The 57,671-nt window shown below is 46.2% G+C and carries 60 protein-coding genes and 4 pseudogenes (2 of these 64 cut by a window edge); 36 read left to right on the forward strand and 28 right to left on the reverse strand.

All coding sequences use genetic code 11. The features are described 5' to 3' along the window. The 13 genes from NFHSH190041_RS10460 to NFHSH190041_RS10520 all read left to right on the forward strand — a co-directional run. A protein-coding gene (locus tag NFHSH190041_RS10460; protein ID WP_261921805.1) for a helix-turn-helix domain-containing protein crosses the window boundary here: on the forward strand, positions 1-214 show its final stretch. Its footprint begins 476 nt before the window's first position; 214 of the gene's 690 nt are visible here — the last part of the coding sequence; its start codon lies off the left edge, out of view; its stop codon occupies positions 212-214. A 37-nt stretch (positions 215-251) separates the two neighbouring features. Further along, positions 252-659 carry a J517_1871 family lipoprotein gene (locus NFHSH190041_RS10465; protein WP_261921806.1) on the forward strand — a complete coding sequence of 136 codons (408 nt, stop codon included), beginning with the start codon at positions 252-254 and terminating at the stop codon, positions 657-659. 270 nt (positions 660-929) lie between these two features. After that, a complete protein-coding gene (locus tag NFHSH190041_RS10470; RefSeq protein WP_261921807.1) occupies positions 930-1,325 on the forward strand; it encodes a hypothetical protein in 396 nt (131 codons plus the stop codon). Continuing rightward, a complete protein-coding gene (locus NFHSH190041_RS10475) occupies positions 1,322-1,510 on the forward strand; it encodes a hypothetical protein (protein WP_261921808.1) in 189 nt (62 codons plus the stop codon). Before NFHSH190041_RS10470 ends, NFHSH190041_RS10475 begins: the two co-directional genes overlap by 4 nt. Next, positions 1,507-2,448 (forward strand): recombinase RecT, encoded by a 942-nt coding sequence (locus tag NFHSH190041_RS10480; protein ID WP_261921809.1) that lies wholly within the window; start codon positions 1,507-1,509, stop codon positions 2,446-2,448. The genes NFHSH190041_RS10475 and NFHSH190041_RS10480 overlap by 4 nt, the downstream gene beginning before the upstream one ends. Further along, positions 2,445-2,930, forward strand: coding sequence for a siphovirus Gp157 family protein (locus NFHSH190041_RS10485; protein ID WP_261921810.1), 486 nt, complete (start codon positions 2,445-2,447; stop codon positions 2,928-2,930). Before NFHSH190041_RS10480 ends, NFHSH190041_RS10485 begins: the two co-directional genes overlap by 4 nt. Before the next feature lie 8 nt (positions 2,931-2,938). Beyond that, positions 2,939-3,202, forward strand: coding sequence for a hypothetical protein (locus tag NFHSH190041_RS10490; protein WP_261921811.1), 264 nt, complete (start codon positions 2,939-2,941; stop codon positions 3,200-3,202). 12 nt (positions 3,203-3,214) lie between these two features. Continuing rightward, the gene (ssb, locus tag NFHSH190041_RS10495) at positions 3,215-3,658 is read left to right on the forward strand and encodes a single-stranded DNA-binding protein (protein WP_261921812.1); all 444 of its coding nucleotides are present in this window, start codon (positions 3,215-3,217) and stop codon (positions 3,656-3,658) included. Between the two features lie 9 nt (positions 3,659-3,667). Beyond that, positions 3,668-3,832 (forward strand): hypothetical protein, encoded by a 165-nt coding sequence (locus tag NFHSH190041_RS10500; RefSeq protein WP_261921813.1) that lies wholly within the window; start codon positions 3,668-3,670, stop codon positions 3,830-3,832. Then, positions 3,832-4,218 carry a Lar family restriction alleviation protein gene (locus tag NFHSH190041_RS10505; protein ID WP_261921814.1) on the forward strand — a complete coding sequence of 129 codons (387 nt, stop codon included), beginning with the start codon at positions 3,832-3,834 and terminating at the stop codon, positions 4,216-4,218. The genes NFHSH190041_RS10500 and NFHSH190041_RS10505 overlap by 1 nt, the downstream gene beginning before the upstream one ends. 154 nt (positions 4,219-4,372) lie before the next feature. Continuing rightward, a complete protein-coding gene (locus NFHSH190041_RS10510) occupies positions 4,373-4,624 on the forward strand; it encodes an adhesin biosynthesis transcription regulatory family protein (protein ID WP_261921815.1) in 252 nt (83 codons plus the stop codon). Between the two features lie 388 nt (positions 4,625-5,012). Then, positions 5,013-5,798 carry a hypothetical protein gene (locus NFHSH190041_RS10515; protein WP_261921816.1) on the forward strand — a complete coding sequence of 262 codons (786 nt, stop codon included), beginning with the start codon at positions 5,013-5,015 and terminating at the stop codon, positions 5,796-5,798. 97 nt (positions 5,799-5,895) lie between these two features. Then, on the forward strand, positions 5,896-6,906 hold the full coding sequence (locus tag NFHSH190041_RS10520) for a hypothetical protein (protein WP_261921817.1): 1,011 nt from the start codon (positions 5,896-5,898) through the stop codon (positions 6,904-6,906). A 114-nt stretch (positions 6,907-7,020) separates the two neighbouring features. On the opposite strand, the gene NFHSH190041_RS10525 is transcribed toward NFHSH190041_RS10520, so the two are convergent. Beyond that, entirely contained in the window at positions 7,021-8,250 is a 1,230-nt protein-coding gene (locus NFHSH190041_RS10525) for a tyrosine-type recombinase/integrase (protein WP_261921818.1), read from the reverse strand. 171 nt (positions 8,251-8,421) lie between these two features. Between NFHSH190041_RS10525 and sbcB the strand changes: the two genes are divergently transcribed. Continuing rightward, the gene (gene sbcB / locus NFHSH190041_RS10530; RefSeq protein WP_261921819.1) at positions 8,422-9,834 is read left to right on the forward strand and encodes an exodeoxyribonuclease I; all 1,413 of its coding nucleotides are present in this window, start codon (positions 8,422-8,424) and stop codon (positions 9,832-9,834) included. A gap of 53 nt (positions 9,835-9,887) precedes the next feature. Next, entirely contained in the window at positions 9,888-10,781 is an 894-nt protein-coding gene (cdd, locus tag NFHSH190041_RS10535) for a cytidine deaminase (protein WP_261921820.1), read from the forward strand. A gap of 259 nt (positions 10,782-11,040) precedes the next feature. Here the strand turns inward: cdd and NFHSH190041_RS10540 are convergent. Beyond that, positions 11,041-11,496: pseudogene (locus NFHSH190041_RS10540) on the reverse strand (NAD(P)-dependent oxidoreductase); the annotation flags it as partial. 78 nt (positions 11,497-11,574) lie between these two features. Here NFHSH190041_RS10540 and NFHSH190041_RS10545 point away from each other — a divergent pair. Next, positions 11,575-11,856, forward strand: coding sequence for a helix-turn-helix domain-containing protein (locus tag NFHSH190041_RS10545; protein ID WP_261921821.1), 282 nt, complete (start codon positions 11,575-11,577; stop codon positions 11,854-11,856). Positions 11,857-11,948: 92 nt separating this feature from the next. On the opposite strand, the pseudogene NFHSH190041_RS10550 reads toward NFHSH190041_RS10545, so the two are convergent. Next, a pseudogene (locus tag NFHSH190041_RS10550) lies at positions 11,949-12,986 on the reverse strand (IS481 family transposase). Positions 12,987-13,101: 115 nt separating this feature from the next. On the opposite strand from NFHSH190041_RS10550, the gene NFHSH190041_RS10555 reads away from it, so the two are divergent. Next, a complete protein-coding gene (locus tag NFHSH190041_RS10555; protein WP_261921822.1) occupies positions 13,102-13,308 on the forward strand; it encodes an IS3 family transposase in 207 nt (68 codons plus the stop codon). 65 nt (positions 13,309-13,373) lie between these two features. Further along, a protein-coding gene (locus tag NFHSH190041_RS10560; protein WP_261921823.1) for an IS3 family transposase occupies positions 13,374-14,449 on the forward strand; the annotation gives its coding sequence in 2 pieces (ribosomal slippage) (positions 13,374-13,626 and positions 13,626-14,449; 1,077 coding nt in all). A gap of 433 nt (positions 14,450-14,882) precedes the next feature. Here the strand turns inward: NFHSH190041_RS10560 and NFHSH190041_RS10565 are convergent. The 10 genes from NFHSH190041_RS10565 to yceD form a co-directional block, all read right to left on the reverse strand. Then, positions 14,883-15,359 carry an acyl-CoA thioesterase gene (locus NFHSH190041_RS10565; protein WP_261921824.1) on the reverse strand — a complete coding sequence of 159 codons (477 nt, stop codon included), beginning with the start codon at positions 15,357-15,359 and terminating at the stop codon, positions 14,883-14,885. Between the two features lie 136 nt (positions 15,360-15,495). After that, positions 15,496-15,864, reverse strand: a complete 369-nt coding sequence (locus tag NFHSH190041_RS10570) for a hypothetical protein (RefSeq protein ID WP_261921825.1) — start codon at positions 15,862-15,864, stop codon at positions 15,496-15,498. A gap of 214 nt (positions 15,865-16,078) precedes the next feature. Further along, entirely contained in the window at positions 16,079-17,317 is a 1,239-nt protein-coding gene (gene fabF / locus NFHSH190041_RS10575) for a beta-ketoacyl-ACP synthase II (protein WP_261921826.1), read from the reverse strand. A 160-nt stretch (positions 17,318-17,477) separates the two neighbouring features. After that, positions 17,478-17,711: an acyl carrier protein gene (gene acpP / locus NFHSH190041_RS10580; protein ID WP_006081231.1), complete on the reverse strand. Its 234-nt coding sequence runs from the start codon at positions 17,709-17,711 to the stop codon at positions 17,478-17,480. 165 nt (positions 17,712-17,876) lie between these two features. Then, positions 17,877-18,623 carry a 3-oxoacyl-ACP reductase FabG gene (gene fabG / locus NFHSH190041_RS10585; protein WP_261921827.1) on the reverse strand — a complete coding sequence of 249 codons (747 nt, stop codon included), beginning with the start codon at positions 18,621-18,623 and terminating at the stop codon, positions 17,877-17,879. Between the two features lie 13 nt (positions 18,624-18,636). Beyond that, positions 18,637-19,563 (reverse strand): ACP S-malonyltransferase, encoded by a 927-nt coding sequence (fabD, locus tag NFHSH190041_RS10590; protein ID WP_261921828.1) that lies wholly within the window; start codon positions 19,561-19,563, stop codon positions 18,637-18,639. 94 nt (positions 19,564-19,657) lie between these two features. Further along, a complete protein-coding gene (locus tag NFHSH190041_RS10595; protein ID WP_261921829.1) occupies positions 19,658-20,611 on the reverse strand; it encodes a beta-ketoacyl-ACP synthase III in 954 nt (317 codons plus the stop codon). 9 nt (positions 20,612-20,620) lie between these two features. Then, positions 20,621-21,649 (reverse strand): phosphate acyltransferase PlsX, encoded by a 1,029-nt coding sequence (plsX, locus tag NFHSH190041_RS10600; protein ID WP_261921830.1) that lies wholly within the window; start codon positions 21,647-21,649, stop codon positions 20,621-20,623. A gap of 14 nt (positions 21,650-21,663) precedes the next feature. After that, the gene (rpmF, locus tag NFHSH190041_RS10605; RefSeq protein ID WP_011496728.1) at positions 21,664-21,834 is read right to left on the reverse strand and encodes a 50S ribosomal protein L32; all 171 of its coding nucleotides are present in this window, start codon (positions 21,832-21,834) and stop codon (positions 21,664-21,666) included. A gap of 17 nt (positions 21,835-21,851) precedes the next feature. Continuing rightward, a complete protein-coding gene (gene yceD / locus NFHSH190041_RS10610; protein ID WP_261921831.1) occupies positions 21,852-22,376 on the reverse strand; it encodes a 23S rRNA accumulation protein YceD in 525 nt (174 codons plus the stop codon). 288 nt (positions 22,377-22,664) lie between these two features. Between yceD and NFHSH190041_RS10615 the strand changes: the two genes are divergently transcribed. Then, positions 22,665-23,249: a Maf family protein gene (locus NFHSH190041_RS10615; protein ID WP_261921832.1), complete on the forward strand. Its 585-nt coding sequence runs from the start codon at positions 22,665-22,667 to the stop codon at positions 23,247-23,249. A gap of 257 nt (positions 23,250-23,506) precedes the next feature. On the opposite strand, the gene rluC is transcribed toward NFHSH190041_RS10615, so the two are convergent. After that, the gene (rluC, locus tag NFHSH190041_RS10620) at positions 23,507-24,466 is read right to left on the reverse strand and encodes a 23S rRNA pseudouridine(955/2504/2580) synthase RluC (protein WP_261921833.1); all 960 of its coding nucleotides are present in this window, start codon (positions 24,464-24,466) and stop codon (positions 23,507-23,509) included. A 592-nt stretch (positions 24,467-25,058) separates the two neighbouring features. On the opposite strand from rluC, the gene rne reads away from it, so the two are divergent. Continuing rightward, complete coding sequence (rne, locus tag NFHSH190041_RS10625; protein WP_261921834.1) at positions 25,059-28,595, forward strand: ribonuclease E; 3,537 nt, start codon at positions 25,059-25,061, stop codon at positions 28,593-28,595. 405 nt (positions 28,596-29,000) lie between these two features. After that, positions 29,001-30,560: a SulP family inorganic anion transporter gene (locus tag NFHSH190041_RS10630; protein ID WP_261921835.1), complete on the forward strand. Its 1,560-nt coding sequence runs from the start codon at positions 29,001-29,003 to the stop codon at positions 30,558-30,560. Between the two features lie 42 nt (positions 30,561-30,602). Here the strand turns inward: NFHSH190041_RS10630 and NFHSH190041_RS10635 are convergent, their stop codons facing one another. Next, complete coding sequence (locus NFHSH190041_RS10635) at positions 30,603-31,505, reverse strand: bifunctional methionine sulfoxide reductase B/A protein (protein WP_261925092.1); 903 nt, start codon at positions 31,503-31,505, stop codon at positions 30,603-30,605. Positions 31,506-31,667: 162 nt separating this feature from the next. Here NFHSH190041_RS10635 and NFHSH190041_RS10640 point away from each other — a divergent pair, with 162 nt between their 5' ends. Together NFHSH190041_RS10640 and ylqF are read left to right on the forward strand one after the other, a co-directional pair. Next, on the forward strand, positions 31,668-32,507 hold the full coding sequence (locus NFHSH190041_RS10640) for a 2OG-Fe(II) oxygenase family protein (RefSeq protein WP_261921836.1): 840 nt from the start codon (positions 31,668-31,670) through the stop codon (positions 32,505-32,507). A gap of 137 nt (positions 32,508-32,644) precedes the next feature. After that, on the forward strand, positions 32,645-33,580 hold the full coding sequence (gene ylqF / locus NFHSH190041_RS10645; RefSeq protein WP_261921837.1) for a ribosome biogenesis GTPase YlqF: 936 nt from the start codon (positions 32,645-32,647) through the stop codon (positions 33,578-33,580). 173 nt (positions 33,581-33,753) lie between these two features. Here the strand turns inward: ylqF and NFHSH190041_RS10650 are convergent, their stop codons facing one another. Beyond that, a complete protein-coding gene (locus NFHSH190041_RS10650; protein WP_261921838.1) occupies positions 33,754-33,939 on the reverse strand; it encodes a hypothetical protein in 186 nt (61 codons plus the stop codon). An 80-nt stretch (positions 33,940-34,019) separates the two neighbouring features. Between NFHSH190041_RS10650 and NFHSH190041_RS10655 the strand changes: the two genes are divergently transcribed. Next, positions 34,020-35,095 (forward strand): IS3 family transposase gene (locus NFHSH190041_RS10655; RefSeq protein WP_261921823.1). Its coding sequence is split into 2 segments (ribosomal slippage): positions 34,020-34,272 and positions 34,272-35,095, totalling 1,077 coding nucleotides; the frame shifts between segments, so codons are not numbered across the junction. A 40-nt stretch (positions 35,096-35,135) separates the two neighbouring features. On the opposite strand, the pseudogene NFHSH190041_RS10660 reads toward NFHSH190041_RS10655, so the two are convergent. Both NFHSH190041_RS10660 and NFHSH190041_RS10665 read right to left on the reverse strand, forming a co-directional pair. After that, a pseudogene (locus tag NFHSH190041_RS10660) lies at positions 35,136-35,456 on the reverse strand (low molecular weight protein-tyrosine-phosphatase); the annotation flags it as partial. A gap of 172 nt (positions 35,457-35,628) precedes the next feature. Next, the gene (locus NFHSH190041_RS10665; RefSeq protein WP_261921839.1) at positions 35,629-36,540 is read right to left on the reverse strand and encodes a DNA ligase; all 912 of its coding nucleotides are present in this window, start codon (positions 36,538-36,540) and stop codon (positions 35,629-35,631) included. 341 nt (positions 36,541-36,881) lie between these two features. Between NFHSH190041_RS10665 and NFHSH190041_RS10670 the strand changes: the two genes are divergently transcribed. Beyond that, positions 36,882-37,253 (forward strand): diacylglycerol kinase, encoded by a 372-nt coding sequence (locus tag NFHSH190041_RS10670; protein WP_261921840.1) that lies wholly within the window; start codon positions 36,882-36,884, stop codon positions 37,251-37,253. A 27-nt stretch (positions 37,254-37,280) separates the two neighbouring features. Here the strand turns inward: NFHSH190041_RS10670 and NFHSH190041_RS10675 are convergent, their stop codons facing one another. Continuing rightward, positions 37,281-38,132 carry a LysR substrate-binding domain-containing protein gene (locus NFHSH190041_RS10675; RefSeq protein WP_261921841.1) on the reverse strand — a complete coding sequence of 284 codons (852 nt, stop codon included), beginning with the start codon at positions 38,130-38,132 and terminating at the stop codon, positions 37,281-37,283. Between the two features lie 116 nt (positions 38,133-38,248). Between NFHSH190041_RS10675 and NFHSH190041_RS10680 the strand changes: the two genes are divergently transcribed. The 6 genes and pseudogenes from NFHSH190041_RS10680 (at position 38,249) to NFHSH190041_RS10705 (ending at position 43,504) form a co-directional block, all read left to right on the forward strand. Continuing rightward, a complete protein-coding gene (locus NFHSH190041_RS10680; protein WP_410010826.1) occupies positions 38,249-38,644 on the forward strand; it encodes a DUF413 domain-containing protein in 396 nt (131 codons plus the stop codon). 40 nt (positions 38,645-38,684) lie between these two features. Next, entirely contained in the window at positions 38,685-39,671 is a 987-nt protein-coding gene (locus NFHSH190041_RS10685; RefSeq protein WP_261921842.1) for a RimK family alpha-L-glutamate ligase, read from the forward strand. 358 nt (positions 39,672-40,029) lie between these two features. Next, positions 40,030-40,356: pseudogene (locus tag NFHSH190041_RS10690) on the forward strand (GGDEF domain-containing protein); the annotation flags it as partial. 71 nt (positions 40,357-40,427) lie between these two features. Beyond that, positions 40,428-40,559: a diguanylate cyclase domain-containing protein gene (locus NFHSH190041_RS10695; protein WP_261925094.1), complete on the forward strand. Its 132-nt coding sequence runs from the start codon at positions 40,428-40,430 to the stop codon at positions 40,557-40,559. Positions 40,560-40,626: 67 nt separating this feature from the next. Then, positions 40,627-41,823 (forward strand): cystathionine beta-lyase, encoded by a 1,197-nt coding sequence (locus NFHSH190041_RS10700; protein WP_261921843.1) that lies wholly within the window; start codon positions 40,627-40,629, stop codon positions 41,821-41,823. Between the two features lie 382 nt (positions 41,824-42,205). Then, positions 42,206-43,504, forward strand: coding sequence for an anaerobic C4-dicarboxylate transporter (locus NFHSH190041_RS10705; protein WP_261925095.1), 1,299 nt, complete (start codon positions 42,206-42,208; stop codon positions 43,502-43,504). 83 nt (positions 43,505-43,587) lie between these two features. Here the strand turns inward: NFHSH190041_RS10705 and NFHSH190041_RS10710 are convergent, their stop codons facing one another. From NFHSH190041_RS10710 to yegD, 3 genes are read right to left on the reverse strand one after another with little or no spacing between them, the layout of a single operon-like run. Further along, positions 43,588-44,472, reverse strand: coding sequence for an IS1595 family transposase (locus tag NFHSH190041_RS10710; protein ID WP_261925010.1), 885 nt, complete (start codon positions 44,470-44,472; stop codon positions 43,588-43,590). 25 nt (positions 44,473-44,497) lie between these two features. After that, entirely contained in the window at positions 44,498-45,034 is a 537-nt protein-coding gene (locus NFHSH190041_RS10715) for a CreA family protein (protein ID WP_261921844.1), read from the reverse strand. Next, a complete protein-coding gene (yegD, locus tag NFHSH190041_RS10720; protein WP_261925096.1) occupies positions 45,027-46,403 on the reverse strand; it encodes a molecular chaperone in 1,377 nt (458 codons plus the stop codon). Before yegD ends, NFHSH190041_RS10715 begins: the two co-directional genes overlap by 8 nt. A 255-nt stretch (positions 46,404-46,658) precedes the next feature. Between yegD and NFHSH190041_RS10725 the strand changes: the two genes are divergently transcribed. The 3 genes from NFHSH190041_RS10725 to NFHSH190041_RS10740 all read left to right on the forward strand — a co-directional run bounded on the left by NFHSH190041_RS10725 (position 46,659) and on the right by NFHSH190041_RS10740 (position 49,125). Further along, a complete protein-coding gene (locus NFHSH190041_RS10725; protein ID WP_261921845.1) occupies positions 46,659-47,627 on the forward strand; it encodes a glutathione S-transferase N-terminal domain-containing protein in 969 nt (322 codons plus the stop codon). Continuing rightward, complete coding sequence (locus NFHSH190041_RS10730; RefSeq protein WP_261921846.1) at positions 47,624-48,424, forward strand: MFS transporter; 801 nt, start codon at positions 47,624-47,626, stop codon at positions 48,422-48,424. The genes NFHSH190041_RS10725 and NFHSH190041_RS10730 overlap by 4 nt, the downstream gene beginning before the upstream one ends. A gap of 215 nt (positions 48,425-48,639) precedes the next feature. Further along, positions 48,640-49,125: a hypothetical protein gene (locus NFHSH190041_RS10740; protein WP_261921847.1), complete on the forward strand. Its 486-nt coding sequence runs from the start codon at positions 48,640-48,642 to the stop codon at positions 49,123-49,125. A gap of 304 nt (positions 49,126-49,429) precedes the next feature. On the opposite strand, the gene NFHSH190041_RS10745 is transcribed toward NFHSH190041_RS10740, so the two are convergent. Continuing rightward, positions 49,430-49,666 (reverse strand): hypothetical protein, encoded by a 237-nt coding sequence (locus NFHSH190041_RS10745; RefSeq protein WP_410010874.1) that lies wholly within the window; start codon positions 49,664-49,666, stop codon positions 49,430-49,432. 53 nt (positions 49,667-49,719) lie between these two features. Then, positions 49,720-50,553 carry a formyltetrahydrofolate deformylase gene (purU, locus tag NFHSH190041_RS10750; protein WP_261921849.1) on the reverse strand — a complete coding sequence of 278 codons (834 nt, stop codon included), beginning with the start codon at positions 50,551-50,553 and terminating at the stop codon, positions 49,720-49,722. A 400-nt stretch (positions 50,554-50,953) separates the two neighbouring features. Here purU and NFHSH190041_RS10755 point away from each other — a divergent pair, with 400 nt between their 5' ends. Continuing rightward, entirely contained in the window at positions 50,954-52,672 is a 1,719-nt protein-coding gene (locus tag NFHSH190041_RS10755) for an acetolactate synthase 3 large subunit (protein ID WP_261921850.1), read from the forward strand. Continuing rightward, on the forward strand, positions 52,672-53,169 hold the full coding sequence (gene ilvN, locus NFHSH190041_RS10760) for an acetolactate synthase small subunit (RefSeq protein ID WP_261921851.1): 498 nt from the start codon (positions 52,672-52,674) through the stop codon (positions 53,167-53,169). Before NFHSH190041_RS10755 ends, ilvN begins: the two co-directional genes overlap by 1 nt. Before the next feature lie 102 nt (positions 53,170-53,271). Here the strand turns inward: ilvN and NFHSH190041_RS10765 are convergent, their stop codons facing one another. The 4 genes from NFHSH190041_RS10765 to NFHSH190041_RS10780 all read right to left on the reverse strand — a co-directional run. After that, the gene (locus tag NFHSH190041_RS10765) at positions 53,272-53,721 is read right to left on the reverse strand and encodes an Hsp20 family protein (protein ID WP_261921852.1); all 450 of its coding nucleotides are present in this window, start codon (positions 53,719-53,721) and stop codon (positions 53,272-53,274) included. Between the two features lie 217 nt (positions 53,722-53,938). Beyond that, on the reverse strand, positions 53,939-55,720 hold the full coding sequence (gene ushA / locus NFHSH190041_RS10770; RefSeq protein WP_261921853.1) for a bifunctional UDP-sugar hydrolase/5'-nucleotidase UshA: 1,782 nt from the start codon (positions 55,718-55,720) through the stop codon (positions 53,939-53,941). A 513-nt stretch (positions 55,721-56,233) separates the two neighbouring features. Further along, positions 56,234-56,464, reverse strand: a complete 231-nt coding sequence (locus tag NFHSH190041_RS10775) for a DUF3389 domain-containing protein (protein ID WP_261921854.1) — start codon at positions 56,462-56,464, stop codon at positions 56,234-56,236. An 89-nt stretch (positions 56,465-56,553) separates the two neighbouring features. Further along, a protein-coding gene (locus NFHSH190041_RS10780) for a lytic murein transglycosylase (RefSeq protein ID WP_261921855.1) crosses the window boundary here: on the reverse strand, positions 56,554-57,671 show its 3' portion. The gene runs 208 nt beyond the window's last position; the window shows 1,118 of its 1,326 coding nt (coding positions 209-1,326); the start codon falls outside the window, past its right edge; it ends in the stop codon at positions 56,554-56,556.

A 57,671-nucleotide genomic window follows, 5' to 3' on the forward strand; every position in this document is an offset into this window, starting at 1 on the left:
AGCTTTTGTGATCGTGGATCCCTGTGTAGAGGCACATTCAGGCAATATCGTGGTAGCAAAATTACCTAGCTCAAACGAAGCAACCCTAAAAAAACTAGTTGTTGATGGGCCTAATCGCTATTTAATGCCACTCAATCCAAACTACAAGCCAATCGAAATAAATGATGAATGTCAAATAGTTGGTGTCGTCAAACAAATGGAAATTATGTTTTAACCTGACGTGGCGTGTTTCGACGCGCATAGGAGTTGTAATGATTAAACCGGCTTATTTGGCCGCGTTACTATCAATGTTATTGGCTGGTTGCGCGTCACCATTCAGCGACATGCTTAATAACAAGTTTATGAATGTCGTTCAAACCCCACAACCTAACTTAGCCGGGTTGTGGACTGGCACGATGGGGCCATATCTAGTGACCATGCAGATCAATCCGAACGGCTCGGGAGTCTCATGCTATGAGTACAACGGCACTGGCGGCATACAAAGACTTAAAGTGTCGAGCGACACTGTATTCATGCAGGACGGCACTAAAGTTACAGTAGCTCAAAAAGGTGGGCAGCTTGAAGTCTCTGTGCCATACCTTGGCGGCGGCAGTTATAAATTCGTGCCGGATAACGAGCTGGCGCAGGCGTCACTATTCTGTGCTGACAAGCTAAAATAACCACTCACCACTCCACTCGTTAACCCGCTTCGGCGGGTTTTTTATTGCCTAGACCACGCCACGCAAAAAATATTTCAAAAATCGCCTTGTAAAATGCGTCGGACGCATGTTTAATAATATGCGTAACACGCAAACAGGACGTATAAATGATTCATTCTTTACTCAATCTGTTCCGTCAGCCCATCTGCCAGCGCGCTCGGCTTGCAGTAGCCGAAAACCCTGATCGCAACAACCGCCAGTTGCGCGAATTTCGCCGCCGTCTGGCTGTGTATGAGTCAGCTCAGGAGCGAGGAGGTAGCGTTGTTTTTCCTCTCCCAATTTTTAAGGCATAGACAGATGTTTTTAGATGTAACCGGCTATCAAACGGACTGCTACGTAGCTGATATGTCACGGATTGACCGGAAAGAGTGCTGGGTTGAAAACCGTAGCACTCAGATTTACGAAAGCCTGATGAATGATGAGGTCGTTTGGAGTGAGGGGCGGTCCTACTCCATGGATAGCGTTGTTGAGAGCGTTGTTTGCAGCGACAGATTTAGAGCTTTGGCAATTGAAAGTCTGACGCACCCTGAAGATGCAGGCTATGACCTACGAAACCTGATTAGTGCGGCCGGTGAGACGTTGGCAGATCAGTTGGCCGCAGCAGAACTAAAGGAGATGGGAATATGATTTATCAAGTGACATTTCACCCGCTAGCGAGCAGTCGCCAGCAAAAAGTAGTTATTACAGTTAACGCAGAACAGCCTGATGAGGCTCAATCTATCGCTACCCATCGGCTTGCTACAGATTTTATTCCACGCTGCCGCCGGTCACGTTTTAAGAAAAAGGTCAGCGTGGTGGAGTTAGCAGAATGAATTATCAAAATAATCGCCAGGTTGTGCTACCAGAGGCGCGCCAGCAACTAATCCTAGCAAGCGAACAGTTTTTTACTAACGCGATAGCTGATCATCAGGTGAAGTGGGAGCAAGAGAGTCAGTTCGCTATTCAGGCTTTGCAGAATAACGATTACTTAGCCTCTGTGGCTATGGCTAACCCTGATTCGATTCGCAATGCAGTGGCCAACATTGCAAGTATTGGCATTAGTTTAAACCCGGCACTAAAGCATGCGTATTTAGTACCTCGCAAGATCAACAATAAGCCCGCTGTATGTCTTGATATTAGTTACATGGGGTTGATGCACCTAGCACAAGAGTCAGGTTCTATCTTATGGGGTCAGGCTCGACTGGTTTACCAAAATGACACTTACGAAAATATAGGGCTGGATAAAGCGCCTGTTCACAAAACCAATCCATTTTCAGACCGTGGGTCAATCGTTGGCGTGTATTGCACCGTTAAAACGCTTGCTGGTGACTTTTTAACTGAGGAAATGAGTCTAGCTGAGTGCTATGCCATCCGTGACCGCTCAGAGGCTTATAAGAAGAAAATGGGGCCTTGGGTAACTGACGAAGGCGAGATGATTCGCAAAACTGTCGTTAAACGTGCTTACAAGTATTGGCCTAAGTGCGAACGATTGGCTGAAGCTGCCCAAATGCTCAATGAGTCAGGCGAAGGCATTCGTGAAGAAAAAGAAGTATTCGAGGCTGCGGATAGTGAGCGTCTTAGCTTGCTGGAAGATTTGACTATTCAGGTTGATCAGGTGTGTGAGCTGATGGGCGAGTGCCAGTCACTTGATGAATTACAAGCAACGTATAAAGGCATGTTCCGCAAAGTCCATGGTAACGCGCCTGAACTGGAGAAACGCCTTAATCGTTGCGCCAATCAGAATAAACATCGTTTCGAGGTGGCAGCATGACCGCACTTTATCAAATCTCTAACGACATCCTGAGCTTGCTGGATGAAAAGGGTATTCCAGCCGAGGCGATGGCTGACACGCTTGAAATGCTGGACATGGAGTTCAGCGACAAAGCCGAACAATTGATCCGCTATGTCAAAAACTTGAGAGCTGATGAAGCGGCTTTCAAGGCAGAGTCTGAGGCGTTAAGTGCGCGAGCTGCTAAAGCTAAAAAGACTGCCGAAAGCGTTTCTAAATATCTCGGTATGGAATTAACCAAGCTGGGTAAGAAGTCATTCAAGGCTGGCGTTCACGAAGTCTCAATGCGTAAAGGCACAACTGTCGTAAATATCACCGATGAAAGCCGACTTGATGATGATTTTATAACAATCAAAACCACGATAGCGCCGGATAAAAAGGCCATTTTAAAAGCGTTAAAAGCTGGTGATGTGGTGTTTGGCGCAGAGCTTAAGCAAAACCCTGATTCAGTGATTATTAAATAGGGGCTGTTATGAAGCGATATAGAACACCCAGAGCCAAGAGCGGGCAAATTAAATTGCAGTATGGCCGTGTTGATGGAGTTAATGACCTTGTTGTGGCTAACGGTGACGGCATTCCTAGTTGCGATAGAGCCTTGTTCTTTTCATTTCTATCATCGAAATCATATAGCCCCGTAAGAAATGAATGGGACGACTCTTTTTTAGAGGAATTAGAAAAGCGTGGCTATGACATAAAAACTCTGAAAATTTCAGTAGAAAAGAAACGAGAAAATTAATTAGGAATAAAAATGTTTATCAAATTATGCAATCTAGGCCGTGATGCAGAAGTGCGTTTCACTTCCTCCGGCACCGCTGTAACTAGCTTCCCTTGTGCCTATTCCATCGGCTATGGCGACAAAAAAAAGACCCAGTGGATTGATGCTGTTTTGTGGGGTGAGCGTGGTCAGAAGATGGCTCAACACCTGACCAAGGGTACCAAGATCCTGCTAACCGCTGATGATGTTGAACTTGAGCAGTTCCAGAAAAGAGATGGTAGCCAAGGTGCAAAAATTCGCTGTCGCGTGATTGATGTGGAGTTTGCGGGGAGTAAGCAAGACCAGAGCCAAGGTCAAGGTGGATATGGTCATCACAGTGCTGGATATGCGCCATCGCAGCGCCCAACTCCGCAACAACCAACTCAGCAGTATATGCCAGATCTGGGTGATAACTGGGATGACGATATTCCATTTTAGGAGTCGATAATGAAGCCACTGAGTAGTAAGCAGCTGATCTCAATGCTGCTAGTTGGTGAAAGGCGTGAGCATTATGTGTCAGCCAAGGATAAGAGAATGGCGGCGGCAAGGCGAAAAATTGAGATTGTTAGGTTGTGTCGGGAATTGGGTTGTACTGAGCAGGAGTTGATGTGATGGAAGGATTGAAGGCGTGTCCGTTTTGTGGTGAGCAGCCGCTCTTCGTAAAGGTTAGTCGCCAATCAAAACGCTGCATGGTGATTTGTAATAATCCCAATTGCGGGATTCGACCGGAGAGTAGTGCTGGCACAGGATACTCTGCAGTCAAAAAATGGAATACTCGCGCATCTGGCTGGATTAGTGTTGAGGATTGGCCGCCGGTGTGCGACCAACTTTGTGACGTCTGGCATGTGAATCAATTTGGTGAAAAAGTCCGCGCCTGTAATGTTATGTGGAGTGGTTTGTCTTGGTACGTAGAGTTGGACGATGAAGAACCCTTTGATGTTCTTAAAAATTCAAAGGTTACTCACTGGATGCTAGCTCCAGCCGCGCCAGAGGCATAAGAAGGCTGCTCAAGATGACGGATTATCAACAAAAGCTGATTGAGTACGTGATTGCGAATAGCGGTAAGTCTCGGGCTGACGCCATGGAATGGCTCAACAAGCACTGCCCAGGCTGGTTAAGGCCGCAGCAAGAATTTAATTTCAAGAGAGCCGCATGAAATACCTGTTACCCGGCGGTGAATCGCCGGAAAGAGTCAATCTGCTGCTGATGCTGACGAAGATCCGCAGTAGTGAAGTTAGGCAGGCCGTGACCGTGTATTTAGTTGATGGTCTGCCAGCAGTAAGAGCGGCAGCGAGGCATGGGGTTGCTCTTCAAAACTTTCACAGAGCTGTGGACCGACTTAACGAAATCGCTGCAATAGTAGAGCAGATAAAAGAATTAGATTTTAAATCATCAGTTAAGTGATGAATGGAGATAATAAAATGCAAGATGAACCACTGTTTTTGACTACCGAAGAAGTACTGCAGCGTTACCGTATCAAATCAAAAGTAACGCTGTGGAATTGGCGAAAGAAGTTGGGGTTCCCTGCCCCCGTTCATCATGGGCGATTCTTTGTAACTGCTCAGCTTAGGGAGTGGGACAAGACCCAAATGTCTGGCACTAATGTTACGGCCTAACCGCAACTCACCCGGACATAGATTATTACAAACGGAGTAATGTATCGGCCTACCATTTTGTTAGAGCAATAATATAATGTTTTGTAAGCAGTTGACAGTAAAGCAATTTACAGAAGTATAATCGTAGACAGAATATAATAAACCTCCTTACACACATTATAATGGGCGTGAAATTTATGAGAAAATGTACTTTTTGTTGTGGCGATTGTTCTGGAGCCAATAGGGCTAAAGAGCATATTTTCCCGCAACATCTTCTCCGGAGATATGGTATTGCCAAAGAAAAACTATATAACGCACATTCAAAAATTATATCTGGAGATTTTTCTGGGGGGCATATTTCTTTATTGTCTCCTGAAAGAGAAATGACATTTTCTAACTTCTTGGCAGGCTCTATATGTTCTCAATGTAATAATGGATGGATGTCTGATTTGGAACAGAAAGTAATTCCATTTATATACGACTTGATTGAAGGCAATAAAAATGTATCTGACTGTACCGCTGATGAGCGAGACTTATTAGCTCGATGGACATTTAAAACTAGTGCTGTACTTAGTGAATCCACCACGGCCCCTCAAAATAAACTTTTACCTACGCACGCTAAGCAATTTTATAAATCAGGTTACACAAAACCTCCTTCAGAGGTTGTTATCTTCGCTTATTCTTCGAAGACAGAAGACCTGCTTTGGAGTCTAGGTTGTTCATGGGAAGTAGACGCTCATCCAAGCACACCTCGTAGTCTCTTAGAGTTTATGAATAAACACTCCTATAAAATTTTTATTCAGTTCGGTAGATTGATGCTGGTTACTTGTTATTGGCCAAGTAAAAAATTAACTTACGTAAAGGAAGACTGGGCGGGCTTTGCACTGACCGGTAACGAAGTTTCAATGTCTAGTCATGATGTGAGAGGTTATTGTGATCATGAGGCTGATGCGTTTTTAATGTCAATTGGTGTACGAATTTGAGAATATACACAACGAACTGATATAAACATTATCGGCATTGGTTAAAGTGATATTTGAATAGATCGCATTATTTACACTTTAATAGAGCGTTATTTATATGAAAAATATGGTATTGATGGATATAAGATGTGATTTAGAAGGTGACTTGGATAGATTTGCTGAACACCAAATGAAAGTAAATGGTTATAAATCAAGCAAGAACGATAACCTATCAGTATTTCGTCAATACATGAACCTTTTAAATCGTGAAATTCCTCCTAAACCGAGGACAGTATTTTTATCTCGAGAGTTAAATTGTCCAAATGACTTGGTGCCAGGTTTTAATTCATTGGTTGATGCTTTAACTAATGGCAAAAATGTTAACCCCTACCTTAGTAGTAATTTAAAGCTCACAAGCTACAGTGATGGTTTTTTGAATGACTTTGGTCTACACCACTTTCACCTTGGAACTGAAATTTGCAGCAAAGGTAAAAGTAAAGGCTTTATCAATCGTACTGGACCAGTGTTAATCGCCTATATAACCGAACAATCAGCGTATTTAATTGGAATCTATGAGCACGGTAGGAAGGGCGCAAAATATCTTTGGGTAGATAAAACTGTAATTGAGATTATTCATAATCAGTGGCCAGAAGCTATTGCTCACTTCAAAATTAACGGTATATCACTATCACAATATCCTATTACACCAGAACAAAGAAAAGCGCTAAGAAACAAATCTTGTAATTCGTTTATAGAAATGAGCGATGGTACTATTTATGCCCCAATTGGCGGTGGGGTTACTGCGGCAGGGACAAACACAAAAATCACCATAGAATTTGACCGGCTTATTACAAAATTAACGATTCTATTAGAGAAACTGTGCTCTTATATAAATCTAACCCGTGACTATCGTTTACGCTATCCCATAACTTTGACACTTTCATCTATAATTAATGGGTACTTATTTATTGATAAACACAATCATATTCAATATCTTGTACATATAGTAAATGATGTTGAAATACTAATCATTAAGTATACCAATGGTGTTTTACCTGATTATTATCCGCATATGAAGTCATTTCAAGTAAACTCAATAACGGAGTCAATTATTGCATTTTATAGGTGACTGTAGTGACAAACCCTGTCGTACCCTTGTAAACAGAGTCTTTATTAATCTTTTCTGAAGAAAAATAAGACATTACGTTTCACTATACTTGTTTAATCGGTTAAAACGCTTAGCCTAAGCCCTCTTCTCAAACATCGCAATCTTCTTGTCTCCACGGGCTGCCAAAAATACTTTGTCAGCCCACATATCATAAGCCTTGCGCTGGTCGTCTAGCCAATCGTGCTTGTTATACACAGCCATCACCCCACCTAGAGTATGTCCAAGTATTTTTTCAGTGACGTGCGGTAAAACTCCAGATTCGGATAGTCGAGTCGTTATCGTCCGCCTAAAGTCGTGCAATCTCCATTTTGGCATATCAAGTCGAGCGTTAATCTCTCGAACGTATTTAGTAACCGATGTTAGCCATACCGGAGTCTTACCGTTTGTCGGGGATGGAAAGCATAGGTCACTACGATATAGGTTCCACTGCTCCTCGAGGATGCTCATTAGTCCCGCGGTGATCGGCCGGCGGATCGGTAGATTGGTTTTGCTGTTCTCTGGCGGCACGGTCCACACCCCGGACTCAAAGTCAAAGTCGGCGCGCTTGGCATTGAGCAGTTCAGATATTCGGGCTCCAGATAGCATTGCTGCTTTTACCGCATTAGTCATACACGGTGTCGCCCTGCTCTTATCAAGCTCTCGCCAGATCCGGCCGCACTCGACCAGTGTCAGTACGCGAGTACCCTGCTTGCTTGCGCACCCAACATCAGACACACGCAGGTGCATTACATCCATTGATGAGATCATCTGGCGACGAACGCACCAGTTACAGACCGTCTTTAACTGCTTCAGCACCATCGCTGCAACCGTTGGCCTTGTGCTTAGCTGATCAAAAAAGTCTATCCATTCAGCAAGTGAAATCCGTTCTATTTCTCGCCCCTCAAAAGCGGGGTAAAGATGAGTTCTAAAACATGACTCATACGTTGCTATCGTACTGGGTTTTAGTGTTTGGCTTCTTACTTCAATAAATTTCTCACAGCAGTAACGTACAGTAAGTAGCTCATCCTGATTTTTCAGGCTCTTTATGTATGCTCTAGGATCCGAGCCGTTATCGACAGCCTTTCTAATGCCAAGCAACACTTCCCTAGCTTCCGCTACTTTTAGCTCTGGGTACCGACCGATTTTCAGGCGAATAGCGCGGCCTTTAAAGCGGCAGCGGTACTGCCATGATATAGTGCCTGCAGGTGATACCCGAACACTTAAACCGTCGCGATCTGGCAACTCTGGCGCGCCAGTGTATGGCTTGCCGAGAATTGCGCGTAACTTACTGTCAGATAAGGCCAAAATAACACCTGTGTGTACCAAAATTTTCCCCAAGTTTACTACTGGGAAATTGGATTGTAAATTGGACACACTTTGGTACACAGATACTGTTAACGCAACCAAAAACAGTAAAAACTAAAATGAAGCTAATAGATCAGTTTTTAACTAGATAACAAATGGTTGCAGTTAAAAAATGAATTTGAGAAAACAGCAATGAAAAGTAATACACCCCATACTTTCTTCTTCCATGATTACGAGACATTCGGAGCAAACCCACCCCGTGACCGTCCCTCTCAATTTGCCGGGATCCGCACCGATAAAGATCTGAATATCATCGGTGATGAAGAAACCTTCTACTGTCAGCTGGCACCGGATTACTTACCCTCACCAGAGGCGATTCTGATCACAGGTATCACCCCACAACTGGCTAACCAAAAAGGCATCCCCGAAAGCGAGTTTATGGGGCAAATCAACCAATTATTCAGCCAACCTAATACCTGTGTCGTGGGGTATAACTCACTGCGTTTTGATGATGAAGTCAGCCGTTATGGCTTTTACCGTAACTTTATCGATCCCTATGCTCGGGAGTGGCAACATGGTAACTCTCGTTGGGATATTATCGATTTAGTTCGGGCCTGCTATGCACTGCGCCCAGAAGGTATCTCTTGGCCAACGAAAGAAGACGGTAGCCCGTCATTTAAATTGGAACATTTGACACAAGCTAATAATCTAAGCCATGAAAAAGCCCATGATGCTATGTCAGATGTGTATGCAACGATTGCCATCGCTAAATTGATCAAAGAAAAACAACCCAAACTGTTTGATTACTATTATGGTCTGCGACGCAAATCTGAAGTGGCCAAACAATTAGATGTGCTGAATATGTTCCCTGTTATGCATATCAGCAGCAAGATCAGTGCATCACAAGGATGTGCCACCCTGATGGCACCGGTGGCTTATCACCCTGACAATAAAAATGCCATCATCTGCGTCAATCTGGGGATGGATATGACACCGCTCATTGAAATGGATGTAGATGCCATCCGTAAGCGTATGTATACCTCACGGCGTGATTTAGCCGATGATGAGCTACCTATCCCAGTAAAACAAATCCATCTCAATAAATGCCCATTTATTGCACCGGCGAAATCCTTAACGGATGAAAATGCCCAGCGGTTAGGTTTTGATAAAGCATTTGCCCGGGAACAATACCGACGACTAAAGCAACATCCCGAAATCAGACAGAAATTAATCGCCCTGTTTGAAGATGGCTATAGCTCAACAGAAACCGATCCGGACGTCATGCTATATAGTGGTGGCTTTTTCAGCCAGGCCGATAAAGCCAAAATGGACATTATCCGTAATACTGCGCCACAAAATCTTGCCGCGCTGGATTTACAGTTCGATGATCCCCGCATAAAGGAAATGCTGTTTCGTTTCCGCGCCCGTAATTATCCATTCACACTCGATGAGCAAGAAGCTCAACGTTGGCGTAGCTTCTGTCAAGAACGATTATCCGATCCTGATTATGTGATCCAGCTCGAAAACCTGGTTGAAGAAACCGAACAAGACACCAAGAAACAGAAATTGCTCGGTGCATTAGTTCAATACCTGCAATCCCTGTAGTAATTTGCTCTTAGCATATATTGAAAACTGTTATTATTTGAGAGGTAAGGGAAATGCAAGCAAGATTTACCCACCGTATTACTCAGCTACCAGCTCCATTAGCTGCAGCGGTTGCACCTTTATTAACCGAGCATTTTTCCGGTTTTATTAGCCAAGCTCAGTTGCAACAGTTGGCACAACAAAGCCAAATGGCTCAAGATGAGATGCTGTTGGCACTCCTGCCATTAGCAGCGGCATTAGCCAATCCACCTATCAGTGAATTCTATGTTGGGGCTATTGCAATTGGTGCAACAGGCAATGCCTATATGGGTGCTAACTTAGAGCTGAATAACAATGCCTTATGTCAAACTGTCCATGCAGAGCAAAGTGCTATCAGCCACGCTTGGTTACGCGGAGAACAGCGTATTGTTGATTTAATTGTTAACGCCAGCCCTTGCGGTCATTGTCGTCAGTTTATTAACGAGTTAGTCGATGGTGAAGCCATCCGTATTCACTTACCACAGCAAGCCACCCAGCCACTTAGTTACTATCTACCATTTGCATTTGGCCCTAAAGATCTCAATATCACCATGCCATTGCTTAGCGAACAGCAACATACTTTGCATGTCGAGTCAGATGATGAACTGGTACAACTTGCCTTAACTCAAGCCAATTACAGTTATGCGCCTTACTCTGGCAATTACAGCGCCGTGGTGATGGAAACCCATAACGGCCAACGCTTTGCCGGGCGGTATGCAGAAAATGCCGCTTTCAACCCTTCAATGATGCCCCTGCAAATGGCACTGGCTGATTTATTACGTTACAACCTTGAAGCAAAGGATATCAGCCGAGTTGTGCTGCTGGAGTCAAACGCAGGTAAAATCTCATTGCGGGATGCTACGGCCAGTGCCCTGGCGAGTATTTGTGATGTGAAGCTGGAGTATATTCAAGCGAAGCCCGGCTGCTAACTAACCACAGCCCATAGAGCATCATCTCAATACCATGATTACGACACAGTTCTATCCACTTTACTATCTAAGTCGCCATCTAAGTCGCCATCTAAGTCGCCTAGGATCAGTCGTAATATTGGCCTAAATAGCAAAAGGACAGCAACGCTGTCCTTTTTATTTAATCCCATTGACCACAAACTCACTATATTGACAGCCGCCCTAACGATGGGGCGATGTATCAACCCAGGTTAATACTGCAGTGCCCAAAGGTATTGAATTAGTTTTTGGGTGGCTCACACCGCGCCATTAAACAAGAAGTGTCTGCACGGTTGTAGCCTCTATGCTGCATTTCAGCATAAAACTGATCAACTAATGCGGTTAATGGTAACTGAGCGCCATTACTGCGGGCTTCGGCCAATGCAATGCCTAAATCTTTTCGCATCCAATCAATTGCAAAACCAAAGTCATATTCACCGTTCCACATCGTCGTGGCCCGATTATCCAGTTGCCAGCTTTGTGCCGCCCCCTTGCCAATCACTTCCGCTACCTGCTTACCATCCAATCCGGCATAACGGGCAAAATTTAATCCTTCAGCCAGCCCCTGTACCACACCTGCAATGCAGATCTGATTCACCATTTTCGTTAACTGGCCACACCCTACCGGCCCCATTAACTGACAAGCCTGAGCAAAAGCCTTTATTACCGGAAATGCGCGGGCAAAAACCACCTTATCAGAAATGGCTCCAATTTTTAAGACAGTGATTAAGAGCAAATAATCTGCTTTAATTGTAAACAACAAAAGGAGCAGAGCATGAGCAAAAAAAGGAAAAATCACTCGCCGACATTCAAGGCTAAAGTTGCACTCGCTGCGGCCAAGGGAAACAAGACGCTGGCTCAACTTTCTTCTGAATTTGGTATCCATCAATCCCAGATTGGCAAATGGAAGCAGGAGCTTCTAGATAATGCCTCGACCCTGTTTGAAAGCAAGGCTGACAAGGCTAAAAAGAACGAAGTCGACTGTGAAAAACTCCATGCAAAAATCGGTCAACTGACCATGGAAAATGATTTTTTAGCCAAAGTGCTCGGTCGTTAACGAGAGCACAACGGAAAAATAAAGTCGACCGTAAGGTGTAGTGGTTCAGACCTGATCTGACAGTTACCCGTTTTTTAGTGGTGCCTGTCAGATTAAATTTGGGCTAATTTCTTCTCTGCCCAAATCGATTTCCCATCAATTAATGTATCCATTGGGGTTCGACCGCAGCACATTTTTCCTTGATGAGTTCGCTCATTGTTGTAATACATGAGCCATTCGTCCAGATCTTTCTGAAGCGCCTCAAGTGAGTCGTAGAGGTTCTTACGGAATGTGACCTGATAAAACTCATTCAGTATCGTCTTGTGGAAGCGCTCGCAGATACCATTTGTTTGCGGGTGGCGCGCTTTCGTTTTTGTATGATCGATGTCGTTGATTGCAAGGTAAAGTTGGTAATCGTGCTGCTCGACTTTACCGCAGTATTCAGTGCCTCTATCGGTCAGGATGCGGAGCATAGGTAACGATTGCTCTACGAAGAAAGGCAGTACCCTATCGTTCAGTAAATCGGCTGAAGTAATTGGCGTTTTGGTGGTATATAACTTGGCAAAAGCGACTTTACTGTAGGTATCAACAAACGTCTGCTGATAGATCCTGCCAACTCCTTTAAACAGCCAACATAGAAGGTGTCTTGAGACCCCAGATAGCCAGGATGATGGGTTTCTATCTCGCCACAAACCTCGTCATCAAGTTTCTTTTTCTCAAGCGCTGAGACCTGCTCATCTGAGAGAATGATACCTTCTGCTTCTACCTTGGCTTCCAGTGCCCGTAAACGCTTTTTGAAGTTCTCGAGTCCATGCCGTAACCAGATTGACCTAACACCACTGGCAGAGACAAATATGCCCTTTTTACGAAGTTCATTGCTGGTGCGCGTTTGGCCGTGGGCCGGATACTCAATCGCATAATCGGTGACAGCTTTTTCCACCTGTTCATCGACACGATTCTTGTGATTAGGGACTCGCCGAGAGCGATTGATTAAGGCATCAATCCCCTTCTTCAACGAGCTCCTGATAACGATAAAACGTATCTCGGGATACGCCCATGACCTTACAGGCTTTAGACACATTACCGAGTTCTTGAGCAAGATTGAGTAATCCAGTTTTGTGTTTAATGATTGGATTGTTAGTATCGAACATAGAGAGTTACCTTTGGTTTTGAACAAAGATTCGACACCTTTATCAAAACGGGTAACTCTCTACTTTTCAAGAAGCAGTGTCAGATCTAGTCGGAACTAATACACGTAAGGATAAATTGCCCGTTTTACACCAGTGTCGTTTGTTGGGTATTAGCCGCTCTAGCGCCTATTACGAGCCTGCTCCGTTTTCAGCAGAGCAGCTTGAAATCATGCGCCGGATAGATCAAATTCATCTGAAACACCCGTTTTATGGCAGCCGTAAAATCACGCTGGAACTTTGTGCCAGTGGCTTTCATGTCAACCGTAAACGGGTGCAGAGGTAGTCCCCCTAAAAATAACAGCAGCCAAAAGTAGAATTTTCTCGTAAGGTAAACGCAGGAGATTCGACATGAAAACATCGCGATACACGGACAGTCAGATAATCAACATCCTCAAGCAAGCTGAAGCAGGAGCACCCGTTCCAGAGCTTTGTCGTGAGCATGGCATGAGCAGTGCGACCTTTTACAAATGGCGGGCAAAATACAGTGGGATGGATGCGTCACTCATGGCGCGTATGAAAGAACTTGAAGACGAAAACCGACGGCTCAAGAAAATGTATGCTGAAGAACGTCTCAAAGCCGAAATTATTCAGGAAGCCATGGCAAAAAAGTGGTGAAGCCCAGTGAGCGACGCGTGCTTGCTCAGCAGTCTGTGGCGGCTTCAGACATCAGTATTCGAATGGCATGTCGCATTTTCAGCGTCAGTGAGACTTGCTACCGCTACCAATCAGTCCTGCGAGACGAAAATGCAGACATTGCCAATTGGCTTATTCAGCTGACGACAGATGAAAATGACTGGGGCTTTGGTCTGTGCTTTGATTACCTGCGCAATGTGAAGGACAAAACATGGAACCACAAACGTGTGTATCGTATTTATTGCGAGCTAGCGTTAAACCTGCGTATTCGTCCTAAACGACGGCTAAAACGCCATGCTCCAGAGCCGTTAAAAGAACCCGTGCGGCCGAATCAAGTATGGTCCGTCGATTTCATGCATGACCAGTTGGCTGATGGTCGCAGCTACCGTTTATTTAATGTGATTGATGATTATCATCGTGAAGGCTTGGCGATTGAAGCGGGACTGTCACTGCCAGCACTAAGGGTTATCCGAACTCTTAATCAACTCTTGGAACAACGCCCTAAACCTTCCATTATCCGTTGTGATAATGGGCCTGAATTCATTAGCGGTGAGTTTGTTAATTGGGCCAAGCAACATAACATTCGGATTGAATATATTCAGCCAGGTAAACCTCAGCAGAACGCCTATATCGAGCGACACAACAAAACGATTCGATACAGTTGGGTGAGCAAGCATCTATTCGATTCAATTGAGGAGGTACAAGACTATGCGACAAAGTGGCTATGGTTTTACAATCATGAACGACCACACAAAGCCAATAACGGCAGGCCACCACTGATGGCTGCTTAATCTCTACTTTTAATGGCGGTTAAAAAAGGGAGGACTACCCATCATTCTCTCTTACGTTTAAGTTTTTATTAATGTGCATTTGCGTTTAGCTCGTTGGGCTAGTGAAACGCCAACAATTAACTATCTGTATTCAATGTACTTATTAGTATTTTGCTAAATATAGGATCAGGAAAAACACACAACGTTTTTTCACAATTTTTCTGAAGACCCGGAAATATCAAATAATGTTGAATAGATAAACAGTGTGTTAAAGAGAGCATGAGTCTAAAAAACTATTTCTAATCTGCGTTCAAGAAAAGACGCGTATCCGAGGCTAGAGTATTAGCATAGAAAAAACTCTCTCTATGGCATAAAAACATTCACTGATTTTCATCGTAAATGGCGCTCAAAAACCATGGAGGCAATAATAAAAAAGCGCCCTCAGGCGCTTAAACTACATCAAGTGGTCTTCCATCTCGCGAACAATTTTCTTGCGCATTTCCATTAGTCTTAATGCTGAATCACGTTTAGCAATATCGTCTTCCGTCACCGGCACCCATTCTGGTACTTGGGTTGGCTTCCCCGTATCATCAACGGCAACCATAATCACAATGCAATGTGTGGTCAGTTGGCGCTGTTGATTCTTTGGATCGCCTGCGCGCACTTCAAGCCCAATATGCATGGATGTCGTGCCTGTGTATATCACTCTGGCACAAACTTCTACCAAATTCCCAACTAGAATAGGTTTTAAAAAACGGATCCCACCGGCATATGCTGTTATACAGTATTTACCGCTCCAACCGGCCGCACAGGCATATGCGGCCAGATCGATCCATTTCATTACCGCCCCACCGTGAACTTTACCGCCAAAATTGACGTCCGCCGGTTCAGCTAAAAATCGTAAGGTAATTTCACGTTGCCTATCTGTCATAGTGTCCTGTCCGTAAATTGAATTTTAGTAAATTCGGTTTAGCTGACATAATTTTATGACAGTTAGAAATTGTTATCTTTGTTTTTAGGCCAAATTGTACAATTGGCAAACAATCGCGGATACAAGCGGATAAATATTATCCGAATTTGAATGCCATAAATGAGGTTACGGCCACTAATGGCAATGCTAGGCGATAAATCCACAGTTGTACGTTTTCACTGACAAATCGACTGGCCTTTGCCATGGTATAAATAATCAGTCCCGCCAAAAACAGCAGCATATATTCAACACCAAAAGTAACGCCCTCATCAGAAGTCACTTCAATACCACTGACCAACAACGCAAACCAAACCAAAATATAGGCGGTTACAGCCAAATAAAAGGTCAGCGTGCCTATGGTCAGTTTTGGGTGCCATTGACCGGACTCCCCTCTTACCAATTCTGTTAGGTTAGCGGTCACCGCGCCGGTTGCTGTTATCAGCGGCAATAAGACCAAGTTGATCATCGTTCGGGAACTCCGGATTGTTTTAATAATTACTTCGTCATTATTAAGTCCGTCCCGCTTTTCACCAAGCATTGTTAATCAAGGTTAATATGGAATTAATTAATAACCCATAGAAATTAATCATGCACTTAGCATGCTTAAGTACCACCAAGCTAACCATCTCACAGATAACAAAAAAGCGCCATTATGGCGCTTTTTTTCATTTAACGGTCAATCACACTTTTTTGAACAGTAATGAGCCGTTAGTACCACCAAAACCAAATGAATTACACAACGCATAATCCAATTCAGCTTGACGAGCCGTATGAGGAACATAGTCCAAATCACAGCCTTCACTTGGGTTATCCAAGTTGATCGTTGGCGGAACAATCTGATCTTTCAATGCCAAAATGGTGAAAATAGCTTCAACCGCTCCAGCAGCACCTAATAAATGACCGGTCATTGACTTGGTTGAACTGACCATCAACTGATAAGCATGGTCACCAAATACTGCTTTTACCGCTGCAGTTTCAGCCTTATCACCTGCTGGGGTAGAAGTACCATGAGCATTGATATAGCCAATTGCAGTTTTATCAATAGCAGCATCTTTAATGGCATTTTCCATCGCTAATGCGGCACCACTGCCATCAGCTGGCGGCGATGTCATATGGAATGCATCACCACTCATACCAAAACCAACCAACTCGCCATAAATTTTGGCGCCGCGGGCTTTAGCATGTTCATATTCTTCCAGCACCATCACACCAGCGCCATCACCAATAACAAAACCATCACGGTCTTTATCCCATGGTCGACTGGCTTTTTGTGGCTCGTCGTTACGGGTTGATAACGCTTTAGCAGCAGAGAAACCACCTACGCCCATCGGGCTGGTTGCATCTTCTGCGCCACCGGCTACCATCACATCAGCATCGCCATAAGCAATTGTTCTGGCAGCAAAGCCGATATTATGCACCCCGGTAGTACAAGCTGTTGTCACGGCAAAGTTTGGCCCGCGCAACCCGTACAGAATAGATAAGTGTCCTGCAACCATATTGATAATGGTGCTAGGAATGAAAAATGGCGAAATCTTACGGGCTCCGCCCTTAATATAGGCGTTATGGTTCTGTTCGATTAACCACATGCCCCCCATACCAGCACCAATGGCAGTACCGGCACGCCCCAGATCCATATTTTCCAAATCCAAACCGGAATCTGCAATGGCCTGTACCCCGGCCGCAATGCCGTATTGGATAAACAGGTCCATTTTACGAGCGTCTTTTTTCGACAGGTACTGTTCAACGTCAAAGTCTTTCACTGAGCCGCTGATCCGGGTACCAAACTCACTGGCATCAAACTTGGTTATTGGCGCAACACCGCTTTGCCCCGCCAACAGGGCCTGCCAGGTGGATTCCACCGTATTACCCAGCGGAGTCACCAAGCCTAAACCGGTAATCACTACACGACGTTTAGTCACCTTGTTCACCTTTTTAAATCTGTTGCTGCCACCCGCTGTCCAATGCGGAAGGAATGCTCTGACTTAACAGAGGCCTATCCCAGCTTAACGGGAAAAACTGACAGCACTAAGCCTTAAACAAAAACAGGCGGCATATGCCGCCTGTTTTCAGGAATTCTGATTACTGATTCTTGGAAACGTAATCGATCGCAGCCTGAACGGTAGTGATCTTTTCAGCTTCCTCATCTGGGATCTCGGTGTCAAACTCTTCTTCCAGAGCCATTACCAACTCAACAGTGTCCAGAGAATCTGCACCCAGATCGTCAACGAAAGAGGCCGCTGGCTTAACGTCTTCTTCTTTAACGCCCAGTTGCTCTACAATGATTTTCTTTACACGTTCTTCGATGTTGCTCATTAGTTTTCTTTCCTATTCAAATTACGCACTTGCGTAAGATTTCGAGTAGTTTATTAGATTTGGCTGACAATGCAAGCCCCCATTTCGTGGTCTAACCACGCTCCAGGCGATTGAATTCGCGCAAAAACTTCCACGTTATTGCGACAAATTCTCTGCATTTTGCCATTAAACCATATACATCCCGCCATTCACATGCAATGTCTCACCTGTGATATAGGCCGCAGAATCTGATGCCAGAAAAACCACCGCATTGGCGATTTCCTGAGCTTGTCCAAGTCTATCCATAGGCACTTGGGACATAATTGCCTGCTGTTGCTCAGCGGTTAATTCATCTGTCATATCAGTTTGAATAAACCCTGGCGCAATGGCATTCACCGTAATTTGACGTGATGCCACTTCTTTAGCCAGTGACTTAGTAAATCCAACCAAACCAGCCTTAGCCGCGCAATAGTTTACCTGACCCGGGTTACCCATGGTACCCACTACTGAGCCAATATTGATAATCCGACCAAAACGCTTTTTCATCATGCTGCGCATAACAGGCTTAGACAAACGGAACAGAGATGTCAGGTTGGTATCAATAATATCTGTCCATTCATCATCTTTCATACGCATAAACAGATTATCTTTCGTGATACCGGCATTATTCACCAGAATATCCACATCACCACTACGGGTTTTAATGTCGGCATATAGCTGCGCCACAGAATCAGCATCAGTAACATTCAGCACCAATCCATAACCCTGTTCACCCAGATAAGCACTGATCGCAGCCGCACCAGTTTCACTCGTAGCGGTACCAATGACAGTGGCGCCGGCCTGAGCTAAAGTGGTTGCAATCGCTTTACCAATACCGCGACTGGCGCCAGTCACCAAAGCAATTTTGCCAGTTAAATCAAGAGAAAAACTCATTTACCACTCCTTGTTATTCAGCCAAAGCTGCGACGGAAGCCACATCATTAACAGTCTTCGCAGTCAAAGCACGATTAATACGCTTACTCAATCCGGTCAGCACTTTACCCGGTCCAACTTCCAGCAAAGTTTCAACCCCCGCAGCGGCCATCGCTTCTACCGTTTCTGTCCAGCGCACAGGGCAATATAATTGACGCACCAATGCCTCTTTAATGTCCGCAACAGCTGTTGGGCTAACAACGTCTACATTGTTGATAACCTTGATCTTTGGCTCATTGAAGTGGATAGACTCTAACGCCAGTGCCAGCTTATCTGCTGCAGGCTTCATCAAGGCACAATGGGAAGGAACACTAACAGGCAGAGCAACTGCCATTTTGGCACCCGCGGCCTTACATGCAGTAGCGGCACGTTCAACAGCAGCTTTAGCACCCGCAATGACCACCTGGCCTGGGCTGTTAAAGTTAACCGGGCTGACCACCTCACCTTCAGCTGCTTCTGCGCAAACCTTGGCAATTGCATCATTATCCAACCCGATGATGGCGTACATTGCACCAGTTCCAGCAGGCACAGCCTGTTGCATCAGTTGACCACGCAGCGCAACTAGCTTAACGGCATCTTTAAAGTCAATTACACCTGCACACACCAGCGCAGAATACTCACCTAGACTGTGACCGGCCATCATGGCAGGGTTAGCTAATCCCTGTTGCGCCAGAACTCGCCAAATAGCAACGCTGGCAGTCAGTAATGCGGGCTGGGTTTTGTCAGTTTCGTTCAGGGCCTCTACCGGCCCCTGCTGCACCAATGCCCACAGATCATATCCTAATGCATCACTGGCCTGAGAAAATGTTTCAGCCACAATATCAAATTCACCAGCTAACTCAGCCAGCATGCCAACACTCTGGGAACCCTGCCCAGGGAATACAAATGCGGTCTTTTCCATACGAGGTTACCTTCAGGCAAAGCCCGATATTTCACGGACAAAATTAAAAACAGGTGGAAAAAACCCGGCAAACGGCCGGGTTTTCAAATTAAGATCAGAAGCGAACCAGGGCACTACCCCAGGCAAAACCAGCACCAAATGCTTCCAACAGCAGCAATTGACCACGCTGGATTCTGCCATCACGGACCGCTTCATCTAATGCAATAGGGACTGATGCAGCAGAAGTATTGCCGTGTTTGGCCAAGGTCACGACGACTTTATCCATACTCATGCTCAGCTTTTTCGCTGTCGCGGCAATAATGCGATAATTTGCCTGATGAGGAACCAGCCAATCAATATCGGTCTTCTCGATATTATTCAAACGCAAGGTTTCAGTTACCACATGGGACAGCTGTGTTACCGCCACTTTGAACACATCATTACCTTTCATGGTAATAAAGCCATTCTCATCACCACCCAAACGGCTTGGTTCTGGACACTTAAGCAGCTCACCATAACGGCCATCGGCAAAAATATGGGTGTTAAGAATACCCGGCTCATCACTGGCACCAACTACCGCAGCACCTGCACCATCACCGAATAGAATCACTGTAGAGCGATCATTAGGTTCACAAAAACGGGACAGCACATCCGCGCCGATAACCAGCACTTTTTTCGCTGTACCGGTTTTGACAAACTGATCTGCAATCGACAACGCATAAATAAAGCCGGAACAGGCGGCAGATACGTCAAATGCAGGAATGGTGGCGACCCCTAACAGGGCCTGGATTTCGCAGGCTGCAGCTGGGAATGCATTATTAGCACTGGTGGTGCCAACAATAATCATATCCAGCTCGGCAGCATCAACACCCGCCATCTCCAATGCCTTTTCCGCAGCCTGATGCCCCATAGTGGACACAGATTCATCGCTGCCAGCAATGCGTCGCTCTGAAATACCAGTACGTTCCACAATCCACTGGTCATTGGTTTCCACCATCTGTTCCAGATCCTGATTGCTACGCACCTGTGCCGGCAGATAACTGCCGGTACCAAGAATTTTTGTATACATAAGGAGAAATCAGCTGTTTATATCTAAAAGAATCGACTCTAAACGATCTTTTATCATTTCAGGGAGTCGACGTTGAGCCTCAGTAACTGCCAGATTTACAGCCTGTAAAAAAGCTTCTTGATCAGCATTACCGTGACTTTTGACGACTATTCCGCGCAATCCTATCAGACTTGCACCGTTATAGTGGTCGGGGTTCATCTGATTGAGAACTTTTTGAATTCCCGGGGCTATCAGGCGAGCCAGCAAACGGATTAAAAAACCCTGAGTCAATCCTTTCTTTAACTGGTGCACCAATAATCTGGCAATCCCCTCAGATGTTTTTAGTGTAATGTTACCGACAAAACCATCACAGACGATCACATCTACATTGCCGGTGTAGATCTCATCGCCTTCAATGAAGCCGGTATAATTCAGTTGGGGTGTGTCCTGCAGATATTGGGCGGCATGCTGCACTTGATCATTGCCTTTCATCTCCTCAATACCAACATTGAGTAAAGCTACCCTTGGCCGTTCCACTTTTTCCACGGCTTCATACAACGCAGATCCCATTACCGCGAACTGAAACAGGGCTTCAGCATCACAGGCGACATTGGCGCCAAGATCGAGAAAATAAACCGGACGGTTTTTCGAGCTGGGTAAGCAGCTGACCAACGCTGGTCGGTCTACCCCAGGAAGTGTTTTGAGCAATACCTTAGCCATGGCCATTAACGCACCGGTATTACCAGCACTAACACAAGCATCAGCTTTACCATCACGCACCAATTCTATCGCAAGCCGCATCGAGCTGTTTTTACAGCGGCGTAAGGCATAAACGGGGCGATCAGACATTTGCACCACTTCTGTGGTATGGATGATGTCAATACGAGATAACTGCGAAGGCGATGCCGATTGCAGCAGAGGAGAAATTTTGGCTTTATCACCAACCAAAATTAAATTTAAGCAGGAGTGAATTGCCAGTGCCTGCAAAGCTGCAGGCACTGTCACATGGGGGCCGTGATCGCCACCCATCACATCCAACGCAAGCGTCAGATTTATCATAAGCTAAGCAACAATTACTTGTTGATTACCTTTTTACCACGGTAGAAACCATCAGCAGTCACGTTGTGACGCAGATGCAGTTCACCACTGGTAGCGTCTACTGACAGCTGAGCAGTGCTCAGCGCATCGTGTGAACGGCGCATACCACGCTTAGAACGAGATTTTTTATTCTGTTGTACAGCCATTGGCCCTGTCTCCTAGATTACTTGCTCTTCAGTTTTTCTAACACTGCAAACGGATTTGGACGCTCCTCTTGAGCGGGTTCAATCTCGCCTACGACTATATCTTTGCTTCCCTGGCTGCATTTGGAATCCTCATGCATAGGAATTAAAGGTACAGCAATAATCAATTCATCTTCGATCAATTGATGCAGACGGATCTCGCCAATTTCATTGCACTCAATAGGGTCATACGCATCCGGGAGCTCATCGATTTCTGCTGGAGTCCGACAAGGACTGAAGCAAAAGTCGACCGTAACCTCAGTGGTAAGTAGTGTCATGCAACGTTGACATGTCAGAGTGAGCTCCGTCACAGCCTTCCCTTTCAGGTAGACTATCCCCTGCAGATCAACACCACATTCCAACGACACTGTCACATCGGAACAGTCGCCGGCACATAACTCATTTAATCTCTTCAGTTGCTTACCCGGCACAACGCCCTGATAACTAGAGCGTGACTGGGCGGCACGGATGGGATCAATTGAAACCGGTATCTTTACTGTTTGCATAAGGCGCGCATATTATAGTTTGAAAACGTCGGAGTCAAAGGAAATATTAAGACGAAATTCGCATTTCTGCGCAATCCGTCAACCTGACACCGACACCGAAATTGGCGGACGCAAAATTTTACCCAAGCCGCCCCATCCACACAAGCACTACCAGTACAAAATAAAGGCGGTCGCCCACTTACAGATGGCTTTTTCGCCATTTTAGCTATCTTCTGTTTAAATCCATTGCAGTAATGACAATGAAACAGTGACAATAGTTAATCGAATTTTCACCAAAAGTGTAATTTTATGGCTTCTCCACTGGTTTTAGCTTCCAGTTCACCCTACCGTCAGGCGCTATTGGCTAAATTGCAACTGCCATTCGAAGCCGCTGCGCCAGAAGTCGATGAATCTCCCCGTCCTGGAGAAACCGCAACTGAATTGGTCACTCGTCTTGCGGGCAAGAAAGCTAAGGCATTAGCTAAACAGTATCCTGACAGCATCATTATCGGCTCAGATCAGGTTGCAGTCGTCGACAACAAAATCATCGGCAAGCCCCATACCCGGGATAATGCCATCGCTCAGCTCAGTGCCCAACAGGGAAAAACGGTCACCTTTTATACGGGGCTTGCGCTCTACCATAGTGGTCAGGATAAGTTATTAACCGACATGGACACCTTTGCCGTCAGCTTTAGAGCATTAAGCCATGCTGAGATCTGCCATTATATCGACAAAGAGCAACCCTATTACTGTGCAGGCAGTTTTAAAAGTGAAGGTTTGGGAATCGCACTCTTTGACCGGTTGACGGGGGATGACCCTAATACTCTGATTGGGCTGCCACTCATTTTACTTTGCCGAATGCTCAAACAATTTGGTGTAGCCGTGCTGGGATAACCCCTATCCCATCGCACATTGAGCTTTGTCGCCTTAACTCTAAATACGGCGAACTTGCAATGATGTTTAGCTAACCGAGCATCAACTAAGCACACAACACAGTTAAGTTCACAACATAACCGAGCTTATACAGGTGCAAAACAAGGCGCTAATGCACAATTGGTAATAAAAAAGCTGAGCCACAAATATGGCTCAGCTCATTCCAATAACTTATCGTGCAGTCACGCAGTCAAAAATAGCAGCGCGTCGTGACGCTATTACACTCGCTTGAGTTTGGTTAACAGCTGCTGCAAATTTTCATCCAGTGGCGCCTGCACCGTCATATATTCATCGGTATCAGGATGGATAAATTTTAGCTGCGCCGCATGCAAGAACAGACGATTCAACCCCAGCACACGCATGCTATCGTCAAACTTCTGCTCACTGTATTTATCATCACAGGCAATAGGATGACCAGCATACTGACAATGTACACGGATTTGATGAGTTCGACCCGTCACCGGGCTTGCCTGCACTAAAGTACAGCCATCATAGCGCTGCAGAATTTTAAAGCGAGTCTCAGACGGTTTACCTTCCTTATTAACCCGCACAATACGCTCACCAGATTTGAGGGTAATTTTCAGCAATGGTGCTTTAATCACTTTCTCATGGGACTGCCATGCCCCGCGAACCAGCGCTTGGTAGTCTTTCTGCATTTTTTTGAAACGCAGTTGATCATGCATATGTTTCAGCGCACTGCGCTTCTTGGCGATCAGCAGCACACCAGAGGTGTCTTTATCTAGACGGTGCACCAGCTCAAGAAATTTCTGCTCTGGGTATAACACCCGCAGCGCCTCAATTACCCCATAATCAACACCACTGCCACCGTGCACTGCAATGCCAGCAGGCTTATTTAGCACGATCAGGAATTTATCTTCATAAACGATACGGTCTTTAAGCTGGGAAACCCGGTGCAAACCGGCTGATGGCGCTTTACGCTCATCACGTTCGGCCACACGCACCGGCGGCACCCGAACGATATCATCCATCTGCAGTTTGTATTCTGGCTTAATCCGTTTTTTGTTTACCCGCACTTCCCCTTTACGCACGATACGGTAAATCATGCTTTTAGGAACGCCTTTCAGGGTCGTGAGCAGGAAATTATCAATTCGTTGTCCAGCGTGATCATCATCGATCGTCAGCAGCTGGACTTGTTGTTGCGCTTGTTCAGTATTCATGATGGACCATTTCATTATCACGGCGGCCATTGTACATCAGCAAGGTAAGATTTGCGGCTTTCCGTTGCTGAATTTTTTGATTGTTGCTATATTTCACCAGCGAATGGCAATGTAACTTCTGTGAATTGCTCACAAAAACACCATTCAAAAGCCGGTTCACCGCAGATAAAAACAAAACAGCTCTGGTCGCAACTCACTGATTTGCAAACCTAAACAAAGTAAAAACTTCAAAATCAAGCTTTTACGGTTAAACCGGAGTCCAGTTGGCAGTAACAGCCCATTATTTGCGCAAAAACCGTACCCGATTTCGAACAAAATTTTAACTGGTTGTCAGACAACGCAGATCGATCTCGGCATTATCGGATTTATTGAAAAAATTTATGGGGTTGGTTGAAGTAAAACAACGAATTCCTTGTTTTTGTATTTATTAAAAAATAAGCCATAAATAGGATGCGACACGCAGCGATGCGTCTAACAGTAATGCGCTCCCCCCTGCCTGCTGCCAGCCGTGAGGCTGCACCCTGAACCGCAGGCCCGTAATGCAGCGAAAAGTGGTGCCTGATGACCCCATTTAAAGAAGAATGATGTCATCATGAAACGTATGTTGATCAATGCAACTCAATCAGAAGAGTTGCGTGTTGCCCTAGTTGATGGGCAACAACTGTATGACCTGGATATTGAAAGCCCAGGCCACGAGCAAAAAAAAGCCAATATTTACAAGGGTAAAATCACCCGTGTAGAACCGTCTCTTGAAGCCGCTTTTGTTGACTATGGCGCAGAACGTCATGGTTTCCTGCCGTTAAAAGAAATTGCCCGCGAATACTTCCCTAAAGGCTACACCTTCCAAGGCCGCCCAAATATCAAAGAAGTCGTGCATGAAGGCCAGGAAGTTATCGTACAAATCGATAAAGAAGAGCGTGGTAACAAAGGCGCAGCCCTAACCACCTTCCTCAGTTTGGCGGGTTCTTATCTGGTATTAATGCCTAACAACCCTCGCGCGGGCGGTATTAGCCGTAGAATTGAAGGTGATGAGCGTACTGAGCTGAAAGAAGCCATGGCCTCACTGGATATTCCACAGGGAATGGGATTAATTGTCCGCACCGCAGGTGTTGGTAAAGATGCCGCTGAACTTAAGTGGGATTTAAACGTACTGCAGCACCACTGGGCTGCTATTCGTGAAGCCGCTGACAGCCGACCAGCACCTTTCCTGATCCATCAAGAAAGCAATGTTATCGTACGGGCAATTCGTGATTACTTACGCCGTGATGTTGGCGAAATTTTGATTGACCACGCCAAGATTTTTGAACAGGCCAAACAACATATTGCTTTGGTGCGTCCAGATTTTGTTGAACGGATCAAACTGTATAAATCTGAAGTGCCGCTGTTTACTCACTACCAGATTGAATCGCAAATTGAATCTGCGTTCCAACGTGAAGTACGCCTGCCATCCGGTGGTTCAATTGTGATTGACCCAACCGAGGCTCTGACCTCTATCGATATCAACTCAGCCCGCGCAACCAAAGGCGGTGATATTGAAGAAACCGCCCTGAATACCAACTTGGAAGCGGCAGATGAAATCGCCCGCCAATTACGCCTGCGTGACTTGGGCGGCTTAGTGGTGATTGACTTTATCGATATGACCCCAGTTCGCCATCAACGTGAAGTGGAAAACCGCTTGCGTGATGCGGTTCACCACGACCGAGCTCGGGTTCAATTAGGCCGAATCTCCCGTTTTGGCTTAATGGAAATGAGCCGTCAGCGTCTACGTCCATCACTGGAAGAATCTGCCGCTCACCTGTGTCCTCGCTGTCATGGCCAAGGCACTATCCGTGGAACCGAATCACTGGCACTGTCAATTCTGCGCCTGATGGAAGAAGAAGCCATCAAGGAAAATACCTCGCAAATTGAAGCCGTAGTTCCGGTCGATGTTGCCGCCTTCTTGCTCAATGAAAAGCGTAAAGCTATCCGTATCACCGAGCAGCGCCATAATGTTGAAGTTTACATTATCCCAGATGCGCACATGATGACCCCGGATTACCGTGTGGTACGTCATCGTAAGGATGATGAAATTCAAGAAGCCAGCTACAAGCGTACTGAAGAGCCAGAAAACAAGCTGTATGAGCCGCGCAAACTGGAGCGCACAGCAGCCGATGAACCGGTTCTGAAAGGTTTTGCCACACCGAAAAAGCCTCTGGCCAATAAGGCTGCAAATAACAAGCCTCAAGATCAGACAAAGCCAGGTCTATTCAGTCGCTTAGCTAGCGCTATTGGCGCACTGTTCTCATCATCTGATAGTCAAGAGCAAGCCAAGACAAACAACAAAGCACAGCAAGACAAGAAGGCTCAAGGCAATAGTAATAACGCCAACAACCGTCGTAACCGCCGCAATGATAGCCGTAGCGATAACCGCCGAGAGCGCAATGCTGATACTGAAAAGAGTCAGGAAACCGCTGCCGCGCAGGAAAAGCGCCGCAACAAGAAATCTGAAGTTAATGCCGAGCGTAATGCCCGCACTAACAACAAAGATGACAAACAGCAAAAGAATCAACAGGCTAAAGAGCGTGATACTGTACCTGCGGCCAAAGTTGAAAAAGAAAAAGAAACTAAACAGCAGCCAAAACAGGAAGCTGTTCGAGAACGCCGTCAGCGCCGCAATATGCGCCGTAAAGTGCGCCTGGAAAATGCCGAAACAACTGATGTTGCGGCAGAGCAACTGCCTGAGCAGCCAGAAATGACTCAGGCTAATGCGCCGGCTGAAGATAAAGCGGACAAGGCTCCGCGCCCACGCCGCCAACGTCGTGAAAAACAGCCACAGGAAAATGTTGAGTCACAAGATGACGCAGAAGCAGTAACTAACCAGTCTGCGACTGAACAGGTACAGGCTCCAACCGTACAGCCAGAGTCAACCGCAATTGATACTGCTACAGAAAATCAGCCAACTAATATTGCTGAGGCATCTACTGCTGATAATACGGAGCAAAAAGCAGAAGAGCGAGCTCAACGTGATACTCAGCGTCGCAGTCGCCGTAGCCCACGTCATCTGCGCGCCGCGGGTCAACGCCGCCGCCGTGATGAACAGGAAGCCGCACAACAGGCTGAGCAGCAAAATGTCGACAATAACTCACAGGAAACTGTGGTACTGGACGCCCAAGCTGATGTGATTGAAGTTGCCCCAGTGCAATTAAATCCAGCCAAGGCCACAACTGACAATGCTGCGAATGATGTTAAAACGGAACAAGCTGTAGTCACACAAGCCGCTAAGCCAGTTTCTCCTTGGACTGAAAAAGCAGCTAAAGCTAATGCTGAGTCAACTACAGCGTCAGCACCTAAAATGGCCAAAAACACTGTTGAGGCCGAGGCTAGCAATACTCAGGCTCAAACAGAAACGCAAACGCCTGCGACTGCCACCCAAGCAACTGACACAGCGGTAGTTGCACCGGCTGTTGAGCAAACTGCACCGCAGCAGCAAGTTGAAACTAAAAAGCCTCGCCGTAATATGGCCAGTGCTGCAATGGCTTCAGCTGCGCCAGCGCGTCCAGGAAAAACGGAAGTGAAGCCAAGCCCCGCAGTGGAGCAACCATCCTTGGCAACGCAAACCACTGAACCACTTGTTTCCACAGCAGAAACCAGTGAAGCCAAGAGTGACGTTCAGCCAAGCATCCAAGCTGAGACCGCTGTGACTGACATTGCACAAAAATCGGTTGAGACACAGGTTGCAGAACAAGTAGCTATTGCACCTCAGCAGGTTGAGTTGGCCTCAGAGCCAGTTACTGCAGCAAAAACGTGTGAAAAAGTAACCTCTGATGACAATACAAGTGTAGATGTTGACGTTGTAAAACAGGCCTCTGCCCCAATGGCAAAACCTGCACCAGTGATGCCTCGTCATGTTGTCGCACCAGTCACTGCAGCACATGCCGTTGAAGTGCAAGACAAGCCAGTAAGCCATACTGTAGCCAAACCAACCTCAGGACGCTTTGGTACTATGGTATCGTCTGCTATGACCAAGCCAAGCATTGAGCAACGTGACCGGGTAGAAACCCCGATAGGTCGCGAATATCAAGCCGGCAGTGTTGAGATCAGCCCGAAACATCAGGCCGACCATGCAGAATCTGATATGGCCCGTCCATAACGGTAACAGGGTAAAATAATTAAAAAGCCATGCATCTATGCATGGCTTTTTTATGTCCTTCTTCTGCCGGTTAAAATACCGACAAGTATCGATACCAGTATCTAACCTATATGACTCGATTAGACCCTTGCTCAGCTTAAAAAGCTGTCCCCCTTGCCTTACACACTGCCATATCGCTCATCGTCACATTCGTTTTTAAGCCAATCGCCAATATCTAACTCAATAGCCAAACCAATAGCGAGGGATGATTAACATAGAGATGACAGTTCAACACAGTGACTAGCGGCATGATGCTATGTACAACAAAGGTTAAATAAAATGTGCTACATCGGATGCAGCACAGGCTATTTTTTGTTAGTATGCGCCGCTTAAAATTTTAACAAGATCACATTTTTAAGGGGCTCAATGTTCGACATCATACGTCATAAAACCGCCAGTTCTAAGGCTGATCTGCTGTCAGGCATCACAGTCGCATTGGCATTAGTACCAGAAGCGGTGGCATTTGCCTTTGTTGCCGGGGTTCAGCCCATGGTGGGTTTATATGCGGCCTTTATCATGGGGCTGGTTACCGCATTAATTGGTGGACGACCGGGTATGATCTCCGGCGCCACGGGGGCCACCGCTGTTGTCATGGTGTCTCTTGTCGCCCAACACGGATTACAATACCTTTTTGCCACTGTCGTATTAGCAGGGCTTATCCAGATCAGTGCCGGCGCACTAAGACTGGGGAAATTTATCCGTATTGTTCCCTACCCTGTGATGATTGGCTTTGTTAATGGCCTGGCGATTGTCATTTTCCTTGCCCAATTAGGGCAATTTAAAGTTCCAGATACCGCCGGTGGGCTGCACTGGTTACAGGGGCAACAGCTGTATACCATGGCTGCATTGGTATTACTGACCATGGCAATTATTCATTTTTTGCCGAAAATCACGACAGCAATCCCCGCATCTCTGGCCGCCATTTTGGTCGTCACCGCCATCAGCATCGGTTTTAATCTCGATACCCGTAATGTCTTAGACTTCCTACAAGGAATGAGCGGCGATCCTTCCGCCACCATTGCCGGCTCGCTGCCCAGCTTTGCCATTCCCCATATTCCCCTCACACTGGACAGCTTATTCATTATTCTGCCCTATGCCTTTGTCCTTGCTGCAGTCGGATTGATTGAATCTTTGCTAACACTCACAGTAGTGGATGAAATGACCGGCACCCGAGGCCGTTCAAATAAAGAATGTGTCGGACAAGGCTTGGGTAATGTCACCTGTGGCTTTTTTGGTGCCATGGGAGGCTGCGCCATGATTGGCCAGTCAATGATCAACATTAATTCCGGAGGCCGTGGTCGTCTGTCTGGCATTACCGCAGCGCTAGCATTGCTAGCCTTCATTTTGTTTGGCTCACAACTGATCGAAATGATCCCGTTGGCCGCGCTGGTTGGGGTGATGTTCATGGTCGTACTCGGCACCTTTGAGTGGGCCAGTTTCAATATGATGCGTAAAGTACCGCGCTCTGATGCCTTTGTGATTGTATTGGTAACCATAGTCACAGTATTTACTGATCTGGCTTTTGCCGTCTTTGTTGGGGTCATTGTGTCGGCGCTGGTGTTTGCTTGGCAACATGCCAAACATATCCGTGTCAGTAGCCATACCACAGCAGCGGGTTGGAAGGTTTACCAGCTCGATGGCCCATTATTTTTCGGCTCAGCCGCAAACTTTCTTGAACTGTTTAATGCGGCGGATGATCCACAAGATGTAATTGTTGACTTTGGCCGTTCAAGAGTTGCTGATCATTCAGCATTGGATGCGATTGATACCTTGGCCGAACGCTATGCCAATGCCGGAAAACGCCTGCACTTACGGCATTTATCCCCGGATTGTGCCAAGGTTCTGAAGAAAGCGGGCAACCTAGTAGAGGTTAATGTCTTGGAAGATCCGGATTACAAGGTCGCCGACGATAAATTAGATTCTTAATTGAATAAGCACAGAGGCAGTTGCCTGCCTCTGTGCTGCTCCTTACTTCAATTTATCCGCAAAAATCTGCTTCACCTTATCCAGTTTAGGGCCAATGACTAATTGGCAATAACCCTGTTCCTGATTTCTGGCATAGTAATCATTGTGATACTCCTCTGCCGGGTAGAAGACATCAAAAGCGACTAACTCAGTGACCAAAGGCGATGACCATAGCCCTGATGCGTTTAATTTAGCAATCATGGCAGAGGCAATATCCTGCTGCATGGCGTTATGGGCAAATATCACGCTGCGGTATTGAGTCCCGACATCATTGCCTTGACGGTTCAACGTGGTAGGGTCATGACTGGTGAAAAAGACTTCCAATAATGCTTCATAACTAATTTGTTGGGGATCAAATTCAATCTGAACCACTTCCGCATGGCCAGTTGTGCCACTGCAAACACTGCGATAATCCGCTTTATCCGCATCCCCACCCGCATAGCCTGGCGTCACCTTTAACACCCCACGCAACGCCCTAAATACAGCCTCAACACACCAAAAGCAGCCGCCACCAAAAGTTGCCAATGCTGTTGTTGGTTGCACAGGCTCATCATCTTTGCCTTTAAACACCATGGAAACGGAATTTACACAATGCCGCAGATTTTTATCCGTCAGGTATTCACCAGAAAAAACATGGCCAAGATGGCCGCCACAGCCGGCACAGGTAATTTCAGTTCGACGACCATCAGCATCAAGGTGGCGCGCTACAGCACCGGGAATTTCATCATCAAATGCCGGCCAACCACAGTGGGCCTGAAATTTGTGCTCAGACAGATACAAGGGAGCATCACACTTACGGCAATGATACACCCCAGGGGCATCATGTTGATGGTACACACCACTAAATGGCCGCTCCGTCCCCTTTTCATCAATCACAAAACGTTCAAATTCATTCAACTCCCGCATAAAACCTCCATTACCGTCGGTTGCGGCAAACTGTACCAGCATTGAGACTCCTCACCGGACCCAAGCCTGAGAATGAAATCACAATGCATTGAATTATATTGATTTACACCATGAGTTTAATAAGGCTAGAATTTACTCAAATTAACAGCGAAGTGAATACCAATGACATTATCTCCCATTGATTACCATGCCAGAGACAGTGCCCAACAATTTGTTGATTCATTACAACAGACAGGTTTTGCCGTGCTGTATAACCACCCCATTAGTCAGACACTGGTCAATAAAGTCTACCAAGACTGGCAAAAGTTCTTCGCCAGCAATGACAAATTAAATTATCTGTTCAACCCCAAAACCCAAGACGGCTTTTTCCCATCAGAAGTTTCAGAAACCGCCAAAGGCCACTGCGTTAAGGATATCAAAGAGTATTTCCATGTTTATCCTTGGGGACGAATTCCAGCTCACCTTAATGATGATATTCTCAATTACTATCAACAGGCCAATCAATTAGCAACCGAATTACTCGATTGGGTTGACCAGAAATGCCCTGAAGAGATTATGACCCGTTTTTCTGTGCCCCTGCCGGAAATGATCCTCGATAGCCAAAAAACCCTTTTGCGAGTATTGCACTATCCCCCACTCACCGGTGAGGAAGAAATTGGTGCCGTACGCGCCGCAGCACACGAAGACATTAATCTACTCACTATCTTACCTGCCGCCAGTCAACCTGGGTTGGAAGTCAAAACCCGCGATGGACAATGGCTTAAAGTTTCTTGTGATTTTGGCCAGCTGATTATTAACAGTGGGGATATGTTAAAAGAAGCCTCAGGAGGCTACTTCCCTTCTACTACACACAGGGTTGTAAACCCCGTCAACGGCGCGGCTCACAGTTCACGGCTATCCTTACCGCTATTTCTTCACCCTAAACCTGAAGTGGTATTATCAGAACGTCACACCGCCCAGAGTTATCTCAGCGAAAGGCTGCGTGAGTTAGGCGTAATATGATGCTGTAGAAGATCCCATTTTCCAGTATGAATGCTGGATAAATCAGCGCCTAGAGGCGCTTTTTTTATGCTTTTGGCTGTTAAACCGCTACAATGGGCGCCGCTAAACCCGTTAGAGTTAAAAGGAACAGAATCCCCATGGCAATCCAATGGTTTCCAGGACACATGCACAAAGCCCGCAAAGAAATTGCCGAGGCGATGCCACAGATTGATTTGGTTATTGAAGTATTGGATGCACGCATTCCCTACTCCAGCGAAAACCCCATGGTTGCCAGCCTGCGTGGTGACCGTCCCTGCATCAAATTACTGAACAAATGCGATTTAGCTGATCCTGAGATCACCGCCCAGTGGATTGAATACCTTGAAAAAGAACAGGGTGTAAAAGCGATGGCGGTGACCACACTGCAGCCTGCACTTATCAAAAAAATTCCCGAACTGTGCCGCAAACTGGTCCCGAATCGCGTTGGCAGCGAAAAACAGCTCCGCACCATGATTATGGGGATCCCCAATGTTGGCAAATCGACCATTATTAACACCTTAGCAGGCCGTACCATTGCCAAAACCGGTAATGAACCAGCAGTCACTAAAGCCCAGCAGCGCATTAATCTCGGCAATGGCATTGTGCTGTCTGACACCCCAGGTATTCTTTGGCCAAAAGTGGACAATGAAGCATCCAGTTACCGTCTGGCCGTCACTGGTGCCATCAAAGATACCGCGATGGAATATGACGATGTCGCCATGTTTGCAGCAGAATATTTTCTCGCCGCCTACCCTCAGGCAATCCAAGAGCGATATAAAATCGATGAACTGCCAGCAACCGATATTGAACTGTTAGAAGAGATTGGCGCTAAGCGAGGAGCGAAACGAGCCGGAGGCCGAGTCGATCTGCACAAGGTTTCAGAGTTATTACTGCACGAATTCCGCTCTGGTAAAATTGGGCTGCTCAGCTTAGAGACGCCTGCAATGGCTGAGCAGGAAAAAGCCGAAGTAGCTCGAATTCTGGCAGAAAAGGCCGCAGAGAAAGAAGCCCGCAAAGCTGCAGAGAAACTGAAACGCTCCGGCAAACGTCACTAAGCGTGCAAGCGTTATAAAGTAATTCCCCATAGCAAAACAGCGGCCAATGATGGCCGCTGTTTTATTCTCTCTTCGCCTTTTGCAAACACATTCATATCGTTAGCCAGCGATTGGTAATGCGTAATCACAGATAAAAGTGAGCGAGTATGCAATGTCATGCATTGCCACAACCATCAACTTAATGCGCTTCGCGCGCCACTGGTCAACGCATCCACACGCTCAAGTACCGCATCACTGACGTCTTCAAGCAAATCAAGCACATGATCAAAGCCCCCTGTGCCGCCATAATAAGGATCCGGTACATCCTTCCCGACAGCTTCCACCATATCTCGCATCAAATGCAATTTATCCTGCAACACAACTGGACAGGTAGTCCCCCCTAAAAATAACAGCAGCCAAAAGTAGAATTTTCTCGTAAGGTAAACGCAGGAGATTCGACATGAAAACATCGCGATACACGGACAGTCAGATAATCAACATCCTCAAGCAAGCTGAAGCAGGAGCACCCGTTCCAGAGCTTTGTCGTGAGCATGGCATGAGCAGTGCGACCTTTTACAAATGGCGGGCAAAATACAGTGGGATGGATGCGTCACTCATGGCGCGTATGAAAGAACTTGAAGACGAAAACCGACGGCTCAAGAAAATGTATGCTGAAGAACGTCTCAAAGCCGAAATTATTCAGGAAGCCATGGCAAAAAAGTGGTGAAGCCCAGTGAGCGACGCGTGCTTGCTCAGCAGTCTGTGGCGGCTTCAGACATCAGTATTCGAATGGCATGTCGCATTTTCAGCGTCAGTGAGACTTGCTACCGCTACCAATCAGTCCTGCGAGACGAAAATGCAGACATTGCCAATTGGCTTATTCAGCTGACGACAGATGAAAATGACTGGGGCTTTGGTCTGTGCTTTGATTACCTGCGCAATGTGAAGGACAAAACATGGAACCACAAACGTGTGTATCGTATTTATTGCGAGCTAGCGTTAAACCTGCGTATTCGTCCTAAACGACGGCTAAAACGCCATGCTCCAGAGCCGTTAAAAGAACCCGTGCGGCCGAATCAAGTATGGTCCGTCGATTTCATGCATGACCAGTTGGCTGATGGTCGCAGCTACCGTTTATTTAATGTGATTGATGATTATCATCGTGAAGGCTTGGCGATTGAAGCGGGACTGTCACTGCCAGCACTAAGGGTTATCCGAACTCTTAATCAACTCTTGGAACAACGCCCTAAACCTTCCATTATCCGTTGTGATAATGGGCCTGAATTCATTAGCGGTGAGTTTGTTAATTGGGCCAAGCAACATAACATTCGGATTGAATATATTCAGCCAGGTAAACCTCAGCAGAACGCCTATATCGAGCGACACAACAAAACGATTCGATACAGTTGGGTGAGCAAGCATCTATTCGATTCAATTGAGGAGGTACAAGACTATGCGACAAAGTGGCTATGGTTTTACAATCATGAACGACCACACAAAGCCAATAACGGCAGGCCACCACTGATGGCTGCTTAATCTCTACTTTTAATGGCGGTTAAAAAAGGGAGGACTACCGACACTGTTGCTTAAGTGCAAGCAGATTCTGTTTATCTGCCGCTAAAATCAGATCAAACTGCTCAAAATCAGCATGGCAAACTTGCCGCGCCGTAATACCAGCAAAATCATAGCCTCTCACCTTGCCGGCGGCAATACTGCGTTTATCTGGCGTTTCACCACAGTGATAAGCATGGGTCCCCGCAGAGTCAAGCTTTACAGCAATCCCCCGTGATTGCGCTTTATGGCGACAAACCGCCTCTGCTGTAGGTGAGCGACAAATATTACCCATACAGACGAATAACACTGCTGGCAATGCGCCTAACTCAGGTGGACAAGACATTAGCGCCCCCAATAACACAACTAGGTTAATGCCTTGAGCATACCCGAAATCAATGACAAAACGGTAAAACAAGCACAGCCACTTCAAGAAAAGTCACTTCAAGCAAAGTCACATATTAAGGTATATGGCGAAGAGATAAGCACTCAACAACGCCGACCTTATCCCTAATATTTTACTGCGCCGCTCTGATCCGCAGAAAACTGGCAAAACGGGGTAATCCATTGGCCGTCAGCCCCCGGTACCGATAGGTAATCACCGCCCCAATTGGTGGCGGCATACGCCGCTCAGCATCACTAAATCCAGTCCCAAGATTAAATTGTTTACCGTTATCGCCTATGACTTGTAATGCTCCCAGCATGCCGGTGTATTTTCCCTTCCCCGGAATATGCCCAATAACTGTCGCTTCAGCATCGTACTCAAGTTTAAGTTTGATCAAATCCCGGCTGCGGCCTTGCTGATAATGGGCATCCCGATGGTGCAACATCAACCCCTCTGCCCCATCAGCAACATACTGTGCTAGCAAGGTATCAAGTTGCTGTAATGAGTTAACCTTAAACTGAGGCACAATCTGCAAATAAGGTGATGCATCAACCCATTGACCGAGGTGTTTATAACGCTCGCCAAAAGGCGCATTATTACCAGATAAATCAAACACCATAAACTTTACCTGCTGCCATAATGGATCGTCCTGACTATAATGCCGCCGTACCAAGGCAGAGACTTCATTAAAACGACCACGCCCCAACCAAATTTCACCATCTAAGGGGACATTGGGAAATGAAGCCGTAAACCAGTCAGGTACGGGTATAACCCGACCACTACGGCTCAACATCTGTTGCCCAGTCCAAAATCCCCGAACCCCATCATATTTTTCACTGATAAAATAAGTTTGGATCTCAGCCAGCGGCGCGGCACTGAAACGACTGGCCAACTGCACTGCCGGCCGCTCAGCAGCAACAGCTAATGAGTCCGACAACGCCAACAAAAGCAACAGCCCACTGACCCAATAGCGGCACATGCCAATATTTTCCCCTGAGATACAATCTATCGCACTAAGACAATATCCTTTTGCTAAATTGGCCATATGCCTCCCTGCTAGCGCGCTGTTCTCTCAAACAGGCGTTAATAACACCGCGGTTAATATTCACCGTTCAGCATAGAAGAAAATACGCACTCAATTTGCAATGAAAATAATTGATAACTGTTACAGATCTGCTGTTTTGTGGCAAATCACTGCCAAACTCAGCTAACGACAACACGTTTACCAATCAGCACGATTACAGATAACTCCGACATAGAAATAGCTCAGCCATAGGGCTTAAATAACTATTCCTTTACAATCAATATTTAATTCATCGCTCGAGCAATGATATACTCGCCGACATTAAATTTGTTACATTCTGATACGGCAGCTTTAGTACTTATATGAAACCGGCAAATAATCACGGCATTAAACGCGTCATCCGGGCGACCGGCTTTTCCATCCAAGGGCTTAAAGCCGCATGGATTCACGAAGCCGCATTCCGTCAGGAGTGTATTCTGGCCATCATACTGTTACCACTGGCTTTTGTGTTTAATACCACCACAGTTGAAAGCCTGCTGATGGTCATTACCGTCTTTCTGGTGCTGATTGCTGAGTTGATTAACTCCGCAATTGAAGCGGTAGTCGATCGTATTAGCGATGAAATCCACCCATTAAGTGGTCGGGCAAAGGATATCGGCTCTGCCGCTGTATTTTTGGCGCTGGTACTCTGTGCGATAACTTGGGCTTTAATCCTACTGCCTAAATTGCTGTGATTTCTGTTCACAGCTAAAAAAAGCGGCTCACAGAGCCGCTTTTTGTTGTAACACACCGATGGCGGATTGAATAATCGCCAGCCGATCATTCTGCCCCCAATATCCCAAATAGACACTACGGCTTAAACTGGCGGCATCTTGCACCAAGTGTAATTTCCCCTGTGCTAAACCATCCTGAATGAGGTGATGTGGTAAAAAAGCGGTCGCCTGATTATTCAACACAAAATCCAATGCCATCGCTGCACTACCGGTATGCATAGAAGGCAAGGGTAAGCCAACAAAATCGCGAGCATGCTGAATATTGAAGGCTGTCCCCCAATTCACTTTAACATAGGGATATTGTCCTACGTCAGCCAGAGAAATATCACCCGCCCCGGAAACCAAGCACAGTTCCACTTCCCCGAGTTTAATATGTTCCAGCTCATCCATCTGCGGAGCATCAAAAGAAATCATCACATCCAGCGTTCTGGCCAACAATTGCCGACTCATCACGCTGTGAGGTAACTCCTCTGTTCTTAATGCAACGCCACTCAGCGCTTGATGCAAAGGTTGCAATACAGGCTGCAGATAAGCCCCCCATATATTAGGCACCGCACCAATAGCTAATTGAATACTCTGCTCATTACTTAGCGAGATATCCTGCTTGGCCCGCTCCCATGCCGTTAAAATAGCCTCAGCATGTACCAGCATTCGCTCACCTGCGCTGGTTAATTGAATATTATTGCGCTGACGAGCAAACAGTGCGACACCTAACACACTCTCCAACTGCTTCACCCGAAAGCTTACCGCACTGCGGGTTAAAAAAAGGTTATCGGCCGCTTTACCAAAATGACGGGTACGAGCCACCTCAAGAAAGGTTTTCAGCAGATCAGTATCCATAAAATTTCTTTACCAACAGAGACAAATTATTTTGTTTTCAAATTGCATGATACTCGCCAATACTGTCGCGGGAAATCGTTGCAGCGCAATAGTGCGAACTGAATTAAGGAAAATTTATGGCCGGACCGGAACTGACCGACCTTGCAGGCATGGAGCAACACACCAGTGCACAGGGCGGGTTTATCTCTTATAAACGTTTTTATGATGACACCCATTTCCCGCGGGGCTTTAGCCGCTGTGGCGACTTTACCACCAAAGAAGCACAATTACTGGAGCAGCATGGCCACGCCATGCAGGCACTGGCCCGGGCAGAACGTGTGCCTGTGACCGTTGAAGAAACACAATTCGTCGAAGTTTTGAGTGGACAGCGCGCCGCTGAGACTTTGTTAGAGCGCATCTGGCTAAAGTATTGTAAACTGTGCGCCGGAAAACCCTTTTACTCCGTCAGCAATAGCCCACGGGGACTGGGTTCACACACAATATTGTACGACCCTGATGACGCTCCCTATTGAGAGCTTGAGGAAGACTAATGAAAATTGAGGTTTGCATCTAATGCGCGGCTGGATTTTATATAAAGAAACCGCCACCCTGCTAAAACCTGAATTGTATGAAATCAATCGCCTTTTGGAAGCAGCCAAAGCGGACAACATTGAGTTGGAAGTGTATGCGCCAGAAGAGTTTGATTTGACGGTTACCAGAGAGGACAACAAGAGTATCCTGTTAAACGGTCAACCTGTAGAGTTGCCCGATTTCATTATTCCACGGATGGGGTCAGGTACCACTTACTTTGCCTTGGCGATTATTCGCCACTTGGAACGGTTGGGCGTGTACTGTTTAAATTCATCCAGCGCGATCGAAACAGTAAAAGATAAGCTGTTTTCCCAACAGCTGCTGGCTGAAAAAAACCTGCCAACCCCCAAAACCATGCTGGTAAAGTTCCCGGTAGATGTGGATTTGGTTGAGCGCCATCTAGGCTTCCCTGTTGTGATTAAAACCCTATCTGGCTCTCAAGGCAGTGGGGTTTTTCTGTCACATAAAGCACGGGAATTTGATGATCTGATGCAGCTTATCGAAGCCACTAACAAAAACACCAATATTATCCTGCAGGAATTCATCGCCAATAGTCATGGCCGTGATCTGCGGGTATTCACTATTGGTGGTCGGGTGGCTGGCTGTTATGAACGTCGCGGACAAGAAGATAGCTTTAAAGCTAACGTCAGTGCCGGTGGTTCAGCACGGCCTTTTGAAGTGACACCAGAAATTGAATGGCTAGCAACGCAAACAGCTAACATTCTGGATCTGGATGTTTCTGGTATTGACCTTTTATTTGATAATGGTCACTACAAAATCTGTGAAGCCAACTCGTCTCCTGGCTTTGAAGGGCTTGAATCCTGTCTGAATGTGGATATTGCGGCACAAATTCTGCACTTTATCCGTATTCGTCTGGGTCTGTTCAACAAAACGTCTCCTGTGAGTCCGGTTCACCCAGAGTCTATTAAAAAGACCAAAGTGATCAAAGAGATAAAAAGCGCTGAATAATATTCAGTCGCAATAATCACTCAAACGCAGCTCCGGCTGCGTTTTTTATTTTCCCTCTTTTTTGATTCCCCATCAGCTTTTCGGCAATACCTTAGTCTGTGAACCTTGCAAACTTGGTTTAACCGTGATTTAAAGATGCGCTAACCAAGATGAAGACTCTGATATGTCGCTGCGCTACCTATCAAAGCCTCTGCCTTGTATAAAGCATCCTCAAATCGCTGCAAAAACAAACTTAAAAGGTCAACAACCCCTAGAACAGGTGATGAATATGGTGCGAGGCATTGTTAATGAGTCTGATAATATCCACAGCAGCACCCGCTACTTTAGTGCTCAACTTGAGCGTGCAGAACAAGAAATCATGCTCCTGAAACAGTGTTTAGCGGCAACTGAGCAAGACTCCCTACACGATGCACTGACAGGCATATTAAACCGCAGGGCATTTGATGCGGATTTGCAAAACTTAGCCTCAGTCAACGTCAATGACTGCGGACTTATCCTGGCCGATATCGATCACTTCAAACAATTTAATGACAGCTTCGGCCATCAACTTGGGGATCAAGTGCTCAAAGCCGTCACCAAACGCCTGGGGGAACACTGCCGGGATGGTGCTAGGGTTTACCGTTATGACGGGGAGGAGTTTGCCATTCTGGTCCCCAGTCGGCCTTTGCCACAAATTCGCCATTTAGCCGACTCCATGCGGCGAGGAATTGAAAAATTACCATTAAGGACCGCAGACAAGGCGGCATTATTGATGGTATTTCCGCCTCTGTTGGTGTCAGTTGCCACCAACAGGCAGAATCCCTTAGCCTGTTTATCGCACAGGCTGATACCCAGCTATATGAAGCTAAAAAACTGGGACGTAACCGGGTTATGCCCATCATTGCCTGATACCAATTAAGCATGGTTGCTGTTATAACTGTTGACCTGCCGTCAGAAAAGGAATGGGACAACCGCTATGAGCAGTAAACAGGACAAATCAGCCACAAAAGTGATCAATGCCGGCAGGGCTAAACAATGGACCGGCAGTGCCGTTAATCCTCCCGTCGTGCGCGCATCGACCATCATTTTTGATTCTGTTGCACAAATGCAGCAAGCCAGCACTAAAAGAGCCGATGCCGCACCATTTTATGGCCGACGTGGAACCAGTACCCACTTTGCCTTTCAAGCCGCCATCACTGAATTACAAGGTGGTGCGGGAACTGCGCTGTATCCCTCTGGCGCCGCCGCCATTAGCGGGGCACTACTCTCATTTCTGCGGGCAGGAGATCACCTTTTAATGGTGGATTCAGTGTATGAACCAACCCGAGAATTATGCGATACGTTATTACAAGGGTTTGGTATCGATACCAGTTATTATGACCCTCTCATTGGCGAAAACATCACCAGTCTTATCCGCCCCAATACCCGGGTTATATTTATGGAATCACCTGGCTCTATCACCATGGAAGTGCAGGACGTTCCAGCCCTGTGCCGCGCAGCCAAGGCCCATAATATTATGACTATGTTGGACAATACCTGGGCAACGCCACTACTGTGTGATCCTTTCAGTATGGGAATTGATATTGTCATCCATGCGGCCACCAAATACATTGCCGGACACTCGGATGTGATGCTGGGTACCGCCACAGCATCCGCTGCGTACTGGCGACAATTACAGCAGCATTCATACCTGCTGGGGCAATGCACCAGCCCAGATGATATCTACCTGGCCAGTCGGGGCTTGCGTACCCTCTCTGTCCGACTGAAACAACATCAACACAATGCGGCCACAGTGGCCGCATGGCTGGCCACCCGCCCAGAAGTAGACCATATCCGACACCCGGCATTTGATACCTGTCCCGGCAACGCATGTTTCCAACGGGACTTTAACGGCAGTAATGGGTTATTTTCTGTGGTACTGAAACATGGCAGCCGCACTGCCATAAATGCCATGCTCGATTCATTGCAACATTTTAAAATGGGGTTTTCTTGGGGCGGATATGAAAGTTTAATTTTAGCTGTGAATAATATTGATAGAATCAGAACAGCAACCCAATGGGATAAGAGTAAGCCTTTATTAAGATTACATATTGGCCTTGAAGATCCTGAAGATCTCATTGCAGATCTTAGCCATGGATTTGCCCAATTCCATGCTCATCAGGCTTCAATCTAATAGCCTGCACCGAATAACAAGCCGCCAATAGCTTATATGCTCAAGGCGGTTTTTTTATGCTCTTTTTTTGAGCCAAATCGGCATCTATATTAATCTCACCTATACATATCGCCAAACCATCAATTCCAGCAATAATGCATACTTTGCATCTTTCTTGCTATGCCATTGAGCCATTCATAAATCCTAAATTTCATTGGTAAACCGCGTTACCTACAAGGATCGCCACCGGCTAAACACGATCAATATCACACTACGCCGCAAAACTTGAAGCCTGCAGTGATTTTCCACCAAGATAAATACCAACTTCAGATAAAATTAATGTTTATTTTACTGATACAGCCCAGTCTGTTTCAGTGTTGTTGTATCCGGGGGAAAGTGCATGATGTTGTCTCTTGAGTTGGCGATAGTGCTGCTCAGTATTTTTATTGGTGCCCGTATCGGCGGTATTGCCATTGGTTTTGCTGGCGGATTAGGCGTGATGGCTCTCGCACTACTAGGTATCCATCCGGGGAATATACCTTGGGATGTTATCTTGATTATCATGTCAGTCATTTCGGCCATCGCCGCCATGCAAATCGCCGGCGGGATGGATTATCTGGTTAGCTTGGCGGAAAACCTGTTGCGCCGCCATCCAGATAAAATCACCCTCCTGGCGCCACTGATCACCTATTTTATGACGCTATTAGCGGGCACCGGACATACTGCTTTTTCCACCCTGCCGGTCATTGCTCAAGTCGCTAAAGAGCAACAAATTCGTCCATCTCGCCCGTTGTCCGTTTCCGTAATCGCATCCCAGATTGCCATTACTGCCTCTCCTGTCTCGGCAGCCATGGTGTTCTTTGCCGGGTTAATGGAACCCAAAGGCATAAGCTACCCGCTACTAATCGCTATTTGTGTTGGCTCAACCTTATCCGCCGTGATCTTAACCGCCATGGTGGCAAATTTTCTTGGCTGTGAGCTAAAAGATGATCCCATCTATCAACAGCGGCTGGCCAAGGGTGAAATTAGCCTGCAACCGAGTAATCAGGTGGCGCTCAAGCCCGGAGCGAAACGCGCAGTATTCATCTTCTTAGTGGCGATCATTCTCATCATGGCGTATGCCACAGCCATCTCCCCAGCGGTTGGATTCATCACGGCACCGCAATTATCCCGCGATCAAGCCATTATCGCCCTAATGCTAACGGCAGCGTTGACCATCACCGTTAGCTGTAAAATACAAACGGATCTGATTGTTACCGCTCCGACATTCCGCTCCGGCATGTCGGCCTGTATCTGTGTGATGGGGGTAGCTTGGCTAGGAGACACATTTGTGGAGGCCAATCTTGAGCTTATCCAGCATACCGCAAGTACCTTGCTGCACAGTTACCCTTGGATGCTGGCGCTAGTGCTATTTTTTGCCGCCATGCTGCTGTATTCCCAAGCGGCAACCACTAAGGCCTTAATGCCAGCAGCGTTGGCACTCGGCGTTAGCCCTATCACGGCAATCGCCTCTTTTGCGGCAGTATCTGCGTTGTTTGTTTTACCAACCTACCCCACGCTGTTAGCTGCGGTGGAAATGGACGATACCGGCTCCACCCGTATTGGCAAAGCGGTATTCAACCACCCATTTATGATCCCCGGAATACTTGCCATTAGCTTATCGGTCTGTTTCGGATTTGCCCTTGCTCATCTGCTGTTGTAATCGGTAAAGCTAACCGCATAACAAAAAACGCAACCTGATGGTTGCGTTTTTTGTATTTAAGATTTCATGCCTATGCACTTTGCTCAGCATGAGTTCATAGGTGAATGAAAAATAGCTATATTTAACAGCCGCATAGGAATTTGTTTTTCTATTCTTCTGCGATTAAAACGATAAATGAACTCATTGAGGTATTCCTGTACATATTTTTTGGATATTCCGTGGAATGTGCCCTGAATAAATGTTTTCAGGTTGCTAATGGCGATATGTACCCACGGGAGCCACTCATCAACCAATTCTTTCGGCGTCACTCTGGCTTCGTGATGCTGGGTTTTATCAATGATAGTCAATGCACGTAGCCCATCTGAGCGAACATATTGATTGGGGAGAATATGCGCTTGCACAAATTGCTCGACACTTTGGTGGCTGATACGGTTAACAGCCTGCATGGCAATATAGCCGGCTCGTTCACCTTGGGTTTCAACGGCCACAATTATCGGTGTTTTCCCTGCCGCGCCTCGACCACGTTTACCTTTTTGTTTGCCGCCAACCAAGCAATCATCCAATTCTATGTTGCCAGATAACCAATACAGTCTGTCTCTGTGCCCCATTGCGATACGCAATTTTTTCAGTATCAACCTTGCCGTTCGCCAGTTAACTTCAATGAGCTTTTTGAGCCGTAATGCTGATATTCCGCCTTTGTCTGACCCTATAAAATAAATGGCCGTAAACCATTTAGACAGCGGGATATGCGTGCCGTGAAACAGCGTGTCAGATGTCACGGATGTTTGCTTATGGCACTGACAGCATTCATAAAGCTCACGGGTATGGATTTGATAGGCTTGACGATGACCACATTTAGGGCAGATAAATCCATCCGGCCATCGCTGCATTTTCAGGTAATCAAGACAGGCATTTTCTGAATGAAATTGACGTTGCCAATCTATAAAGCTCATTTCTGACATGTTCATCATAAAACCCTCCACAAGAAGCGATTTATGGTTCTATATTACGCCCAAACTGACCGAGGTGCATAGGCATGTAAGATTTTGATGGCATCGGCGTTTGCCAGGCTTGCGTACCATAAAGCGGCACGGCTGACAGGGCATGTTTCTGGCTCCCCTCCGTCACCTTGGTAGAATAGGATAAATACAGTAATGTCTGATGGGTTTTATCGTAAATCCGCCGCACCTTTAAGCTTTTAAATAAAATACTTAACGACTCGGAATATACGACTTCACCTTGTTTACTTTTATCAATGCGGTCAAGTTGCGCTGGAGTTATGGGGCCTGTTTGACGACAAGCAATGCTCATATCAGAAGGATCGGACAGGGATAAATCCTCATCAACGCGACTAATGTAGCAAGTGACACCCGACACCAAAGGGTCTTGACGCGCATCGACCACCACATTTTTACCGCTGAACCAACCCAGACTCACTTTCGCAACATCGTCACCACAGCCGGCAAGCATTAACACGGCAAACATTACCGGAAACCATAATTTCATATTTGTTCCACCAATCTTATGCATACAACTTTGCAGCCCAACGGGTTAGTCCCGCAGTTACCGAGCCGAAGTGATCGCCTACCACAATCTCACAGTCTGGATAACAGTGGGCAATACGGTCATAAATTGCCGGGCTGCGAGCGGTACCACCGGTCACATAAACAATATCTGGGGTCACCCCTGCATTGGTTACCGCAGCCTGCATCAGCTGCTCAATTCGCCCCAATGGCTCAGCAATGGCACTGACAAAATCATTACGGCTAATATCCGTGCCCAAATCAGCGGCAACATAATCCAATGCCACAGCCGTAGATAGCTGTTCAGACAAGGCAATTTTTGCCGCTTCAGCATTACGGACTAGCTGGTAGCTGAGCTGATGCTGCTGCACCCGCAACAGATGGCGCAGTTTCTCTTTTTCAGCCGCATCTTTAATCAGATCATCAATCAATTTTTTACAGGCGACTGAAGCAAAGTCGCGTTGAGCCGCAATATCATTCACCGCAACCGCATTCCAAAAGACTTTGCTCGGCATAGGTTTGCCTGTCACCAAAGTACTGCCCAGCCCCATCAGAGGCATCAGTGCATACATGGCCAGATTAATATCCAGATCGTTACCGCCGATCCGCTGACCACTGTGCCCAAGAAAATCAGCGCTGCGATCGGCTTGCGCCATATGCTCCGGCCCCATTCGTACCACAGAGCAATCCGTGGTACCGCCGCCAACATCCACCACCAGCACAGTTTTATTACTGTTAAGCTGAGCTTCGAAATCCATCCCTGCGGCCAAAGGTTCGAACAAATACGCAACCTGCTTAAAACCGGCTCGGGTAGCGGCCACAGTCAAAATAGCTTCTGCCTGAATATTGGCTTGCTCACCGCCAATCCCCTGAAAGTTCACCGGCCGACCAATCACAGCTTGGGTCAAACAAGCAGGCTTACCTTCTGCAGCCAAAATAGCTTCTGCAGTGGTTTTAATATGTAACATCATCAAGGTGACGATATCTTCAAACAGAGCGATTTGATCCTGACGTAAACCGCTTGCGCCAAGAAAGGATTTAGGCGAGCGGACATAAAAGCCCTCTTCTGGCATATCCAGATAAGCATTAAATGCTGCCTCACCGAAAAACACCACTTCATCATCAGGCAGTAAATCCAACTCTCGGCGTACCGTTTTGGCCCGGCTCAATTGGCCTTGGCGCGATCTGGCATAATCTTCCTGCTTATCCGCACTTAAACGCTGATATACCGCCTCAGCAATCAACTCTCGGTCATAGGCATACAGGGTCGAGCTGAGATAGCGGCTGTTGCCAGCTAAAGGCAGCAGACTGACCTGTCCGTCATCCATAATCCCGATGGCACAATTGGCACTGCCGTAATCAAATCCAACAAACATGCTTTTTCGCAACTCTTCAACCAATAAAAAAGTCGGCCACGTTATCATAAAAACCCCATAGGCAAAACCGCCGGCGAATGCTTTTATCTGTCACCTATTCGTCAAATGGTCAGCAAGCTTACGCCAATGCCCGGTCATACTGGCACCGGGATAAAGTGAAATGTAGATGACTTTATCTTTATGGATAAACAGGTTATAAAATCAACTTGTTATCCAGTAACACTAGGACAGTAATAGGAGGACAATTCTGCAACCATGACTGATACCATGCTTTATGCCACACTGCCGCGACTCTACAGTTTTCGCCGTTGTCCCTTTGCCATGCGAGCAAGATTGGCACTACTGTACTGCCATCTTCCTGTTCGGCTACGTGAAATCAGCCTAAAGCACAAACCTCAGCAACTGCTAACTATCTCGCCTAAAGGCACAGTCCCGGTATTACAATTACCAGATGACAAGGTGATTGACGAAAGTCTTGATATTGTCCTCTGGGCCATAGCTAACGCACCATATTTCCATCTGTCCACAACAGAGCATTCAGTGCTATGCAGCGATGTGCAATACTGGGGTAGCCGCTGTGACCGTGAATTTAAACCCCAACTTGACCGTTATAAATACAGTAATCGCTTTATAACAACCGCGCAGGTACAGGAAACACAAGCACAGAGAACAGAAACAGACATTATCAAACAGGCAAGACAAGCGGGGCAAATGTTTCTCAATCATCTCAGCCAATGCTTAGATGAAATAAACACGCACCTTAATTTACCGCAGCACACAATAGTATATTTAGGTGGCAAGCAGCCGGATCTGCGCGACTGGAGCATTATGCCCTTTGTCCGCCAATATGCGGCAGTGGACAAAATTTGGTGGCAAACTCATCAAGATAAGCGCCTGCAACGCTGGCTCGATAGCCTGCTGCAACATCCGTTGTTTCACCGCTGCATGGATAAATTTTCCCAGTATCAAGCTGATCAGGTCGATCCTATTTTTCCCCACGTAAATCTCGATGCAAAAGCGAATATCAACCCAATATCGCAGACCACGCAGCAACCTGCGAGTAAACCAGAACTTAAGACCAAGTCGCAACCCGCCCCCGATGAAACAATGGACACACTGAATAGCGCACACCATTCAACTGTCAGCCAAACCGATCCCACCGAGAGCTCGGCACACAATGACGACAAGCAAGCTGATACACAATCAATACGGCGTACGCCATGAGTCACGCGCAAACGCCACCGCCCTCACAGCCAAACCACAGTCCCCTCGCTCACCTCTTGCCCCTGTTGGCAGCAATCATTGCCATCAGCCCCATGGCCATCGATATGTATCTGCCAGCCATGACCACCATCGCCGCCGCATTTGCCACAGATATGGTTCTGGTACAGCAATCTATGAGTCTGTACTTGGCGGGTTATGCTTTGGGCATGTTATTTTTTGGACCACTGGCTGACCGGTATGGCCGCAAACCCTTGCTATTAGGTGGATTACTTGGGTTTATGTTGGCAGGTCTCTTACTCAGTATTACCACATCCCTGCCACAATTTTTGCTTTGCCGCTTATTGCAAGCCATTGCTGGGGCGGCTGTCACCGTGGTAGTGCCTGGCTATATTCGCCAACTTTATGGTGCCAACACCGCCAAGGGGATGTCCTATGTCATGATGATTATGATGCTGGCACCGCTATTAGCGCCGGGATTAGGCAGTGTGATACTGGCACTTTATACTTGGCAGACCATTTTTATCCTGCTGAGCGGTTATGCCGCATTATTACTAGGATGCATACTGATTCTCCGCTTACCACCCGATACTCCTCTCATGCCAACCCTAACGCTTGGCTTCTGGGCGGATCTACGCCAACGCTATTATCGGGTATGGCACCATCCCGGGATCAGACCTCGCATTGGTATCAGCATGGTACTGTCACTAGGGTCTGTTGACCTTTCAAGTTTGTTTTTGCAGCGATTTGAGGGTGCTTTATACAAGGCAGCGGTTTTGATAGGTAGTTGCGCTACCTGATAAGCCGATAACGCAGTAGAAAGGAGCCTCAAACGCTGCCCGCAGGGTTCGGCTAAAAGCGTTTTACTCTTTGTTGAGCGGTTCTTGCTTAGAATAACTAGGCGACAAACCACTCGCCGCGATTAAAACGCTTTTATCTCGAACAAAATTTAATCACGAAACGTCAACAGACCCTAGCATTTTTCAGTTATCTTACTGCTGCGCCTATGGTCTATATGACGGTTTTTCAGCTCAGTAGTACAGAATTTTCCCTGCTGTTCGCTGCCAACGTTGCCGCCATTATGTTGGCAAATTGGGGAAATGCTCGCTGGGTTGGTCAATTGGGATCTGCCCGTTTGTTAACCCTTGCCGCCTATCTCGCTTGGATACTGGCAACGATTTTATTGCTTGGCATTATATTCACCGCACCTAACTGGTTGCAGATGGGGATCATTATGCTACTGATGGGAGCCTTGGGAGTTTGTTCGGTCAATGCAGATGCATTGATTATCATGCAATTTTCCAATGAAACTGGCACAGCCAGCGCAGTTATCGGCACACTGAAATGGAGCTGTGGCGCACTGGCAGGCCCCTTACTGGCGCTATTTGCTCTTCCCTCCGCGTTGCCATTTGCACTACTGATTACTGCTGCACTGACAATGATCCTATTGCTTAATTGGCTGCAAAATAGCAAGTATTGCGCCCTATCAAAAAAGCATTAACACTCCAGACGCAATAGGGACAGCAATACATCATCGCTATGATGCTCTACACAAAGACGAAGCAAAGCAGTCAGCATAAATGACTTTCGTCACCACTAACAAAACAGACGGTTGATACACACTATGCCATATCAGAGATATGGGAGGAGATTGGCTTGCTACATGGGGGAGAAGTTTATGGGGGAGAGGTTTTCAGCGCAATAAATCAGCTTGGGATTACCGGCCCCGACGCTTAGCCGGGACACAGTAAAATCAAAAGCGAAACCGAGTAAGACATAAATGGCGTTAATACATCAAGTCCAAATTAAGCCTCAAACTCCAATTCAATATCCGTGCACTTTTTAGGGCAGAATATGCCATAACGCTGACTGTCAGCCGATGCGTCTTTCCCCGGTACCCGCAACTGCAGTAACTGACCACATTGCTGACAGTGAACGGCATGGCCTTTGCCAATCCGTTTGATAAGATTTTTCTGCTCATTAAAAGACTGGGCAGTCGCCTGATTAATACGGCTGAAATCCATTGGTTCTCCTGATAACAGCGAAACTCATAAAATGCAGGCGCAGAGTAGCACACATGCCACCGGGAGCGAAATCAGAGGATCACAGTACGGTTACCAGAGACGAAAATTCTGTCTTCTGCCACCAGCCCCAAGGCTTTGGACAACACCAATTTTTCTACATCCCGCCCCGCTTTTGCCATATCTGCCGCAGTAAAATTATGATCCACCGGGATCACCTGCTGTTTAATGATCGGCCCTTCATCCAAATTATCTGTCACAAAGTGCGCCGTCGCACCAATGATTTTCACACCACGTTCAAATGCTTGGCGATACGGATTAGCGCCAATAAAAGCAGGCAAGAAACTGTGATGAATATTGATAATACGGTGCGGATAGGTCTGTATAAATGCTGGGGTTAAGATGCGCATAAATTTAGCCAGCACCAGATAATTGGGTTGATATACTGCGGCCTGAGCCAAAATCAACGCCTCATGCGCTTCCCGGCTCATCCCTTCGTGGCTTACCCAATGAAATGGCACGGCAAATTTTTCAGTCAGCGGCGCAAGATCCGGATAATTCCCAATGACCGCCGCAATTTCAATATCCAGCGAGCCATCATAGGTTTTCATTAATAAATCACCCAGGCAGTGCGCCTCTTTGGTGACCAACACCACCATTTTCTTCCGCCGACTACCTACGAGCTCTCGGCAACTCGCTTTTGGCAATACCGTATCCAATGCAGCAAGCAACTGCGCATCATTAAATACGCCCTCTAGCTCAGTGCGCATATAAAACCGGCCACTGCTGTGATCGACAAATTCGCGGTTACTGATGATATTGAGCTGTTGGTTAAAACAGACATTGGTAATTTTGGCAATAAGGCCGGTAGCATCAGGACATTCCGTCAGCAGAAGTTTGCGTTCCATAATATTTCCCGTATCAAAACAGCATATTAATCTGACATCTCATCGGTACTTTTGTAACTGAGCCAAACAGCAGACTCAATAGCCCAACAGGCACAAAGGTAAAATTGCGTTCGCATTGTTGCTGACTGCTGGCAACTAACCCTGCCATTTTCCATAAGATAACCAGGTTCAAGTGCTCGACTGCGCCATTTAATCAGGCAAAAACCAATGATTATCGCTTGAAAAATAATCAATCACCCGTATGATGAATTTTTGTTCACTGATTATCCGGCCTCTGTCAGCCCAGTGAATATTCAGACAGCGTGGCATGTCCGAAAATGAACCCATTCTCGGGCAACTATGGCGCTACCAACGCCGTAATCCAAACTGCAAACCTACGCAGTAACACAAGGAGTGACCTATGACCCAGCTTTCTGGTGCGGGCATGATTGTCCGTTCGCTGATCGATCAGGGGGTAAAGCATATTTTTGGCTACCCCGGTGGTTCAGTTCTCGATATCTATGATGCCCTACATGAAACCCCTGGTATTGACCATATTCTGGTTCGCCACGAGCAAGCCGCAGTTCATATGGCCGATGGCTATGCGAGGGCAACAGGCGATGTCGGGGTGGTGCTGGTCACATCTGGCCCAGGTGCCACGAATGCCATTACCGGTATTGCAACCGCGTATATGGATTCGATACCTTTGGTGGTGCTCTCAGGTCAGGTTCCTTCAGCCCTGATTGGTAATGACGCATTTCAGGAATGCGATATGATTGGCATCTCCCGCCCCGTGGTCAAACACAGTTTTTTGATCACCGATGCCCGGGATATTCCCGCTACCATGAAAAAAGCCTTTTATATTGCGGCCAGCGGGCGACCCGGGCCGGTTGTCATAGATCTGCCGAAAGACTGTCTGAACCCACAACAAGTTTACGATTACCATTACCCTGATAGCATGAGCTTGCGTAGCTATAACCCCACATTGCAGGGACATAAAGGACAAGTCCGTCGCGGACTGGCAGCCCTGCTGGCAGCTAAACAACCCGTGCTCTATGTCGGTGGAGGCGCGATTATGTCGGGCTGCTCAGCGCAATTATTTGCCCTCTCCCAACGGCTTAAACTCCCAGTAGTCAATACTCTGATGGGACTGGGAGCATTTCCCGGCGATCACCCTCACTGTATTGGTATGCTGGGAATGCATGGCTGTTATGAAGCCAATATGGCCATGCACCACAGTGATTTAATTTTCGGCATTGGGGTGCGTTTTGATGACCGCACCACCAACAATATTGAAAAATACTGCCCAGACGCGACCATTTTACATATCGATATCGACCCGGCCTCCATCTCTAAGACCATCGCAGCGGATATTCCTATTGTTGGCTCAGCAGAAAATGTACTAAGCGATATGCTAACCCTATTGGATGAATCCAGCGATACGCGAGATAACGCTACACTCACGCCTTGGTGGGATCAAATTGAGCAGTGGCGTCAACGTGACTCCCTGGGATATGACAGAAATAGCGATAGGATCAAACCCCAGCAAGTGATTGAAACGCTCTATCACCTGACCAAAGGGGATGCCATTCTCTGCTCGGATGTAGGACAGCACCAGATGTTTGCCGCCTTGTATTACCCCTTTGACCGCCCCAGACGCTGGATCAACTCTGGTGGACTGGGCACCATGGGCTTTGGCTTACCCGCCGCCATGGGTGTCAAACTGGCGATGCCAGAAGAAACAGTACTTTGCGTGACTGGCGATGGCTCAATCCAGATGAATATTCAGGAGCTATCGACTGCATTACAATATGATTTGCCCGTGAAAATCATCAATCTTAACAACCGTTTTCTCGGTATGGTCAAACAGTGGCAGGATATGATCTATGCTGGCCGTCATTCCCATTCCTATATGGATTCTGTACCAGATTTTGCCAAAATCGCCGAAGCCTATGGCCATGTTGGTATCCGCATTAACACCCCAGATGAACTGGAAAGCAAACTCAGTGAAGCGCTGGCATTGACAGATAAACTGGTGTTTGTCGATATCAATGTTGATGAAACCGAGCATGTCCACCCGATGCAAATCCGCGGTGGGGCAATGTGTGATATGTGGCTGAATAAAACGGAGCGAAGCTGATGAGACGGATAATCAGTGTGTTATTAGAAAACCAGCCCGGAGCCTTGTCCCGCGTGGTCGGCCTGTTTTCCCAACGTGGTTACAATATTGCTACCCTATGTGTTGCGCCCACCGATGATGCAACCCTATCGAGGTTAACCATTACCTTAGAAACTGATGCCATGAAACTGGAGCAGATTGAAAAGCAACTACATAAGCTCATTGATGTCCTGAAAGTCGCAAGTATCAGTGACAATACCCACATTGAGCGGGAGTTAGCGCTGATCAAAGTGAAAGCCCCCCAAGGCTACCGGGATGAAATCAAACGCACCGCAGATATTTTCCGGGGACAAATTGTCGATGTCACCGCCAATCTGTATACCGTGCAAGTGACAGGTACGTCAGAGAAACTGGATGCTTTGGTCACAACCTTAGCCAGTATTACCAAAGTGGTGGAAATATCCCGCTCCGGCGTGGTAGGGCTATCCCGTGGTGAGCGAGCGATTCGAGCAAACTGATAGTGAAAATTAATCACAACAAAGGGAGCCATTAGGCTCCCTGTTTCTATATTGGTTTTCTCGCTATTTTACCTAGGCAAGAAAATTAACCAATCAGCATGGTTATTCGCCGGTTTCATTTTCCAGCATTGGGGATGATGAAATGGTAATTTTACGGGCTTTCATCGCTTCAGGGATTTCCCGCACCAACTCAATATTCAGCAGCCCGTTTTCCAAGTTTGCACTGGTCACCATCACATAGTCAGCTAACTGAAATGTCCGCTCAAAACCACGCTCAGCAATACCCTGATGCAAATATTGACGCTGACTATCTGCCGGTTTGCGATTACCTTTCACCAGCAGCTTATCTCCTTCGGAGGTGATATCCAGTTCATCCATGGAAAAACCCGCTACAGCCATCGTGATCCGGTAACGGTTTTCACCAAGTAGCTCAATATTATACGGTGGATAACCGGCATTACTGCTATTTGATGCAGCATGCTCAGCCAGTCGAGCTAAATGATCAAAGCCAATAGCACTGCGAAACAGGGGAGAAAAATCGTAATTACGCATTATCATATCCTCATAAGCAATATGTTTGTTGGGCCAACTAGCGTCGCACCCGATAAATTCACTGCCCCGAAGGCACAGTGTTAAAAGCATTATCTCTGCTTATTTCCAGATATATGGCTAAATACTTTTTTTTCAAGGTTGAACCAACAAAGTTTTGACCAAAAAGCAGCGTAAACTGCTTTTTAGCCAATGTAATGGTTCTATTTAGACAGCGGTATTACTTAGGTTGAGCACAACTCTTAACCTCACTTGCCCCACGATAAAACTTAGGATGCAAACCATTATTTGGAGAAAAATCAGCCACACGAATATGAGGATGCTGTTCAAAAAACTTCCGCAATACTGCAGCATCACTGATTTGCGTATCAGTGTAATTAGTATGCTTAGAGATATCAGGATAGTTATCTCCCCCTTTCGCACTAAAGTTAATCAGGGTAAACGTATAATTATCTTCTAAGTTAAATTCCCGCCCACCTAAGGTAGAAATATCAACGATATCAGCACTGGTTGCTGCAGGATCAATCTCTTTCGCATCACAATGTACTGCCATTTCGATAGGATACAATTGGGGCATTCCACCACCGGTTTTGACCGCAACCTGAGCTAAATAATCCTGAACTTCTTGTCCGGTCATAGTGACGTATGCGACAGAATTGCCAAAAGGTTGAACTTTTAATACATCACGATAACTGATAACACCGGGATAAATAGAATCTCGTACTCCCCCTGAATTCATTACAGCGAAATCAGATGTCACCTTGAACTCATGACTTACCCATCCACCATAAGCCTTAGTTAATAATTGCCCAAGATTAGTTTGTTGACTGCGAACCACATCACGATCGCCTTCCAACTTGCCATCACTATGTGAAATTTCAACATCTAATAATTCCTGACCACGATTTTGATAGGGTTGCAGTGTATCAATAACCACAGGATCTTGTTCAATCTCCTCAGTAACAAATACTAAATTACCATCAGCATCTTTCTTTTTCAGATTAACTGGGATCAAGGCATAATTAATCAACTTTAGCTGACCATCTTTATATTCAAAGTCAGCCCGACCAACATATTTTCCCCATTCGTGAGCTTGCATAATAAAAGTACCATTCTGAATATCAGGAGTACAATTATCACCAGGTTTAAAGTCCGCATACTCATTAGTATTACCCGGCTCCATACACACCGGATTTTGAGAATGCCCACCAATGATTGCTTGTAACTGTCCTTTTTCCAAAGAGCGCGCTAATGTGACATCTCCGGGCGCTTCAGTACCATGTTTAGCATTGGCATAATGCCCCATATGAGTTAAGGCAAATACCATGTCAGGTTTCTCTGGCAATTGGTTAATTTCATTCAATACATTACCAATTTCAGATTTAGGATCAGTAAAAAGTAATTGGGCAACATTATCAGGACTAACAATTTTAGGAGTATCAATAGTTGTAAAACCGATAATCGCTATACGCAATCCATTTACATCAAATATCCGATACGGTTCAAAATAGCGTTCTTTAGTCGGTTGACCATTTAGATCCTTTTTATAAATATTAGCAGCCAACATAGGAAACTGAGCTAATTTCGCTTGCATGTCTAAAATTGCTAATGGATTATCAAATTCATGATTACCCACAGCCATTGCAGCATAACCCAACATATTCATACCAACAAAATCAGGTATAGCATCTTGCATATCCGATTCAGGCACACCGGTATTAATATCACCACCAGATAATAAAATTGCCTTACCACCATGGCGTTCGACATCATCTCGAATACGCTCAATCAGCGTCTGCCGAGCGGCCATACCATATTCGCCTTTACTATTGTGCCAAAAGCGACCATGGTTATCATTCGTATGTAATACAGTGAATTTAGTACAATTTGTTGTACCATCTGAACACAATTGTGGATTCGTTTCATCATCACCACTGTTACAGCCAGCTAATGCCAACATCACAGCAGATGCCAACATACTTTTGATTAACTTGGCATTCATACACCACTCCTTTTTTGTAATACTTTTATCAATCGTTATCTAACTCAGCCATTAAATAGTTAAAAATGCTAAAAACATCAGATAACAAGGGCAAAAGCATCATATACAAAAAGAAGTATTGTCCTGGAATAAATTTACTAAACTTTGACGACAGTCACTCAGCCCATAAAATATTAAGCTTATGGTTATATAATAATATATTAAATAAGATACTCTAACTCTTTCATGGCCTACACGGTTACAGTGTTGTTCTAAACCACTGACAATAAGCCTAAGCTTTAATTTAAAATGCCATATTTAAATAATCTTAACGTTTTATTTTTAATGTACTAGCGCAGGTATTATATATTTAAATAAATCATGTATACCTGTTATTCTAACCTGTCAATTTTTCAACTTATAACAGTAGAAAACTATGGCTATCGACCAGATAAAAAGACAATAAATATACCGATAAAAGGCAAGTCTGACAGCAGAATTGCCTTACCCAATATACTCAAATCACGCTAGCATTTAGCTTAGAACCTGCTCACCTACGATTGCCACTAACGAGTCAATCTGCGTTTCATTATCCAGTGTCAAGCTCCACTGCACTGCCCCTGCATCAGCACTTAATACCAACACATCTCGGCGTACTTGGATATCTTCAACCATGGCGCGTAATACCGCTTGGCCATCCTGTAATCTGATCTGCACTTCAAATGGGGAGACGATCAATTTTCCCCGGGAGAATGTAATTACCATACAATGTTATTCGATTCATTAATGTCAAAAGCCGGGCTGTGGAAACGGACCGGCTTTTCATTTGTGGAAATAAGAGCTGTTATTAACGCCTATTCCGATGTTGCAGAGGTTAACAGCTGGATAACGTCTGCCCGAGGGAAACCATCGGCCACTAAGTTATGCTGCTGCTGAAAAACCTGCAGCCCTTTAATAAATTTTGGGCCGATAATCCCATCAGCTTTGCCAACATCCAAGCCTAAGGCATTGAGTTTATTCTGTAGCTCTTTTACCTGTTCACGACTCAAACTCTGCTGCTGTGGTGGAGGCGTCAGTAAATGCCCCGCACCGGCGATTCTATCTGCTAGATGCCCCACGGCTAGCGCATAAAACACTGAGCGATTCCAGCGCATCATTACATCAAAATTACCATATGCGATAAACGCAGGCCCTTTATACCCTGCAGGTAAATACAATACGGCAGGCATATCTAATGCCGGTAACGCCTTACCATTAACCTGCTGCACACCTAATTTTGCCCATTGCGACAGCGGACGAACATTGTCTTTGCCGAGTAACCCATAATCAAAATCTGCGGGCAAGGTCACCTCTCGCCCCCAACGTTCATCACGTTTCCAACCAAGCTGCTGCAGAAAATGCGCTGCACTGGCCAGTGCATCTTGAGTACTGCTCCACAGATCTGGTTGGCCATCACCATCACCATCAACGGCATAATTAGCATAGGCAGACGGCATAAACTGTGTATGTCCCATCGCTCCGGCCCATGATCCGACCATTTTGCTGTCACTGAAACGATATTTCTGTTTCAATTTCAACGCTTGCATCAGTTCACCAGTAAAATATTCGCTGCGGCGGTGATCACAAGCTAAGGTAGCCAAGGAATCTAAAATCGGCATCTTACCTTTGTAGCGACCAAAATTGGTTTCCATGCCCCAAAAAGCCACTAAATACTGAGCAGGCACACCATATTGGTGCGTCAACTCGGTGAGGAACGGCCGGTACTCCTGCAACAATTTACGCCCTTGTTGCACCCGCCAATCTGTCACCCGTTTATTAAAATAATCAGCAAATGTTTGGGTAAATTCTGGTTGACGTCTGTCTAATTCAATCACCCGAGGCACCAAAGACAAATGCCCTAATGTTTGCGTCACTATCTGTTCTGAAATGCCCTGTTGTCTGGCCGTTTGCTGCAACTTCACCAGACACTGTT

It is taken from the genome of Shewanella sp. NFH-SH190041 (assembly GCF_024363255.1).
GTDB lineage: Bacteria > Pseudomonadota > Gammaproteobacteria > Enterobacterales > Shewanellaceae > Shewanella.

Coding starts and splice junctions, on each gene's coding strand:
- NFHSH190041_RS10635 (WP_261925092.1), bottom strand. CDS start 31,505: ATGCGGGAGTTGAATGAATTTGAACGTTTTGTGATTGATGAAAAGGGG.
- cdd (WP_261921820.1), top strand. CDS start 9,888: ATGCAAGCAAGATTTACCCACCGTATTACTCAGCTACCAGCTCCATTA.
- NFHSH190041_RS10480 (WP_261921809.1), top strand. CDS start 1,507: ATGAATTATCAAAATAATCGCCAGGTTGTGCTACCAGAGGCGCGCCAG.
- NFHSH190041_RS10765 (WP_261921852.1), bottom strand. CDS start 53,721: ATGCGTAATTACGATTTTTCTCCCCTGTTTCGCAGTGCTATTGGCTTT.
- ssb (WP_261921812.1), top strand. CDS start 3,215: ATGTTTATCAAATTATGCAATCTAGGCCGTGATGCAGAAGTGCGTTTC.
- NFHSH190041_RS10775 (WP_261921854.1), bottom strand. CDS start 56,464: ATGGTAATTACATTCTCCCGGGGAAAATTGATCGTCTCCCCATTTGAA.
- NFHSH190041_RS10570 (WP_261921825.1), bottom strand. CDS start 15,864: ATGATCAACTTGGTCTTATTGCCGCTGATAACAGCAACCGGCGCGGTG.
- rpmF (WP_011496728.1), bottom strand. CDS start 21,834: ATGGCTGTACAACAGAATAAAAAATCTCGTTCTAAGCGTGGTATGCGC.
- ilvN (WP_261921851.1), top strand. CDS start 52,672: ATGAGACGGATAATCAGTGTGTTATTAGAAAACCAGCCCGGAGCCTTG.
- ylqF (WP_261921837.1), top strand. CDS start 32,645: ATGGCAATCCAATGGTTTCCAGGACACATGCACAAAGCCCGCAAAGAA.
- NFHSH190041_RS10565 (WP_261921824.1), bottom strand. CDS start 15,359: ATGACAGATAGGCAACGTGAAATTACCTTACGATTTTTAGCTGAACCG.
- NFHSH190041_RS10465 (WP_261921806.1), top strand. CDS start 252: ATGATTAAACCGGCTTATTTGGCCGCGTTACTATCAATGTTATTGGCT.
- NFHSH190041_RS10595 (WP_261921829.1), bottom strand. CDS start 20,611: ATGTATACAAAAATTCTTGGTACCGGCAGTTATCTGCCGGCACAGGTG.
- NFHSH190041_RS10505 (WP_261921814.1), top strand. CDS start 3,832: ATGGAAGGATTGAAGGCGTGTCCGTTTTGTGGTGAGCAGCCGCTCTTC.
- NFHSH190041_RS10710 (WP_261925010.1), bottom strand. CDS start 44,472: ATGAACATGTCAGAAATGAGCTTTATAGATTGGCAACGTCAATTTCAT.
- NFHSH190041_RS10630 (WP_261921835.1), top strand. CDS start 29,001: ATGTTCGACATCATACGTCATAAAACCGCCAGTTCTAAGGCTGATCTG.
- NFHSH190041_RS10740 (WP_261921847.1), top strand. CDS start 48,640: ATGACGGTTTTTCAGCTCAGTAGTACAGAATTTTCCCTGCTGTTCGCT.
- NFHSH190041_RS10715 (WP_261921844.1), bottom strand. CDS start 45,034: ATGCATAAGATTGGTGGAACAAATATGAAATTATGGTTTCCGGTAATG.
- fabD (WP_261921828.1), bottom strand. CDS start 19,563: ATGGAAAAGACCGCATTTGTATTCCCTGGGCAGGGTTCCCAGAGTGTT.
- rne (WP_261921834.1), top strand. CDS start 25,059: ATGAAACGTATGTTGATCAATGCAACTCAATCAGAAGAGTTGCGTGTT.
- NFHSH190041_RS10545 (WP_261921821.1), top strand. CDS start 11,575: ATGAGCAAAAAAAGGAAAAATCACTCGCCGACATTCAAGGCTAAAGTT.
- rluC (WP_261921833.1), bottom strand. CDS start 24,466: ATGAATACTGAACAAGCGCAACAACAAGTCCAGCTGCTGACGATCGAT.
- NFHSH190041_RS10475 (WP_261921808.1), top strand. CDS start 1,322: ATGATTTATCAAGTGACATTTCACCCGCTAGCGAGCAGTCGCCAGCAA.
- NFHSH190041_RS10680 (WP_410010826.1), top strand. CDS start 38,249: ATGGCCGGACCGGAACTGACCGACCTTGCAGGCATGGAGCAACACACC.
- NFHSH190041_RS10470 (WP_261921807.1), top strand. CDS start 930: ATGAGTCAGCTCAGGAGCGAGGAGGTAGCGTTGTTTTTCCTCTCCCAA.
- NFHSH190041_RS10515 (WP_261921816.1), top strand. CDS start 5,013: ATGAGAAAATGTACTTTTTGTTGTGGCGATTGTTCTGGAGCCAATAGG.
- NFHSH190041_RS10665 (WP_261921839.1), bottom strand. CDS start 36,540: ATGGCCAATTTAGCAAAAGGATATTGTCTTAGTGCGATAGATTGTATC.
- NFHSH190041_RS10485 (WP_261921810.1), top strand. CDS start 2,445: ATGACCGCACTTTATCAAATCTCTAACGACATCCTGAGCTTGCTGGAT.
- NFHSH190041_RS10670 (WP_261921840.1), top strand. CDS start 36,882: ATGAAACCGGCAAATAATCACGGCATTAAACGCGTCATCCGGGCGACC.
- NFHSH190041_RS10640 (WP_261921836.1), top strand. CDS start 31,668: ATGACATTATCTCCCATTGATTACCATGCCAGAGACAGTGCCCAACAA.
- sbcB (WP_261921819.1), top strand. CDS start 8,422: ATGAAAAGTAATACACCCCATACTTTCTTCTTCCATGATTACGAGACA.
- NFHSH190041_RS10700 (WP_261921843.1), top strand. CDS start 40,627: ATGAGCAGTAAACAGGACAAATCAGCCACAAAAGTGATCAATGCCGGC.
- acpP (WP_006081231.1), bottom strand. CDS start 17,711: ATGAGCAACATCGAAGAACGTGTAAAGAAAATCATTGTAGAGCAACTG.
- NFHSH190041_RS10500 (WP_261921813.1), top strand. CDS start 3,668: ATGAAGCCACTGAGTAGTAAGCAGCTGATCTCAATGCTGCTAGTTGGT.
- NFHSH190041_RS10615 (WP_261921832.1), top strand. CDS start 22,665: ATGGCTTCTCCACTGGTTTTAGCTTCCAGTTCACCCTACCGTCAGGCG.
- NFHSH190041_RS10705 (WP_261925095.1), top strand. CDS start 42,206: ATGTTGTCTCTTGAGTTGGCGATAGTGCTGCTCAGTATTTTTATTGGT.
- NFHSH190041_RS10730 (WP_261921846.1), top strand. CDS start 47,624: ATGAGTCACGCGCAAACGCCACCGCCCTCACAGCCAAACCACAGTCCC.
- NFHSH190041_RS10520 (WP_261921817.1), top strand. CDS start 5,896: ATGAAAAATATGGTATTGATGGATATAAGATGTGATTTAGAAGGTGAC.
- NFHSH190041_RS10490 (WP_261921811.1), top strand. CDS start 2,939: ATGAAGCGATATAGAACACCCAGAGCCAAGAGCGGGCAAATTAAATTG.
- purU (WP_261921849.1), bottom strand. CDS start 50,553: ATGGAACGCAAACTTCTGCTGACGGAATGTCCTGATGCTACCGGCCTT.
- ushA (WP_261921853.1), bottom strand. CDS start 55,720: ATGAATGCCAAGTTAATCAAAAGTATGTTGGCATCTGCTGTGATGTTG.
- NFHSH190041_RS10755 (WP_261921850.1), top strand. CDS start 50,954: ATGACCCAGCTTTCTGGTGCGGGCATGATTGTCCGTTCGCTGATCGAT.
- plsX (WP_261921830.1), bottom strand. CDS start 21,649: ATGATAAATCTGACGCTTGCGTTGGATGTGATGGGTGGCGATCACGGC.
- NFHSH190041_RS10510 (WP_261921815.1), top strand. CDS start 4,373: ATGAAATACCTGTTACCCGGCGGTGAATCGCCGGAAAGAGTCAATCTG.
- NFHSH190041_RS10725 (WP_261921845.1), top strand. CDS start 46,659: ATGACTGATACCATGCTTTATGCCACACTGCCGCGACTCTACAGTTTT.
- yceD (WP_261921831.1), bottom strand. CDS start 22,376: ATGCAAACAGTAAAGATACCGGTTTCAATTGATCCCATCCGTGCCGCC.
- NFHSH190041_RS10675 (WP_261921841.1), bottom strand. CDS start 38,132: ATGGATACTGATCTGCTGAAAACCTTTCTTGAGGTGGCTCGTACCCGT.
- fabG (WP_261921827.1), bottom strand. CDS start 18,623: ATGAGTTTTTCTCTTGATTTAACTGGCAAAATTGCTTTGGTGACTGGC.
- yegD (WP_261925096.1), bottom strand. CDS start 46,403: ATGTTTGTTGGATTTGATTACGGCAGTGCCAATTGTGCCATCGGGATT.
- NFHSH190041_RS10685 (WP_261921842.1), top strand. CDS start 38,685: ATGCGCGGCTGGATTTTATATAAAGAAACCGCCACCCTGCTAAAACCT.